Origin of the sequence: Azospirillum sp. OGB3, assembly GCF_014192915.1 — a bacterium.
Lineage (GTDB): Bacteria > Pseudomonadota > Alphaproteobacteria > Azospirillales > Azospirillaceae > Azospirillum.
Genome location: NZ_JACHYN010000010.1, coordinates 169,876 through 225,597, shown reverse-complemented (window position 1 = coordinate 225,597; position 55,722 = coordinate 169,876). Strand labels below are relative to the sequence as shown.

54 protein-coding genes (2 of these 54 cut by a window edge) are annotated in these 55,722 nt (G+C 68.4%); 31 read left to right on the top strand and 23 right to left on the bottom strand.

The genetic code is table 11. The annotated features are described in order from the left end of the window. Window positions 1-621, bottom strand: partial view of a DUF3971 domain-containing protein gene (locus FHW79_RS20240; protein ID WP_183180603.1) — the start only. Its footprint begins 3,012 nt before the window's first position; only the first 621 of its 3,633 coding nucleotides appear in the window; its start codon is at window positions 619-621; the stop codon falls past the left edge of the window. A gap of 102 nt (window positions 622-723) precedes the next feature. On the opposite strand from FHW79_RS20240, the gene FHW79_RS20235 reads away from it, so the two are divergent. Next, window positions 724-3,750: a bifunctional [glutamine synthetase] adenylyltransferase/[glutamine synthetase]-adenylyl-L-tyrosine phosphorylase gene (locus FHW79_RS20235; RefSeq protein ID WP_183180602.1), complete on the top strand. Its 3,027-nt coding sequence runs from the start codon at window positions 724-726 to the stop codon at window positions 3,748-3,750. Next, window positions 3,747-4,232: a thioredoxin-dependent thiol peroxidase gene (gene bcp / locus FHW79_RS20230; protein WP_183180601.1), complete on the top strand. Its 486-nt coding sequence runs from the start codon at window positions 3,747-3,749 to the stop codon at window positions 4,230-4,232. Before FHW79_RS20235 ends, bcp begins: the two co-directional genes overlap by 4 nt. 144 nt (window positions 4,233-4,376) lie before the next feature. Here bcp and parA read toward each other — a convergent pair whose 3' ends face one another. Further along, window positions 4,377-5,024, bottom strand: a complete 648-nt coding sequence (gene parA, locus FHW79_RS20225) for a ParA family partition ATPase (protein WP_183180630.1) — start codon at window positions 5,022-5,024, stop codon at window positions 4,377-4,379. 111 nt (window positions 5,025-5,135) lie between these two features. Between parA and FHW79_RS20220 the strand changes: the two genes are divergently transcribed. Beyond that, the gene (locus tag FHW79_RS20220) at window positions 5,136-6,107 is read left to right on the top strand and encodes an L-threonylcarbamoyladenylate synthase (protein WP_183180600.1); all 972 of its coding nucleotides are present in this window, start codon (window positions 5,136-5,138) and stop codon (window positions 6,105-6,107) included. Window positions 6,108-6,131: 24 nt separating this feature from the next. Here the strand turns inward: FHW79_RS20220 and FHW79_RS20215 are convergent, their stop codons facing one another. After that, entirely contained in the window at window positions 6,132-7,067 is a 936-nt protein-coding gene (locus tag FHW79_RS20215; RefSeq protein WP_183180599.1) for an SEL1-like repeat protein, read from the bottom strand. A 124-nt stretch (window positions 7,068-7,191) separates the two neighbouring features. Continuing rightward, on the bottom strand, window positions 7,192-8,163 hold the full coding sequence (locus FHW79_RS20210) for an SEL1-like repeat protein (protein ID WP_183180598.1): 972 nt from the start codon (window positions 8,161-8,163) through the stop codon (window positions 7,192-7,194). Window positions 8,164-8,377: 214 nt separating this feature from the next. Between FHW79_RS20210 and FHW79_RS20205 the strand changes: the two genes are divergently transcribed. Next, window positions 8,378-9,817, top strand: coding sequence for an FAD-binding oxidoreductase (locus tag FHW79_RS20205; RefSeq protein ID WP_183180597.1), 1,440 nt, complete (start codon window positions 8,378-8,380; stop codon window positions 9,815-9,817). Window positions 9,818-9,916: 99 nt separating this feature from the next. Continuing rightward, window positions 9,917-10,582 (top strand): hypothetical protein, encoded by a 666-nt coding sequence (locus FHW79_RS20200; RefSeq protein ID WP_183180596.1) that lies wholly within the window; start codon window positions 9,917-9,919, stop codon window positions 10,580-10,582. A gap of 16 nt (window positions 10,583-10,598) precedes the next feature. Here the strand turns inward: FHW79_RS20200 and FHW79_RS20195 are convergent, their stop codons facing one another. Beyond that, window positions 10,599-11,627, bottom strand: coding sequence for a hypothetical protein (locus FHW79_RS20195; protein WP_183180595.1), 1,029 nt, complete (start codon window positions 11,625-11,627; stop codon window positions 10,599-10,601). Window positions 11,628-11,879: 252 nt separating this feature from the next. Here FHW79_RS20195 and FHW79_RS20190 point away from each other — a divergent pair, with 252 nt between their 5' ends. From FHW79_RS20190 to FHW79_RS20180, 3 genes are all read left to right on the top strand, one after another. Continuing rightward, the gene (locus tag FHW79_RS20190) at window positions 11,880-13,679 is read left to right on the top strand and encodes an acyl-CoA dehydrogenase (RefSeq protein ID WP_183180594.1); all 1,800 of its coding nucleotides are present in this window, start codon (window positions 11,880-11,882) and stop codon (window positions 13,677-13,679) included. A gap of 135 nt (window positions 13,680-13,814) precedes the next feature. Continuing rightward, a complete protein-coding gene (locus tag FHW79_RS20185; protein ID WP_183180593.1) occupies window positions 13,815-14,492 on the top strand; it encodes a hypothetical protein in 678 nt (225 codons plus the stop codon). 86 nt (window positions 14,493-14,578) lie between these two features. Then, window positions 14,579-14,854 (top strand): hypothetical protein, encoded by a 276-nt coding sequence (locus FHW79_RS20180; protein WP_183180592.1) that lies wholly within the window; start codon window positions 14,579-14,581, stop codon window positions 14,852-14,854. 14 nt (window positions 14,855-14,868) lie between these two features. On the opposite strand, the gene FHW79_RS33320 is transcribed toward FHW79_RS20180, so the two are convergent. The 10 genes from FHW79_RS33320 to FHW79_RS20130 form a co-directional block, all read right to left on the bottom strand. Continuing rightward, on the bottom strand, window positions 14,869-16,437 hold the full coding sequence (locus FHW79_RS33320; protein WP_183180591.1) for an SEL1-like repeat protein: 1,569 nt from the start codon (window positions 16,435-16,437) through the stop codon (window positions 14,869-14,871). A 138-nt stretch (window positions 16,438-16,575) separates the two neighbouring features. After that, window positions 16,576-17,313 (bottom strand): phosphatidylcholine synthase, encoded by a 738-nt coding sequence (gene pcsA, locus FHW79_RS20170; RefSeq protein ID WP_183180590.1) that lies wholly within the window; start codon window positions 17,311-17,313, stop codon window positions 16,576-16,578. Between the two features lie 104 nt (window positions 17,314-17,417). After that, on the bottom strand, window positions 17,418-18,764 hold the full coding sequence (gene glcF / locus FHW79_RS20165; protein ID WP_183180589.1) for a glycolate oxidase subunit GlcF: 1,347 nt from the start codon (window positions 18,762-18,764) through the stop codon (window positions 17,418-17,420). A gap of 6 nt (window positions 18,765-18,770) precedes the next feature. Further along, complete coding sequence (locus FHW79_RS20160; RefSeq protein WP_183180588.1) at window positions 18,771-20,087, bottom strand: FAD-binding protein; 1,317 nt, start codon at window positions 20,085-20,087, stop codon at window positions 18,771-18,773. Window positions 20,088-20,097: 10 nt separating this feature from the next. Further along, a complete protein-coding gene (locus tag FHW79_RS20155; RefSeq protein WP_183180587.1) occupies window positions 20,098-21,585 on the bottom strand; it encodes an FAD-linked oxidase C-terminal domain-containing protein in 1,488 nt (495 codons plus the stop codon). Between the two features lie 115 nt (window positions 21,586-21,700). Next, window positions 21,701-22,195 carry a class I SAM-dependent methyltransferase gene (locus FHW79_RS20150; RefSeq protein WP_183180586.1) on the bottom strand — a complete coding sequence of 165 codons (495 nt, stop codon included), beginning with the start codon at window positions 22,193-22,195 and terminating at the stop codon, window positions 21,701-21,703. A 172-nt stretch (window positions 22,196-22,367) separates the two neighbouring features. Then, window positions 22,368-22,493: a type B 50S ribosomal protein L36 gene (gene ykgO, locus FHW79_RS20145; RefSeq protein ID WP_012973122.1), complete on the bottom strand. Its 126-nt coding sequence runs from the start codon at window positions 22,491-22,493 to the stop codon at window positions 22,368-22,370. Between the two features lie 120 nt (window positions 22,494-22,613). Then, window positions 22,614-23,579, bottom strand: coding sequence for a class I SAM-dependent methyltransferase (locus FHW79_RS20140; protein ID WP_183180585.1), 966 nt, complete (start codon window positions 23,577-23,579; stop codon window positions 22,614-22,616). Window positions 23,580-23,682: 103 nt separating this feature from the next. Further along, a complete protein-coding gene (mepA, locus tag FHW79_RS20135) occupies window positions 23,683-24,603 on the bottom strand; it encodes a penicillin-insensitive murein endopeptidase (protein ID WP_247884512.1) in 921 nt (306 codons plus the stop codon). A gap of 162 nt (window positions 24,604-24,765) precedes the next feature. Continuing rightward, the gene (locus tag FHW79_RS20130) at window positions 24,766-25,896 is read right to left on the bottom strand and encodes an ABC transporter permease (RefSeq protein ID WP_183180583.1); all 1,131 of its coding nucleotides are present in this window, start codon (window positions 25,894-25,896) and stop codon (window positions 24,766-24,768) included. A 146-nt stretch (window positions 25,897-26,042) separates the two neighbouring features. Here FHW79_RS20130 and FHW79_RS20125 point away from each other — a divergent pair, with 146 nt between their 5' ends. Further along, a complete protein-coding gene (locus FHW79_RS20125; protein ID WP_183180582.1) occupies window positions 26,043-26,411 on the top strand; it encodes a hypothetical protein in 369 nt (122 codons plus the stop codon). 71 nt (window positions 26,412-26,482) lie between these two features. On the opposite strand, the gene FHW79_RS20120 is transcribed toward FHW79_RS20125, so the two are convergent. Genes FHW79_RS20120 through FHW79_RS20110 form a run of 3 tightly spaced genes read right to left on the bottom strand, consistent with a single transcriptional unit; the run spans window position 26,483 to window position 29,015 of the window. Further along, window positions 26,483-27,424, bottom strand: coding sequence for an ABC transporter ATP-binding protein (locus FHW79_RS20120; RefSeq protein ID WP_183180581.1), 942 nt, complete (start codon window positions 27,422-27,424; stop codon window positions 26,483-26,485). After that, window positions 27,421-28,368 (bottom strand): HlyD family efflux transporter periplasmic adaptor subunit, encoded by a 948-nt coding sequence (locus FHW79_RS20115; protein ID WP_183180580.1) that lies wholly within the window; start codon window positions 28,366-28,368, stop codon window positions 27,421-27,423. Before FHW79_RS20115 ends, FHW79_RS20120 begins: the two co-directional genes overlap by 4 nt. Next, entirely contained in the window at window positions 28,365-29,015 is a 651-nt protein-coding gene (locus tag FHW79_RS20110; RefSeq protein WP_183180579.1) for a TetR/AcrR family transcriptional regulator, read from the bottom strand. Before FHW79_RS20110 ends, FHW79_RS20115 begins: the two co-directional genes overlap by 4 nt. Before the next feature lie 367 nt (window positions 29,016-29,382). Here FHW79_RS20110 and nifA point away from each other — a divergent pair, with 367 nt between their 5' ends. From nifA to FHW79_RS20045, 13 genes are all read left to right on the top strand, one after another. Then, window positions 29,383-31,266, top strand: coding sequence for a nif-specific transcriptional activator NifA (gene nifA / locus FHW79_RS20105; protein ID WP_183180578.1), 1,884 nt, complete (start codon window positions 29,383-29,385; stop codon window positions 31,264-31,266). 121 nt (window positions 31,267-31,387) lie between these two features. Then, entirely contained in the window at window positions 31,388-32,275 is an 888-nt protein-coding gene (locus tag FHW79_RS20100) for an adenylate/guanylate cyclase domain-containing protein (RefSeq protein ID WP_183180577.1), read from the top strand. A 289-nt stretch (window positions 32,276-32,564) separates the two neighbouring features. Next, the gene (gene nifB / locus FHW79_RS20095) at window positions 32,565-34,121 is read left to right on the top strand and encodes a nitrogenase cofactor biosynthesis protein NifB (RefSeq protein ID WP_183180576.1); all 1,557 of its coding nucleotides are present in this window, start codon (window positions 32,565-32,567) and stop codon (window positions 34,119-34,121) included. Window positions 34,122-34,200: 79 nt separating this feature from the next. Continuing rightward, window positions 34,201-34,392 (top strand): 4Fe-4S binding protein, encoded by a 192-nt coding sequence (locus FHW79_RS20090; RefSeq protein ID WP_014239802.1) that lies wholly within the window; start codon window positions 34,201-34,203, stop codon window positions 34,390-34,392. A gap of 44 nt (window positions 34,393-34,436) precedes the next feature. Next, complete coding sequence (locus tag FHW79_RS20085) at window positions 34,437-35,000, top strand: hypothetical protein (protein WP_183180575.1); 564 nt, start codon at window positions 34,437-34,439, stop codon at window positions 34,998-35,000. Then, window positions 34,997-35,770, top strand: coding sequence for a 4Fe4S-binding leucine-rich repeat protein (locus FHW79_RS20080; RefSeq protein ID WP_183180574.1), 774 nt, complete (start codon window positions 34,997-34,999; stop codon window positions 35,768-35,770). Before FHW79_RS20085 ends, FHW79_RS20080 begins: the two co-directional genes overlap by 4 nt. Window positions 35,771-35,804: 34 nt before the next feature. Beyond that, window positions 35,805-36,101 (top strand): nitrogen fixation protein NifZ, encoded by a 297-nt coding sequence (locus tag FHW79_RS20075; protein ID WP_183180573.1) that lies wholly within the window; start codon window positions 35,805-35,807, stop codon window positions 36,099-36,101. A 23-nt stretch (window positions 36,102-36,124) separates the two neighbouring features. Further along, window positions 36,125-36,436: a nitrogen fixation protein NifZ gene (locus tag FHW79_RS20070; protein ID WP_051657911.1), complete on the top strand. Its 312-nt coding sequence runs from the start codon at window positions 36,125-36,127 to the stop codon at window positions 36,434-36,436. A gap of 34 nt (window positions 36,437-36,470) precedes the next feature. Beyond that, window positions 36,471-37,622: an aminotransferase class V-fold PLP-dependent enzyme gene (locus FHW79_RS20065; RefSeq protein ID WP_183180572.1), complete on the top strand. Its 1,152-nt coding sequence runs from the start codon at window positions 36,471-36,473 to the stop codon at window positions 37,620-37,622. A 41-nt stretch (window positions 37,623-37,663) separates the two neighbouring features. Continuing rightward, window positions 37,664-37,873 carry a putative nitrogen fixation protein NifT gene (gene nifT / locus FHW79_RS20060; protein ID WP_035672252.1) on the top strand — a complete coding sequence of 70 codons (210 nt, stop codon included), beginning with the start codon at window positions 37,664-37,666 and terminating at the stop codon, window positions 37,871-37,873. A gap of 5 nt (window positions 37,874-37,878) precedes the next feature. Further along, window positions 37,879-38,163 (top strand): hypothetical protein, encoded by a 285-nt coding sequence (locus FHW79_RS20055; protein ID WP_183180571.1) that lies wholly within the window; start codon window positions 37,879-37,881, stop codon window positions 38,161-38,163. A gap of 14 nt (window positions 38,164-38,177) precedes the next feature. Continuing rightward, entirely contained in the window at window positions 38,178-39,368 is a 1,191-nt protein-coding gene (locus FHW79_RS20050) for a DegT/DnrJ/EryC1/StrS family aminotransferase (RefSeq protein ID WP_183180570.1), read from the top strand. Between the two features lie 88 nt (window positions 39,369-39,456). Further along, window positions 39,457-40,344 carry an SIR2 family protein gene (locus FHW79_RS20045; protein ID WP_183180569.1) on the top strand — a complete coding sequence of 296 codons (888 nt, stop codon included), beginning with the start codon at window positions 39,457-39,459 and terminating at the stop codon, window positions 40,342-40,344. A gap of 43 nt (window positions 40,345-40,387) precedes the next feature. On the opposite strand, the gene FHW79_RS20040 is transcribed toward FHW79_RS20045, so the two are convergent. The 5 genes from FHW79_RS20040 to FHW79_RS20020 all read right to left on the bottom strand — a co-directional run bounded on the left by FHW79_RS20040 (window position 40,388) and on the right by FHW79_RS20020 (window position 44,252). Beyond that, window positions 40,388-41,014: an FMN-dependent NADH-azoreductase gene (locus tag FHW79_RS20040; RefSeq protein WP_183180568.1), complete on the bottom strand. Its 627-nt coding sequence runs from the start codon at window positions 41,012-41,014 to the stop codon at window positions 40,388-40,390. A 149-nt stretch (window positions 41,015-41,163) separates the two neighbouring features. After that, a complete protein-coding gene (locus FHW79_RS20035; RefSeq protein ID WP_183180567.1) occupies window positions 41,164-41,931 on the bottom strand; it encodes a class II glutamine amidotransferase in 768 nt (255 codons plus the stop codon). A 75-nt stretch (window positions 41,932-42,006) separates the two neighbouring features. Next, the gene (locus FHW79_RS20030) at window positions 42,007-42,435 is read right to left on the bottom strand and encodes an ArsC/Spx/MgsR family protein (protein WP_183180566.1); all 429 of its coding nucleotides are present in this window, start codon (window positions 42,433-42,435) and stop codon (window positions 42,007-42,009) included. A gap of 8 nt (window positions 42,436-42,443) precedes the next feature. Further along, window positions 42,444-43,337, bottom strand: coding sequence for an ADP-ribosyl-[dinitrogen reductase] hydrolase (draG, locus tag FHW79_RS20025; protein WP_183180565.1), 894 nt, complete (start codon window positions 43,335-43,337; stop codon window positions 42,444-42,446). 27 nt (window positions 43,338-43,364) lie between these two features. Then, window positions 43,365-44,252, bottom strand: a complete 888-nt coding sequence (locus tag FHW79_RS20020; protein WP_183180564.1) for an NAD(+)--dinitrogen-reductase ADP-D-ribosyltransferase — start codon at window positions 44,250-44,252, stop codon at window positions 43,365-43,367. A 344-nt stretch (window positions 44,253-44,596) separates the two neighbouring features. On the opposite strand from FHW79_RS20020, the gene FHW79_RS20015 reads away from it, so the two are divergent. From FHW79_RS20015 to FHW79_RS19975, 9 genes are all read left to right on the top strand, one after another. Further along, complete coding sequence (locus FHW79_RS20015; protein ID WP_247884511.1) at window positions 44,597-45,835, top strand: hypothetical protein; 1,239 nt, start codon at window positions 44,597-44,599, stop codon at window positions 45,833-45,835. Window positions 45,836-46,094: 259 nt separating this feature from the next. Then, complete coding sequence (gene nifH, locus FHW79_RS20010; protein WP_014239786.1) at window positions 46,095-46,976, top strand: nitrogenase iron protein; 882 nt, start codon at window positions 46,095-46,097, stop codon at window positions 46,974-46,976. A 141-nt stretch (window positions 46,977-47,117) separates the two neighbouring features. After that, window positions 47,118-48,557, top strand: a complete 1,440-nt coding sequence (nifD, locus tag FHW79_RS20005) for a nitrogenase molybdenum-iron protein alpha chain (protein ID WP_014239785.1) — start codon at window positions 47,118-47,120, stop codon at window positions 48,555-48,557. Window positions 48,558-48,587: 30 nt separating this feature from the next. After that, window positions 48,588-50,147: a nitrogenase molybdenum-iron protein subunit beta gene (nifK, locus tag FHW79_RS20000; RefSeq protein ID WP_183180562.1), complete on the top strand. Its 1,560-nt coding sequence runs from the start codon at window positions 48,588-48,590 to the stop codon at window positions 50,145-50,147. Window positions 50,148-50,661: 514 nt separating this feature from the next. Continuing rightward, the gene (locus tag FHW79_RS19995; protein WP_183180561.1) at window positions 50,662-52,149 is read left to right on the top strand and encodes a PAS domain-containing methyl-accepting chemotaxis protein; all 1,488 of its coding nucleotides are present in this window, start codon (window positions 50,662-50,664) and stop codon (window positions 52,147-52,149) included. 205 nt (window positions 52,150-52,354) lie between these two features. Next, complete coding sequence (gene nifE, locus FHW79_RS19990; protein WP_183180560.1) at window positions 52,355-53,770, top strand: nitrogenase iron-molybdenum cofactor biosynthesis protein NifE; 1,416 nt, start codon at window positions 52,355-52,357, stop codon at window positions 53,768-53,770. 5 nt (window positions 53,771-53,775) lie between these two features. Further along, the gene (gene nifN, locus FHW79_RS19985) at window positions 53,776-55,188 is read left to right on the top strand and encodes a nitrogenase iron-molybdenum cofactor biosynthesis protein NifN (protein ID WP_183180559.1); all 1,413 of its coding nucleotides are present in this window, start codon (window positions 53,776-53,778) and stop codon (window positions 55,186-55,188) included. Window positions 55,189-55,235: 47 nt separating this feature from the next. Continuing rightward, window positions 55,236-55,637 (top strand): nitrogen fixation protein NifX, encoded by a 402-nt coding sequence (nifX, locus tag FHW79_RS19980; RefSeq protein WP_183180558.1) that lies wholly within the window; start codon window positions 55,236-55,238, stop codon window positions 55,635-55,637. Between the two features lie 4 nt (window positions 55,638-55,641). Next, on the top strand, window positions 55,642-55,722 hold the 5' portion of the coding sequence (locus FHW79_RS19975) for a NifX-associated nitrogen fixation protein (RefSeq protein WP_114860858.1). It continues 384 nt past the right edge of the window; only the first 81 of its 465 coding nucleotides appear in the window; its start codon is at window positions 55,642-55,644; its stop codon lies off the right edge, out of view.

The following is a 55,722-nucleotide window of genomic DNA, read 5'->3' as shown; positions in this document are numbered from 1 at the left end:
GTTGGCGTGCCAGGAGAGCCCCAGCATCCGGTTGGTCACCGTCAGGTCGGCGCCGACGACGGTCAGCCGCCGCAGCAGGCCCAGCGGGCGGGCGATGTCCGGGGGCTGCATCAGGGTGGAGACGATCTCCCCCGCGAAATCGGGACCGCCGTCCGGCTCCTCCTTCTCCGGCGCGCCGGGAGACGGAATTGAGCGCACGTCGAAATCCAGGCTGCCGTCGGCCCGGCGCACCACCTGGAGGCGCGGCCGCACGAGGTCGAGCCGGGTCGGCGACAGCTTGCCCTGGAACAGCGCCCGCACCGAGAAGCCGACGCCCAACTCCGGCACCGCGGCAAGCTCGTCCCCCTCGGCGTTGACCGCGTGCACGTCGATGGCCCGCAGGTCCAGCCGGGTCAGCCCGTCGCTCTCCTCCTCGTCCACCCAGGACAGGACGAGTTGGCCGACGTCGACGCGGTAGCGGCCTTGCGGGTCGCTCAGCGCGCGCTCCACATAGGGGGTCAGCGGGTCGAGCGCGATCGGCCCCTGGGCCAGCCGCCACGCGAACAGCCCGCCGGCGGCGCCGACGACGACGACCGCGCCCGCGGTGGTCCAGGCGAGAATCTTCGCGGTGCGCCGGATCACGGTCGGTGTCCCGGCGACGATGCCCGCGCGTTGTCACAGTTGACCGGACCCTCGCGACCGCGCACCTTCCTGCTCAGTTCTTGTGCAGGGATAGCCGCGACCATGACCACCACGCTGCCGAAACCCTTCGACACCGCCCTCGCCGAACGCGGCCTGGAGCGCTGGCGCGCCGAGGCGGCGAACGCCGCAGACGACGACGGCGACAGCACCGGCGGCGGCGACGCCTTGCGCGCCTGGGCCGAGGCGTACGCCGATTCGGCCGAGGGCCGGGCGCTGATCGACGCGGTGTGCGGCAACAGCCCGTATCTGGGCCAGATCCTGACGCGCGAGCTGCCCTTCGTCCGCGCGATGGTGACGCAGGGGTACGGCGACGCCTTCGCGGCGCTGCTGCGCCGGCTGGAGGCGGACTGCGCGGAGGAGCGCAACATCGACCGGCTGATGACCGCCCTGCGCGTCGCCAAGCGTCGGGCGGCGCTGCTGATCGCGATGGCCGACATCACCGGGACGTGGGAGCTGGAGGCCGTCACCGGCGCGCTGTCCGACATCGCCGAGACGTCGGTGCGCATGGCGGCAAACCACCTGCTGCGCCGCGCCGCGGAGGCGGGGACGCTGACGCTGCCGGAACCGCAGCGGCCATGGGTCGGGTCGGGCCTGATCGTGCTTGGCATGGGCAAACTTGGTGCGCGCGAACTCAACTATTCCAGCGATATCGACCTGATCGTCCTGTACGACGACGCCGTCGTTCAAACGCCCCAGCCGGACAACCTCGCCCGCACGTTCATTCGTATCGCGCGCGATCTTGTCCGCATTATGGATGAACGGACCAAGGACGGCTACGTCTTCCGTACAGATCTGCGGCTTCGCCCCGATCCCGGTGCCACGCCGCTCGCGGTGTCCGTTTCGGCGGCCGAAATTTACTACGGCAGCGTCGGGCAGAACTGGGAGCGCGCGGCCATGATCAAGGCCCGCCCCATCGCCGGCGATCCGGAAGCGGGGGCGCATTTCCTGCGTTTCCTCGAACCGTTCGTGTGGCGGCGCCACCTCGACTTCGCGGCCATCCAGGACATCCATTCCATCAAGCGTCAGATCAACGCCCACAAGGGCCATCGTGAAGTGACGGTGAACGGCCACGACATCAAGGTCGGCCGTGGCGGAATCCGCGAGATCGAGTTTTTCGCCCAGACCCAGCAGCTCATTTTCGGCGGGCGCGACATCCGCGTGCGGATCGCCCCCACCCTGCTGGCCAACAAGGCGCTGTGCGCGGTCGGCCGCGTGCCGGAGGCGGCGGTGGAGGAGCTGGAGGAGGCCTACCGCTTCCTGCGCCGGGTCGAGCACCGCATCCAGATGACCGACGACCGCCAGACCCATCAGATCCCGGCGGACGACGAGGGGGTGGCGCATCTCGCGACCTTCCTCGGCTACGGGCGGGTGGAGGATTTCCGCACCGACCTGCTCGCCCAGCTCGGCCGGGTGGAGGACCGCTACGCCGAGCTGTTCGAGGAGGCGCCGTCGCTGTCCGGCCCCGGCAACCTCGTCTTCACCGGCACCGACGACGACCCCGGCACGGTGAAGACGCTGGCCGGCATGGGCTACCGCGACCCCAGCCGGGTCATCGCCGTGGTCTCCACCTGGCACCGCGGGCGCTACCGCTCCACCCGCTCGGGCCGGGCGCGGGAGCTGCTGACCGAGCTGGTGCCGGCCATGCTGAACGAGCTGGCGAAGACGCCCGCCCCGGACGACGCGCTGGTGAAGTTCGACAGCTTCCTGGAGCGGCTGCCGGCGGGGGTCGGGCTGTTCTCGCTGTTCATCGCCAACCCCTGGCTGCTCGCCCTGGTCGCGGAGATCATGGGCACGGCGCCGCAACTGGCCGAGACTCTGTCGCGCAACCCGTCGCTGCTCGACGCCGTGCTGTCGCCCGACTTCTTCGACCCGCTGCCGGACGCGGCGGGGCTGACTCCGGAGTACCAGCGCTTCATCGCCGGGGCGCACAACTTCGAGGACGTGCTGACCCTGTCGCGGCGCTGGACCAACGACCAGCGCTTCCGCGCCGGGGCGCACATCCTGCGCGGCATCACCGACGGCGACCGCTGCGGCCCCTTCCTCGCCGATCTGGCCGATGTGGTGGTGCCGGAGCTGGCCGCCCGCGTCGAGGAGGAGTTCGCCGCCCGCCACGGCCGCATCCCCGGCGGCGCCTGGGTGGTGGTGGCGATGGGCAAGCTGGGCAGCCGGCAGCTCACCATCACCTCCGACATCGACCTGATCGTGGTCTACGAGGTGCCGCCGGGCACGCGCCAGTCGGACGGGGCCAAGCCGCTGGCCCCCAACGAGTATTACATCAAGCTGACGCAGCGCCTGACCAACGCCATCACCGCCCCGATGGCCGACGGGCGGCTGTACGAGGTGGACATGCGGCTGCGCCCGTCGGGCAACGCCGGGCCGCTCGCCACCGCGATTGACGCCTTCACCGCCTATCAGGCCAAGGACGCCTGGACGTGGGAGCACATGGCCCTGACCCGCGCCCGCGTCATCGGCAGCGATTCCGGCGGCGGCGGCCCGGCACTGGCCGGCAAGGTCGAGTCGGCCATCCGCGGCGTGCTGACCGGTCCGCGCGACCCGGCCAAGGTGCTGTGGGACGTCGCCGACATGCGCCGCCGCATCGACAAGGAGTTCGGCACCACCAACCCGTGGAACGTCAAATACGCCCGCGGCGGCCTGATCGACATCGAGTTCACCGCCCAGTATCTCCAGCTCCGCCACGGGCACGCGCATCCGGAGATCCTGTCCATCGCCACCAGCCGCGCCCTGCTCAACGCCGCCGCGGCCGGGCTGCTGGCACCGGAGGTTGCGGAGGAGCTGGTGGCGACGCTGAAGCTGTGGCGCCGCGTGCAGGGCTTCCTGCGGCTGACCACCGACGGGGTGCTCGATCCCCGGCAGGTCTCGCCGACGCTGCGGGAGGGTCTGTCCCGCGCCGCCTTCCCGGACGAGGAACCGGCGGTTGACTTCGCCGCGCTCGACAGCAGAATCCGCGACATCGCCGCCCGCGCCCACCGCCATTTCGTGGCGCTGGTCGAGGAGCCGGCGTCAAGGCTGCCTCCCCCAGAGACCAACGAAGAAGCCAAACTCCCATGAGCGAAGCCACCAACGCCGCCCCGATTGAGGCCGGCACCCCGGCCCCGGACTTCACCATGCCGACCGACGGCGGCGGCAGCGTCACGCTGTCCGCCCTGCGGGGCAAGCCGGTGATCCTGTACTTTTACCCGAAGGACGACACCTCCGGCTGCACGTCGGAGGCCTGCGGCTTCCGCGACCAGCTTCCGGACTTCAGCGGGCTCGACGCCGTCATCATCGGCGTGTCCAAGGACAGCGTCGCCAGCCACGACAAGTTCAAGGCGAAGTACGAACTGCCCTTCACGCTGGCCTCCGACAAGGAGACCGGCGTCGCCGAAGCCTACGGCGTCTGGGTCGAGAAGAGCATGTACGGCCGCAAGTACATGGGCCTGGAGCGTGCCACCTTCCTGATCGACAAGGACGGCATCGTCCGCAACGTCTGGCGCAAGGTGAAGGTCACCGGCCATGTGGCGGCGGTGCTGAAGGCGTTGCAGGCGCTGTAATGGCGTCCCCTCTCCCCTCCGCTTTCGCGCAAACTTCGTTTGCGCTGACGCGACAGGCGGACCTTCGGTCCGCCGAAAGCGGGGAGAGGGTTAGGGTGAGGGGGGTGCGCGTGGCGTTACACTCGGCACGAGTGCCATTCCCCCTCACGCCGCCCGGCGCAGGATCTCCTCGGCCAGCGCCTGCATCTCCGCCGCCGCCTGGGTCTTGCGGGCGGCCTCGGTCACCGACAGGCCGGACAGCAGGGTCCCGGCGTAGGCGGTGCGGTTGCCGATCTGCGACTCCGCGATGTCCACCGCCGGCGGGTTCACCAGCTCGCGCACCCGCGCGATCAGCTCGTCGGCGATGCGGGCGCGCGGCGGCACGCGGTTCAGCACCAGCAGAAGGCGGCGCTTCTCCTGCGCGGCGAGGTCGAGCGTCGGCTGCACCGCCCACAGGTCCATCGGGCTGGGCTGCACCGGGGCGATGACGAGGCTGGCGGCGCGCACGGCGATGCGCGCCTCCGTCTGGGCGTGGGGCGGGCTGTCGATCAGCACGATGTCGTGGTCGCGGGCCAGCTTCTCGACCTCGGTCTGGGTGCGCCAGCCGGTGATCTGGACATGGGTGAAGCCGGGCTGCCCGCCCGTGGCCTCCGCCCGCACCGCCTGCCAGCGGGTCAGGCTGCCCTGCGGATCGATGTCCACCGTGGCGACCGAGCGCCCAAGCTGCATCCAGGCAATGGCGAGGTGCGCCACCAGCGTGGTCTTTCCGGCCCCGCCCTTCTGCTGAGCCACGGTGAAGACCTTGCCCGCCATGCCCACACCCATCATTTGGTTGTTTATCGCGCACACCCGTCATAAGGCTTGGACAGAGACGGCGCAACCGCGCGAATTGACTTCATCCCCCGACGCTTTACAAATCGTCCCGTGACCGACAAGCATCCCGACATCATCCCCGCCACGCCCGCCGGCCTCGCCCGCGCTGGCGAGGCCCTGCGCAGCGGCGACCTGGTCGCCTTCCCGACCGAGACCGTCTACGGCCTTGGCGGCGACGCCACCGACGACCGGGCCGTGGCCGCGATCTTCGCCGCCAAGGGCCGCCCGCAGTTCAACCCGCTGATCGCCCATGTGCCCGACCTGGAATCGGCCGAGGCCATCGCCGTGCTCGACGAGCGCGCGGTGGAGCTGGCCCACCAGTTCTGGCCCGGCCCGCTGACCCTGGTCCTGCCCCGCCGGGCCGAGGCCGGGCTGTCGCTTCTGGTGTCCGCCGGACTGGACAGCGTGGCGGTGCGCGTGCCCGCCCATCCGGTGGCGCAGGCCCTGCTGAAGGCCGCCGGCAAGCCGATCGCCGCCCCCAGCGCCAACCGCTCCGGCGCGGTCAGCCCGACCGCCCCGCACCACGTCATCGAGAGCCTGGGCGACCGGGTGAGCATGGTGGTCGCCGGCGGGAAGTGCCAGGTCGGGGTGGAATCCACCGTGCTCGACCTGACCGGCGAGACGCCCGTGCTGCTGCGCCCCGGCGCGGTGCTGCGCGAGGAGATCGAGCGGCTGATCGGCCCCATCCAGGTCTCCGCGGGCGACCCGGACGCCCCGAAATCGCCCGGCCAGCTGGAAAGCCACTACGCCCCCAACGCCCCGGTGCGGCTGAACGCCACGAGCGCCGAGGAGGACGAGGCGTTCCTGACCTTCGGCCCCGACCGCTTCATCCGCGGCGGCAAGGCCCGCCTGAACCTGAGCCTTCAGGGCGATTTGAACGAGGCGGCGGCAAACCTGTTCGCCCATCTCCGCGCGCTCGACCAGGAGGGTGCCCGCGCCATCGCGGTGATGCCGATCCCCGACGAGGGGCTGGGCGTGGCCATCAACGACCGGCTGCGGCGCGCGGCGGCCCCGCGGGGGTGACGGCGGGCCGGACGGTGGGGGTCGTCAGGAGGCGGGGCAGGCCGGCGGATGTTTCCGGTCGCGCAGGCGGCCCAGCAGCAGCTTCGCTTCGCCGTAAGCCTGCCGCGCCGCCTTCTCGGCGAGCGCGTCGGCTTCCGCGAGGTCGCAGGCCGTCCCCCGCCCTTCCATGATCATCGACGCCAGTTCCGTCTGCCCCCAGGCGTCGTTCTGCCCGGCGGCCAGACGGAGCCAGCGGACGGCTTCCTCGTCGTTCCTGCCGACCCCCTTGCCGGCGGCCAGGGCCAGGGCCCACCGGACCTGCCCCCGCGCATAGCCACTCTCCGCCGAGCGCCGATACCATCGCGCCGCCTCTTCGAGACTCGGCGGGACGACCTCGCCTTTCTCGTACTGGAAACCAAGGGCGGACTGGGCCGGGCCGTACCCCTGGTCGGCGGATTTGCGCAACCAGACCAGACCCTGCTCCACGTCCTTGACGCCGCCCTGTCCGCGCAGCAGCATGTTCGCGAGAAAGGCTTGCGCCACCTTGTCGCCCATGTCGGCGATGCGCCGATACAGGCGCAGGGCCTCCGCGCCATCCTTGGCGTGGTAAGTCCTTCTGCCGGCGAACAAACCGTTTTCATGGAGAACGCCCAGGTTCCTCGTTCCCAACGGGTCGCCCTTCTCGGCGGCCAGCCGGGTCAGCCGTACCCCCTCGGCCTTGTCTTCGGGAACGCCGCGCCCCTCCAGATACAGGACTCCCAGAACCGCCATGGCGCGCGCCGACCCACGATCGACCGCCTCGCGCAGCCAGGCGGCGGCGGCGGCCTCGTTTCCCTCCACGCCCCGGCCAAAGAGGAGCATGTACGCATAGTCCACCATGGCATCCGGAACGCCGTCCTCGGCGGCCTGCCGGTACCAATCGGCGGCCTCGACGTCGTTCTTGGCGATCGCGGTTCCCGTGCGTCCGGGTCCCCCCGACACCCCGCCGCCTTTTTCCCCGGTCGCGGCGCAGGCGGCGAGACACAATGCGCCCCCGGCCAGAAGCACGCGGAGACCCCGCGCTCCGATCTCCCGAAACGAATGAACGCGCGGCACGGCGTGAGTCCTATCGAAGGTTGGTGTCATACAATTGCCCGAGATACCGCTTGGCCGCGGCATCGCCCTGCGCCGCCGCCTTGAGCAGCAGGTTGCGGGCCTCCGCCGGATTCCGTTCGGTTCCCCGTCCGTCCATCATCATGCGCCCCAACATGCGTTGCGCCCGCGGGTCGTCACGGTCGGCCGCCATGCGCAGCCATTGCACAGCCTGGACCTCGTCCTTTTCGACGCCTCTGCCGTCGATCAGGTAGGTCGCCAGGTTCACCTGCGCGGTCAGCGCCCCCCGCTCCGCTCCGCGCCGGACCCACTTCGCCGCGTCGGGCCAGCTTTGGGGCACGCCGGTCCCCTCCGCGTACAGAACGCCCAGATTGTTGGCCGCCTGGGCATGCCCGGCATCGGCGGCCTTCCGGTAAAGCTCCGCCGCCGTCGCCTTGTCCTCGGCCACCCCGCGACCGCGTTCGTACGACACCCCGAGGTTGAACAGGGACCCCGTATCGCCCAGGTCGGCGGCCCGCCGGTACCAGCGGGCGGCCTCGGCATCGTCCTTGGCGACGCCGCGCCCGAAGCCGTAGGCGATGCCGACGTTCCTCATGGCCAGGGGGTTGCCCTGATCGGCCGCCATCCGGAACAGCCGGACGGCTTCCACGTCGTCCTTGGCGGCCTCCCGCCCGTCGGCGAGCATCACCCCCAACTCCACCATGGCACGCACGGAGTCGAGCGCCGAGGCCTTGCGCAGCCAGCGAACCGCCTCCGCCTCGTCCTTGGCGACGCCGCGCCCGGCGGCCAGCATGCCCGCATAGTCCACCATCGCTTCAGGAACGCCGTCCTCGGCGGCCTGCCGGTACCAGTGGGCCGCCTCGGAGTCGTTCCGGCCGATCCCGGACCCGGCGGTGGCGTTGCAGGCCCCGACCAGAAGGGCCACGCCGAGCATGGCGTGACGCCAGGGGCGCCGCCCCGCCGCGACGAACCGCTTTATAACCATAAGACGATTCAAGCCCATCATTCTTCCCGCAAAATCGGGCCGTCTTTCGCGGCTCTCCCGCAATGATTGCCATGACAGGCGGGCACGATCAATCACCGACCGGGCGTGATCCGCCGCATACGCGCGATCCGCAAGGCCCGACCGGCTGGAAAATCGCCGCGTTCGGCGCTATCAGTTCGCAGCACCGTCGCCACCATCCCCGGACCGTCCGCCCATGACCTCCGCCAGCCCCGCCTCCGCCGGCCTCGCCGACGCCCTCGACCGGATCCGCGCCATCGTCGGCCCGAACGGCCTTCTCACCGCGCCGGAGGACATGGCCCCCTACCTGTCGGAATGGCGCGGGCGCTTCAAGGGCAACAGCCCGGCGGTGGTCCGCCCGGCCAGCACCGAAGAGGTCGCGGCGGTGGTGACGATCTGCGCGGAGGCCGGCATCCCGGTCGTCCCGCAGGGCGGCAACACCAGCCTCGTCGGCGGCTCCATCCCCTACGAGGAAGGGCGCGAGATCGTCATCAGCCTGTCGCGGATGAACAAAATCCGCGGCATCGACACGCTGAACTACACCATGACGGTGGAGGCCGGCGTCGTGCTGAAGACCGCGCAGGAGGCGGCGAAGGACAAGGACCGCCTGCTGCCGATGAGCCTGGGGGCGGAGGGCACCTGCCAGATCGGCGGGCTGATCTCGACCAACGCCGGCGGCATCAACGTGCTGCGCTACGGCAACATGCGCGACCTCGTGCTGGGGCTGGAGGTCGTGCTGGCCGACGGGCGCGTCTGGAACGGGCTGCGCAGCCTTCGCAAGAACAACACCGGCTACGACCTGAAGCACCTGTTCATCGGGGCGGAGGGCACGCTGGGCATCGTCACCGCCGCGGTGCTGAAGCTCTACCCGCGCCCGCGCCAGGCGGAGACGGCCTTCATCGCCGTGCCCAGCCCCGCCGCCGCCATCGAGCTGCTGGCCCGCCTGCGCGCGGCGTCGGGCGACGCCGTGGCCGCCTTCGAGCTGATGTCGCGCCGCTGCCTGGAGTTCGCGCTCAAGCACGTCGCCGGCACCATCGACCCGCTGTCGGAGCCGTCGCCCTGGTACGTGCTGACCGAGCTGACCGCCGGCACCCAGTCCGACGCCTTCCGCGAGACGGTCGAGGCGGCGCTGGGCGAGGCCTTCGAGGCGGAGCTGGCCACCGACGCCACCATCGCCCAGTCGGAGACCCAGGCCAACCAGCTCTGGTTCATCCGCGAGGCCATCGTCGAGGCGCAGAAGTTCGAGGGCGGCTCGATCAAGAACGACGTGTCGGTCCCGGTGTCGCGCGTCGCCGAGTTCATCGAGCGCGCCGAAGCCGCCGTGGCCGCGGCCTGTCCCGGCATCCGCCCGACCCCCTTCGGCCATGTCGGCGACGGCAACATCCACTTCAACCTCAGCCAGCCGGAGGGCGCCGACACCGCCGCCTACCTCGCCCGCTGGGACGAGATCTGCCACATCGTGAACGAGGTCATCTTCGACCTGGACGGCTCAATCTCCGCCGAGCATGGCGTGGGCCGCTTCAAGAAGGATGAGATGCCGGTCATCAAGAGCCCGGTCGAGTTCGATCTGCTGCGCGCCATGAAGGCGGCGCTCGACCCCAAGGGCCTGCTGAACCCCGGCAAGATGCTGCCGTAAGGGGCTCTGCCCAAGAGGTGCTCTGCCTGCCCCGTGCGACCTTTCGCGGTTCCGGCCTGTTCGTAGGAGTCGGTCGGTAACCGCGGAACGGAGGCGGCGATGCTTCTCGCGATGTCGGCGTGGATGCGCCTGATGCTGGGCGAGGCCGAAATGGCGCCGGTCCCCGGCACGTCGTTGGCCGAGGCTCTGCCGCCGGAGCGGGAGCGCATCCGGCAGGCGGTGCATGGGGCGGTGACCGCCCATCCGCTGCACCGCGATCTGGTGCACACCCACCGGCTGGGAGGCTGCCAGTATTACGCCTTCGCCGGGGCGATGCTTCTGGAGTCCCTAGGCCACGGGCGGGCCGAGGTCGCGTTGGGCCGCGTGGCGTTCCGCAACTCCGAGGCCCACGGCCGGGCGCGCTGGCTCGGCTATCCGGCGGCGACCGCCGATGTCCGCCCGCCCGATCCGGCACAGCGGCGGCAGCAAACGGAGTCCTTCCCCTTCCACGCCTGGATTCACCTGACCGGCCCTGGCGGGCGGCGGGTCCTCATCGACTTCGACCTGACCAATGTGCTGCGTGAAGTAAGGCTGCGCGAGCCGCGCCATGCGACGGGCCTGAGCCGTCGGCCCCCGGCCTTCTGGGGAAGCGCCGCGGCGGCGCACCGGGCGGGCTTGCGATTCGAGCCGCACCGCCGCCTAACCGCTGACGCGCTGCTGCCCGGCGACCGCCGGGTCTTCGCGGCCATCGCGGGGGAAGCCCGCGACCGGCTCACGGACCGCTAGCCCCGACGTCAGGCGATCAGGCCGCCTTACTCGTCTCCGCCCCAGCCGTCGTCCCGGTTCCCTGTCCGACCACCTTGGACAGGCCCAGCCCGAGGCCCAGCCCCGTGTGCTCGTTCTGATCGGTGCGGACCGGCTGGTCGCGCATGCGGCGGTTGTCCTTGTCCTCGCCGTCCGGGCGGCGGCCACGGGCGGGCCGGCCGGAGATGCTGTCCACCTCGTCCGGCGTCTCCAGCGCATTCAGAGCCAGCACGTGGTAGATCGACAGCGGCGTGCCGTTCAGCGCCTTCTGCGGCATGCTGGGCACCTGGGTGGTGAAGCCGTCCGGCATGTCCTGGCGGCGCACCCGGTCGATGGCGGTCTGGGCCGGCGCAAAGTCGGCGTTGGGTGACTCCGCGAACTTCGTCGCGAAACGGTCGTAGATGTCCTTCAGCGACTTGGCCCGGCCGGTGTCCTTGTCGAAGAACACCGCCTTGTTGGCCGAGGCGGCGTCGGGGAACAGCTCCTTGGCGGCGCGGTTGGGGTTGTCCTGCATGGCGTTCAGGAACTTCGACGCCCCGCCCGCCCCGAGGAAATGCGCCATGTAGAGTTCGGTGGAGCCGACCTTCCCTTTGACCGTATCCTCCAGATACTCCTTGTTGTCGCGGGTGTACTCCGCGGCCATCAGGGCCGAGGCGTTGGGGTCCTTGCGCAGATCCAGGATCTCGCGCTTCAGGTCGGGATCGGTGACGTAGGGCCGGCCGTCGCCGCGCGTCTGGATCGCGTTGGCGTATTTGGCGTAGCCGTGGTCCGCCCCGTGGTCGCGCATCGTCGCCAGCCAGGTGCTGTCGATGAACTGGTAGAGCCCGGTCGCCGAGGAGGAGGAGGACTTCACGTCCGTCCGGTACCCGCTCTCCACGGCAGCTTTTTCCATGAGGTAGGAAAAATCGACCCCGGTCTTGGCGCTGGCGTTGCGGACCGCCGCCTCGACGTTCTCCGGCCCGCGGCTGGTCTTCGCGGCCTGGACGGCGGATTCGGCCTGACGGGCAAGGGCGGCGGCGATGGTCATGGGAGGAACCCCTGTGAGCGGTGCTGCCCAACTCTTGCAACAGGGATGCCAAGTCGGACGTCTCCTCCTGCGTCGCAGCCGCGCTGTTCGCGCCGCAACCCAGATGCCAATATTCCTGTCCGACGGCGAGGCTCGCCATGCACCATTCGGTACGGTATGGTGACGCGCACGTAAACCGCCCAAGCCGTGTTCACGCGCAATCGGGCACGCAGAAACGCACGCACAATCGGGTCACGGGAGGCCGCTCCATCCATGATTCCCTACACCGCTCCGGTCGATGACCTCCGCTTTGTCCTCAACGAGGTGGTCGGCCTCGAAACGGTCGCCGCGCTTCCGAACTGCGACTCGGCGGCCCCCGATCTGGTGGACGCCGTGCTGGAGGAAGCCGGCAAGTTCGCCTCCGGCGTTCTCGCCCCGCTGAACCGGGTCGGCGACAAGGAAGGCTCGGTGCTGGAGAACGGCGTGGTCCGCACGCCGACCGGCTGGAAGGACGCCTACAGCCAGTTCATCGAGAGCGGCTGGAACAGCCTGCCCTTCGAGCCGGACTATGGCGGGCAGGGCCTGCCCTGGACCGTGGCCTTCGCGGTGAACGAGATGTGGCAGGCGGCCAACCTGTCCTTCGGCCTGTGCCCGCTGCTGACCCAGGGCGCCGTCGATCTGCTGACCGAGCACGCCAGCGCGGAGCAGAAGGCGCTCTACCTGCCGAAGATGATCGCCGGCGAGTGGAACGGCACCATGAACCTGACCGAGCCGCAGGCGGGCTCCGACCTCGCCGCCGTGCGCACCCGCGCGGTGCGGGCGGAGGACGGGACCTACCGCATCACCGGCCAGAAGATCTTCATCACCTACGGCGAGCATGACCTGACGGACAACATCGTCCATCTCGTGCTGGCCCGCCTGCCCGACGCGCCTCCCGGCATCAAGGGCATCAGCCTGTTCATCGTGCCGAAGTTCCTGCCGAACGAGGACGGCACGCCGGGCGAGCGCAACGACCTGCGCTGCGCCAGCCTGGAGCACAAGCTGGGCATCATGGCCAGCCCAACCGCCGTCATGGCCTTCGGCGACAACGGCGGCGCCGTCGGCTTCCTGGTCGGCCAGGAGAACCGCGGCATCGAATACATGTTCACCATGATGAACAACGCCCGCCTCGGCGTCGGCATCCAGGGCGTTGCGATCGCCGAGCGCGCCTACCAGCAGGCCCGCGACTACGCCAAGGGCCGCGTGCAGAGCAAGGATCTGGCCGACCCGAAGGGCTCCGGCGTCGCCATCATCCGCCACCCGGACGTGCGCCGGATGCTGCTGGACATGCGCGCCAAGACCGAGGCCGCCCGCGCGCTGGCGCTCTACGCCGGCACCCAGCTCGACGTGTCCCGCCACCACGAGGACGCCGCGGTGCGCGCCGCCGCCACCGCCCGCGTGGACATCCTGACCCCCATCGTGAAGGCGTGGAGCACCGACATCGGCTGCGACGTCGCCTCCACCGGCGTGCAGATCCACGGCGGCATGGGCTTCATCGAGGAGACGGGGGCGGCCCAGCATTACCGCGACGCCCGCATCACGCCGATCTACGAGGGCACCAACGGCATCCACGCCAACGACCTGACCTTCCGCAAGACCGGCCGCGACGGCGGCGAGTCGGCCCGGACCTTCATCGCGGAGATGCGCGCCACGGTGGCGGAGTTGGAGAGCATTCCCGGCGACGACATGGAGGCGATCCGCACCAACCTGTCCGCCGGTCTGGACGCGCTGGAGCAGGCGGTGGCCTGGGTGGTCAAGACCCAGGCCGACGGCGACCTGCGCGCCGCCGCCGCGGGGGCCGTGAACTACCTCAAGCTGTGGGGCACGGTGGCCGGCGGCTGGATGCTCGCCCGCTCCGCCGCCAAGGCGCTGGACGGGCTGCGCCAGCCCGGCGCCAACGCGCCCTTCCTGGAGGCCAAGCTGGTCACCGCGCGCTTCTACGCCGAGCAGATCCTGGCCCAGGGGCCGGGCCTGCTGCTGCCGATCCTGACCGCTCACCGCACGGTCATGGCTCTGGGCGAAGACCAGTTCTAAGCAAGGCCGTGCTCCATCACTGTGGCGGTTTGGCCACAACCAGCTGAAACGCGGCCGGCGCCCCAAGCCGGCCGCAACTTTTGCGGTTGGTCCGCGTTCCCCGTTCGATCGAGACGTCCCAAGGGGAAACGCCGCATGCGCACCGCCGCCCTTCTCGCCTTCGCCCTCGCCGTTGCCGGAACCTCCGCCGTCACCGCCCAGACCATGGATGGTCCGGCCGAGTCCCCCTTCCACGTCGGCGCGCAGGCCAGCACGCTGGGGCTGGGGCTGGAGGCCGGCTACCGGGTGAATCCGATGTTCGGGCTGCGGCTGGGCGGCAACATGTTCACCTTCAGCACCGACCGCGGCATCTCCGGCGTCGATTACGATTTGGACGTGAAACTGCGCAGCTTCGGCGCGGTGCTGGACCTCTACCCCGTTGCCGGCACCGGCTTCCGCATCAGCGGCGGCGCGCGCATCAACTACAACAAGGCCGACCTGACCGGCACGCTGTCCGGCCCGCGCAGCTTCGGCGGGGTGGTGGTCACGCCGCAGCAGGCCGGCGAGTTGACCGGCAAGGCAACCTTCGACCGCGTCGCTCCCTATGCCGGCATCGGCTACAACGGCACGGTGTTCAGCCCGAACTTCAGCGTCGGCCTGGATCTCGGCGTGCTGTTCCAGGGCAGGCCTCGGGTCAGCCTGAGCGCCCCCGGCGTGGCGACCACGCCGGCCATCGCCGCCGTTCTGGAGGACCAGCGCCGCGAGGTGGAGGATTCAATCCGCGCCGCCCGCTTCTGGCCGGTGGTCGCGATCACCGCCTCCTACCGCTTTTGAGGGAGGGTCCGCTTTTGAGGGAAGACGGGCACCAAACGCCCCCATGAACCGTTACGCCTCCATGGATCAACTGTGGAGACCATCCCATGGCTCGTCGTAACGGGATTCGCACCGCCGTCCTTGTCCTTCCCCTCCTGGCCCTGCCGCTGCTGGCCGCCTGCGACGACCAGCAGTCGGCGGAGAAGACCGGCCAGGAGATCGGGCGCGCGGTGGACCAGACCGCCGAGCGCGTGGGCGAGGCCGCCAAGGGCATTGGCGCCGAGGCCGGCCGCATGATGCAGGACGCCGGCGCGGCCATCCAGCAGAAGGCCCGCGACGCCAAGGACGACATCAACCGGGAGACCGCTCCCGAGAAACCCTGAGGCGCCTCGCCCCCTCAGCAGCCGCCGGAATCCCAGGTGAACTGGCCGGAGAAGGGATCGTACCGGCGGCGGGCCTGAAACCGCACGCGCTCGCCATTTGAATAGGTGCGGTAACAGTCCCCATTGAAGCAGCGGGTGTTGCACGACACTCGGCCGGGAACGGGCGCCGGTTGGGGCGGATAGGGACCGCTTGACGCCGCCGGTTCCACCGGTGCAGGGGCCGGATTGCCCAAAAGGGAGGTTTTGACCCAGCCGACCCGGTGGCCGTCCGGAATGTAGACTTCCGTCCAGCCCGCCTCCCTGTCCTCACCGAGGCGATAGACGCCGGCTCCCTTGCTCAGCTTGGCAACGACCTCGGCCTTCTCGTCGCCGTTCGCCCGCACATTGACCGTCTGGCCGGCAACCTTCAACTGGCGCAGGTGGGGAAGGCTCTGTTCAAGGTTCCGGACCGCAGCCTCATTGCCGCCCCTCGCCGCCAAGGCGTACCAGTAGGCGGCCCATGCATGGTTGCGATCAACGCCGCGTCCCTCAGAATACATGAAGCCAAGGTTGTTCTGAGCGTTCGCATGGCCGTGCTCTGCGGCAAGGCGGTACCAGCGCACCGCTTCCCCGTCATCCTGCGCAATGCCGAGGCCGCTTGCATACATATACCCAAGATTGGCCTGGGCGTCTGTGTTCCCCTGATCGGCGGCAAGGCGGTACAAGCGCACCGCTTCCCGGTCGTCTCGTGCAACGCCAAGGCCTTTTCCATAGCTGAACCCAAGATTGGCTTGAGCCGCCGCATTCCCTTGATCGGCGGCGAGCCGGTACCAGCGCGCCGCCTCTCCGTCATCCTTCGCGACGCCGCGGCCTTCCGCGTGCATGGTTGCGAGGTTGTATTGGGCGTACTGATTGCCCTGACCCGCGGCAAGGCGGTACAGGCGCGCCGCCTCCCGGTCGTCCCGCGCCACACCCCGGCCGCTCGCGTGCATGGCGCCGAGAGCGTTTTGTGCGAAGGAATCACCTTCCTCGGCGGCAAGACGGAACCAGCGCGCCGCTTCCTGGTCGTCCCGTGCGACGCCTGATCCATTCGCATACATGCGACCAAGAGCGGCCCGAGCCACGGTGTATCCCTGGTCGGCCGCAAGACGGTACCAACGCGCCGCTTCCCCATCGTCCTTCGCGACGCCACGGCCATTGGCATACATGCCGCCAAGATTGTATTGAGCGTACTGAATGCCCTGGTCGGCGGAAAGACGGTACCAACGAGCCGCTTCCAGGTCGTCCCGCGCCACACCCCGGCCGTTCGCGTATATGATGCCAAGAGCGTTCTGCGCGATGGCATTGCCTTGCTCGGCGGCAAGACGGTACCAACGCACCGCTTCCTGGTCGTCCCGCGCCACACCCATTCCATTTTCATACATATGGCCAAGATTGCTCTGCGCGAAGGCATGACCTTGGTCGGCGAATTTCCGGAAAATACTCAACGCCTCTCGGAAATTTTTCCCGTTGTATGCGGCAATCCCTTCATCAAACGTCTGGGCAGATACTGAAGAGTTCCACAGGACTGCACACAGAACGAAAAATATTATTTTTGCCTTCATGACACCGAGCAACCGGAATGATCGAACCGGAAAGCACCATACAACCCGCTAAAGTTGTGCATCGCGAGGCAAATTGCCGCAGAGCTTAAATCAGACGAGGCGAACCGGAGCGGTCCGACAAGCGCCGACCACGCACCGTCAGCTTTTTTCCGGCCCGCGCAGCGTCCGCCACAGGCAGACCGCCGCGTAGTAGGCGCTGCTGGCAAGCCAGACGTACCAGACGGCGTCGGGACGGTCCGGATAGAGGACCACCAGCGCTGCGCTGGAAGCCAGCCACGCGCCGCTGACCAGAAGGTTCAGGCGCATCCAGCGGCGCACCCGGAAGGGATGCAGGAACTTGACCGTCGTGAAGGTCAGCAGGCCGAGGACCAGCACCACCGCGGTGTTGATCCATGGGTCGAGCGCCAGAAGCCACAGATAGAGCGCGACCACGTTCCAGATCGCCGGGAAGCCGACGAAGTAGTTGTCGCCGCTCTTCATCCCGGTGTTCGAGAAGCAGTAGAGCGAGGTCATCATGATGAAGGCGGCCAGCGCCACGCCGAACCCGTCCGGCAGCAGGCCGAAGCGGTACATGAAAACCGCCGGGACGACGACGTAGGTCAGATAGTCGATCACGAGGTCGAGCGCCGACCCGTCGATGCCCGGCAGCACCTCCTTCACCGAGGCGCGTCGGGCCAGGGTGCCGTCCACCCCGTCGACCACCAGGGCCAGCCCCAGCCAGCCCAGGCACGCCTTGGCCTCGCCGTTGACCGCGGCGAGCAGGGCCAGCAGCCCGAGCACGACGCCGCTGCCCGTGAAGGCGTGCACACCCCAGGCCGACAGCCGCCGCCCGATCCCGTAACCGCCGTCGCTGTCGTCCTTGAACCCGCTGTCCACTGAGCGCCTCATCGTCCCGTTGGCGCCAACCTAGCCATACGCCGCGAAAAGTCCAAGCGGGTCGGTGTTGGAGACTGTCCCGCACCGCGGGGGCACCCCTCTCCCTACTCCGCCGCGCGCGCAGCCGCGCCCGGCGAGTGGTCCGGACCGGCGAAGGCCGGGCTGTCCCTCAGCGCCTCGGGCTTCGGCCCGCCGGTCGCCCAGTCGAGCAGTTCCACCGTGTGGACGACCGGCAGCCCGGTCCCGGTGGCGATCTGGGTGATGCAGCCGAGGTTGCCGGCGGCGATGGCCGCGGCCTTGGTGCTTTCGATGTTGCGGACCTTGCGGTCGCGCAGTTGCACGGCGATCTCCGGCTGGAGCATGTTGTAGGTGCCGGCGGAGCCGCAGCAGATGTGCGCCTCCGGGATCTCCTTCACCTCGAAGCCGGCGCCGCGCAGCAGAGCCCGCGGTGGGTCCTTGATGCGCTGGCCGTGCTGCATGGAGCAGGCGGAATGGTAGGCGATGGCCTGCCCCGTCTCGATCACCGGGGCGGACAGACCGATCTCCGCCAGGAACTCCGTCACGTCGCGGGCGATGGCCGCCACGCGCAAAGCCTTTGGCGCATATTCCGCGTCCTCGCGGAACTGGAAGGCGTAATCCTTCACCGTGGTGCCGCAGCCCGAGGTGTTGACGATGATGGCGTCCAGCCCCTCCCCGTCCATCTCGGCGATCCAGGCGTCGATGGTCTTCCGCGCCGAGGCGTCGCTGAGATCGGTCTTGCCCATGTGATGGGTCAGGGCGCCGCAACAGTCGGCGCCCTTGGCCACCACCACCTCGACCCCATGGCGGTTCAGCAGGCGGATGGTCGCCTCGTTGATCTGCGGGGCCAGCACCTGCTGGGCGCAGCCGACCAGCAAAGCGGCGCGCTGGCGGCGCGGCCCGACCGCCGGGTGGCTGCCCGGCCGGTCGCTGTGACTCGGCCCCGGCACCGACGTCGGCGCCAGTGCCAGGAGCGCTCCCAGCCGCCCCGGCAGCAGCCCGGCGAAGGGCTTGCCGAACCAGGCGGCGATCAGGGCCAGCCGGAACAGCCGCGGGTTGGGCAGCACGCGGGCCAGCAGGTCGCGGATGGCGCGGTCGGCGGGCGGGCGGGCGTGGGTCGCCTCGACATGGGCGCGGGCGTGATCGACCAGATGCATGTAGTTGACGCCCGACGGGCAGGTCGTCATGCAGGACAGGCAGGAGAGGCAGCGGTCGATGTGCTTCACCTGATGCTCGGTGGGCGGCCCGCCCTTTTCCAGCATGTCCTTGATCTGGTAGATGCGGCCGCGCGGGCTGTCCAGCTCGTCGCCCAGCAGGACATAGGTCGGACAGGTCGCCGTGCAGAAGCCGCAATGGACGCACTTTCGCAGGATCGCTTCCGAATCCCGGTAATCGGCGTTGGCGAGCTGGGTCAGCGTGAAGTTCGTCTGCATGGATGCCTACACTCCCGCGTACATGCGGCCGGGGTTCAGGATGCCGCAGGGGTCGAAGCTCTCCTTCACCCGGCGGCTCAGCGCCATCACCGGGTCGGGCAAGGGCTGGAAGACCTCCGCCGCGCTCCGCACATCCTCGGGCGCGCGCACCAGCGTCGCGTGGCCGGCGGTGCCCAGCGCGCCGCGGATCGCCGTGGCGGAGTCGGGGGTCGGTGCCACCGCCGCCCAGATCAGCCCACCGCCCCAGTCGAAATACAGCTCCGCGTCGAGCGCCCAGCGGATCGACTCCGCCACGCGCGGCCCTTCGGAGGGCTGGACGGAGATTTTCCAGACGTGGCGCGTATCCTGGCCCCCACCCCGACCCTCCCCCGCTGACGCAGGGGAGGGAGAATGGTCCCCTCCCCCGCCCAGCGGGGGAGGGTTAGGGTGGGGGCAAACGAGGGTTGGCGTGTGGGGGCAAAAGAACGCCACATCCCGAACCTCCTTCCACACCGCCCGCGACTCCTCCCGGTCCAGCACGGCGTCGGCGCCAAGCTCCTCCTTCAGCGCGGCCACACGAGCGGTGACGGACGGGCCGAAGCCCTCCACCCGCACCAGCGTGACCGCCCCGCCCACCGCGACGACCGGCCGGACATGGGACCGCGCCGCCACCGCGGCCGGCAGATGGGCGGCGCCGGACACGTCGTAGGGGCTCTGCAGCGCCGCGGTCAGCGCCGCGACGGCCGCGGCGTCCTCGCGCCCGGCCAGCAGCAGCGTCCGGACATCCTCCGGCGCCGGCAGCACCTTCACCGTCAGTTCGGTCAGCACGGTCAGCGTGCCGAAGGAGCCGGCCATCAGCTTGGGCACGTCATAGCCGGTGACGTTCTTCACCACCTTGCCACCGCCCTTGTAGAGGTCGCCGCGCCCGTTCACCCCCTCGATCCCCAGCGTGTGGTCGCGGGCGGAGCCGGCGCTGATGCGCCGCGGCCCGGCCAACCCGCAGGATATCACCCCGCCCAGCGTCCCCTGCCCCTCCGGTTGACCGAGCAGCGGCCCGAGGTCCTGCGGCTCGAAGGCGAGCTGCTGCCGCCGCTCCGCCAGCATCGGCAGGATCTCGGCCATCGGCGTGCCGGCCCTGGCGGTCAGCACCAGCTCCTCCGCCTCGTAGGCGACGACCCCGGACAGGCCGGACAGGTCGAGCGTGCAGGCGGTCTGGATCGGACGCCCGAGGCCGCGCTTGGAGCCCGAACCGGCGACGTCCAGAGGCGTCCCCTCCGACAAGGCCCAGCGCACCGCGTCGGCGGCCTGGGTCACCGAGTCGGGCTTGAAGGTGGTCACGGTCATGCGGGGGGCCTCAGAACCGGGGGATATCGGGGAAGCGCAGCTCCCCCTTGTGGATGTGGACGCGGCCCAGCTCGGCGCAGCGGTGCAGCTTGGGGAAGACCTTGCCGGGGTTCAGCAGCCCGTCGGGATCGAAGGCGCATTTGATGCGCTGCTGCTGGTCGAGATCGACCTCGTCGAACTGGTCGGTCATCAGGTCGCGCTTCTCCACCCCCACGCCGTGCTCGCCGGTCAGCACGCCGCCGACCTCGACGCACAGGCGCAGGATGTCGTTGCCGAAGGCCTCCGCCCGCTCCAGCTCGCCCGGCTTGTTGGCGTCGTAGAGGATCAGCGGGTGCAGGTTGCCATCCCCGGCGTGGAAGACGTTGGCGACCCGCAGGGCGTAGCGGTCGGACATCTCCTGCATGCGGTGCAACACCAGGGGCAGCGCCTTGCGCGGGATGGTGCCGTCCATGCAGTAGTAATCGGGGCTGATGCGCCCCACCGCCGGGAAGGCCGCCTTGCGCCCGGCCCAGAAGGACAGCCGCTCCTCCTCCGAGGTCGAGACCCGGGAGTAGCAGCAGCCCTTGGACCGCGCGATCTCCGCGACCTGATCGATCAGATGGTCGACCTCCGCCGCCGGGCCGTCCAGTTCGACGATCAGCAGGGCCTCGACGTCCAGCGGGTAGCCGGCGTGGACGAAATCCTCCGCCGCGTGGATGGCCGGCTTGTCCATCATCTCCATGCCGCCGGGGATGATGCCCGCCGCGATGATGGCGGCCACGCAGTCGCCGCCCTGCTCGCTGGTCGGAAAGCCGATCAGAACGGCGCGGGCGGTGGCCGGCTTCCTGAGGATGCGCACCGTCACCTCGGTCACCACCCCGAGCAGCCCCTCGGAGCCGGTGACCACGCCCATCAGGTCGTAGCCGCCGGCGTCGAGATGCTTGCCGCCCAGCCGCAGGATGGTGCCGTCCATCAGCACCATCTCCAGCCCCAGCACGTTGTTGGTGGTCAGCCCGTATTTCAGGCAATGCACCCCGCCGGAATTCTCGGCGATGTTGCCGCCGATGGTGCAGGCGATCTGGCTGGAGGGGTCGGGCGCGTAATAGAAACCCTCATGCGCCACGGCGGTGGAGATGCCGAGGTTGGTCACCCCCGGCTGGGTCACCACGCAGCGGTTGGCGAAGTCGATGTCCAGGATGCGGTTGAACTTGCCCATCCCCAGCAGCACGCCGTCGGCCAGCGGCAGCGCCCCGCCCGACAGGGAGGTGCCGGCGCCGCGCGGCACCACCTTCACCCCCATCGCCTTGCAGGTCCTGAGCACCCGGCTCACCTGCTCCACCGTGCTGGGGAGCACCACGACCATGGGCAGCTGGCGGTAGGCGGTCAGCCCGTCGCATTCATAGGCGCGCAGTTCGCTTTCGTCGGCGATCACCCCTTCGCCGGGCACGATGGCCCGCAGCGCTGCGATGATCTCGCGGCGGCGCGCGATGACGCCGTCGTCGGGCGCGGGCATCCGCATGGCCGGCCTTCCTCCCCTCTTGTCGGTCGCCCGGATTGTTCCTGCGGCGTTCCTGTTTCAGAGGTAGCATCGAAGCCGCGCCGGCACCAGTCCCCCTTTTGTCGCCCGACCCCGGTCAGGCCGGAGCGGGCACCTTCTGAAGCGTCGTCAGCAGGTGGAAGCCGCGCCATTCCTGCGACAGGACGCGGAAGGCCCCGCGGAAGCCGTAATTGGCCGCCCAACGGTGCCGGTCGTCGAAATAGAGGGCGAAGGTGTTCTCGGTGATGATGTTGACGTGGGTGGGGTCCTGGAACGCCTCGGCGTGCGGATAGGCGGGGGTCTGGGAATAGAAGAGCCCGTCCGGCTTCAGGACGCGGTGGATCTCGTCCATCAGCGCGATGAAGCTGTAGCGGCGGCGCGGCGCATAGACGATTCGCGGCACATGCTCGATCACGTCGAAGGCGGTGACGTAGTCGAAGTAGGCGTCCTCGAAGGGGAGCGAATCCACGGCCAGATCCGCCGTCCGGATGTGCGATGCGGGGTGATCCTCAACATCGAGTCCGAACAGCTCGCTCGCAGAAAAGGGGTTTTTTGGGTTGGGGCCGCAACCCAGGTCCAAACTTTTGGTCATCCAACAACTCCGGATCGCACAGGCGACCTGAAACTGTCCGGAATTGATGCCGCTTTCAACCGAAACAAATGCCAAGCACGCAAAACGCGACGCCGCGCCGTCCCAAGGGAACGGCGCGGCGTCGCGTTCAACAACACAGCACGCGTCGGCCGGGCGGACCCGGCCGCCGGTCTCAGCCCTGACGGGCCTTGAAGCGCGGGTTCTGCTTGTTGATGACGTAGACGCGGCCCTTGCGGCGGATCACGCGGCAAGCCTTGTGGCGCGTCTTCATCGACTTGAGAGAGTTAACGATCTTCATAGTTCTTCATCCTGGTCGGTCGGCGGCTCGATCGAAGGCGCGCACCATAGTGCGGCGCACCCCCGCTGTCAACGGCCCCCGTCGTGGTTGCGTTTCCCGAAGAATACGGCCGTTTCGACGCTACTCCGCCGGTTTCAGCGCGTAGAAACGACACACCCGCATCCCCGCCTCGATGGCGGACACACGGCGGACCCACAACTCCACCTCGTCCATCACGGCGAGCTTGGTCTCGTGGTCCATATGGTGGCGCTCCAGATGCTCGACCAAGCCCTGGATGGCGCTCACGATCAGGCCGCGGTGGGTGTCGGTGATGTCCTCGGCGATTCGCAGGTCCAGGTTCCGCTGCGCGAAGGCGGCGGCCATCTGGTCCTTCGACCACAGATGGGGCTGCATCGGCTCCTTGTCGCACCAGATCCGGACGGCCTTGGCCCCGGCCAGCGCCGGCTCGATCACGTAATCGGTCATCAGCAGGTGGCCGCGCGGCTTCAGGGCCAGTTCCATCCCGTCGAACAGCTGGTCCTTGCCGCGGACGGAGAACATCCCCTCCTTGTAGACGATGGCGTCCACGCGCTTGGAATAGCTGAAATTCTCCGGGTCGTAGGTTTCGATCGGGGCCTTCTTCTCCAGCCCTTCCTTGAAGGAGCGGATCATCCCCTCCTTCGCCAGAAGCTCCGACGCCTCCAGCCCGGTGACCCAGCAGCCGTACTTGCTCGCCATGGTGCGGCTGGTGCCGCCCAGCCCGGCGGACAGGTCCAGGACGCTCATCGCGGGGTTGAGGCCGAGCGGCTTCACCAGGTAGGGGATGTGGTCGTGACCGCCCGGCGTGTTGAAGCCCTCGCCCCACAGCTTCTCGGCCACCTCGATCCGCGTGGCGCTCCACAGCGGCTTGCCCCAGCGGTTCACGCCGGGACCATGGCCCCGGAGGGCGGGCTGGGCCGGCGCGGCGGCGGGCGGCGGCTTGCCATCCTCCTCCCCGCCCCTGCCCTTCAGGCCGGAGAGGTCGTACCCTTCCCACCACGCGTGAAGGCGGGTCTTGAGCGTGATGCGGGGAGCGCCCGCGTGATCGTGTCCGCCGTTATCGCTCATCGCCTTCGCGCCTGCCCCGTTGCCTGGACCGCCGGACGAATTCATTCCGACTTTCACAGTATCCGGGCGCTCCGCTCGTGCAAGCGCAAAATCCTGCGTCACATTACCGTAAGGCCTTCTCCGCGTGCGGATCGTCCATGGCGGCGACCCGCGTCCCGGCGGCGCGCAGCACCGCGGTGCAGGCGGGCGGCATGCTGACGTAGCGCGGCTGCGGCTTGCCGTTGTGCCGCTCCACCACCGGATAGACGGAGCCGAGCCAGGACGCGACCTCGTCGCCGCAGCCGTCGCCGTCGGGAATATCGCGCTGGTCCTCGCATTGCGGGCTTCCCGCCGGACAGCCCAGCCGGATGTGCATGTGCCCGTCATGGCCGTGCCAGGGCCGCAGCTTGCGCAGGAAGGCGCGGTCCGGCCAGGAGTGGCGGCACATGGCGAGCTTGATCGCCGGGTTGACGAAGATGCGGGTCACCCGCGGGTCGCTGGCGGCGATGCGGACGAGCTGGGCCTGCCGTTCCGACCAGTCCTCGGTGACGCGGACGCGCCCGTAATCGACGTATTTGATCTCGGTCAGGCTTTCCCGCGCGTTGCGCCCCATCGGCGGGTGGTCGAGGCGAAGCCAGACGTCGGCGTCGAGCCCGATCTGATGGCTGGCGTGACCGAAGCTCATCGGGCCGCCGCGCGCCTGCCCCATGTCGCCGATCAGCGCGGTCCCCAGCCCGGCCGCCGCGACCTTCCGCCCGAAGCCCTTCAGATAGTCGATCAGCTCCGGGTGGCCGTAGTAGCGCTGGCGGGACATGCGGATCACCTGATAGCCGGCGCCCTCCCCCGGCAGGGCCTGCGCGCCGGTGATGCAGCCCGCGGCGTAGCCGCCAATGGACTGGGCCGACCCCAGGGCGGGGCCGCTCACCTGACTCCAGGCGATGGAGTTGGGGGCGGGCGGCGCGGGCTTCTTTTTCTTGTGCGATCCGGCCTCGGCGGGGCCGGCCAAAGCGGCGGCGACCAGGGCCGCCGCGAGAATCCCGGCCATCGGGCCAATCGCCAAGCGCCGCATCATCTTCCCCCACGGACCGCCAATCGGGAAAGATTAGAGCCAATGTTTCTTAACGAAAGGTGAGGCACACGCTCATGTCACAACCGATTTCGACTTGACGGGAAGGATGAAGGGCCACAGCCATCGCCCGTTTACTGCTCAGTCCAAGGTCTGCCGGTAGCGTCTCAGAGCGACGACCGTGACCACAACCAGAAACACCAGCAGCGCCGCCACCTCCCCCGCGATCTCCGCCGGGCCGTTGCCTTTCAGGAGGATGCCGCGGACGATGCGCAGGAAATGGGTCAGCGGCAACACCTCCCCCACCGCCTGCGCCCAGCCGGGCATGCCGCGGAAGGGGAACATGAAGCCGGACAGCAGCATCGACGGCAGAAAGAAGAAGAAGGACATCTGCATCGCCTGGAGCTGGTTCCGCGCCACGGTGGAGAAGGTGAAGCCCACCGCCAGATTGGCGGCGATGAACAGCACCAGCACGGTCGACAGCAGGGCCAGGCTGCCGACGATGGGCACGCCGAACAGCAGCCGGGCCGCCAGGATGATGATGACGACCTGGATGTAGCCGACCAGGATGAAGGGCACGATCTTGCCCAGCATCACCTCGAACGGGCGGACGGGCATGGACAGCAGGTTCTCCATCGTCCCGCGCTCCCGCTCGCGGGTGACGGCCAGCGCGGTCATCATCACCATCGTCATGGTCAGGACCACGCCCATCAGGCCGGGCACCACGTTGTACTGGGTGATGCCCTCCGGGTTGTAGCGGCGGTGGACCCGCAGCTCGACCGGATCGGGGGTGGCGCGCAGATGGGCCAGCGGCCCGGTCAGGTCGGGGTCCAGCGCCTGCCGCGCAAGGGTGGACAGGGCGGCCAGCGCGTTGCTGGTCGCCGCAGGATCGGTCGCGTCGGCCTCCACCAGCAGCACGGGCCGCTCGCCCCGCTGCAGGTCGCGGGCGAATTCGGCGGGAATGGTGACGGCGAACTGCACCCGCCCCTCCGCCAGCAGGCGGTCCAGCTCCGCCGGGCCGTCGGCGCTGCGCGTCACGTCGAAATAGCCGGAATTCGCCATGGCCGACACCAGGGTCCGCGCGAAGGGGCTGGAGTCGGCGGCGTGAACGGCGGTCGGCAGACTCTTGGGGTCGGAGTTGATGGCGAAGCCGAACAGCACGAGTTGCAGCACCGGCACCCCCACCATCATGGCGAAGGTCAGCCGGTCGCGCCGCATCTGGATGAATTCCTTGACCATCACCGCAACGAAGCGCGCGAAGGAAAACCGCATCACGACGCCCTCCCCAACCGTGCATTTCAAAAATGAAACACAACCTTCTACTTCAATCCCGCATCGTGAAACTTGAGGCCCGTTGACATATCAAAATTGCCTCAAGCATCGTTCGAATGGATTAACTCGTATGCGGGACACATACCATGACCTCTATTCTTGCCAAGGGCGCCGCCGCCGCGGTCGCCCTGTTCCTGTTTCATGGTGCCGCCCTGGCCGGGCAGCAGGATTTCACCATTGCGAACGAGACGGGCTACGCGCTGAAGCACATCTATGTCAGCGAGTCCGCCAACGAGAAGTGGGACGAAGACATCCTCGGCCGTGACGTCCTCGACGACGGCGAAGAGTTCGAACTGAGCTTCGACAAGGCCGAGAAGACCTGCAAGTGGGACATGAAGGTCATCTACGACGACGGCGAGTCGGCGGTCTGGCAGAACCTGAACCTCTGCAAGATTTCCAAGCTGACCCTGCGCTGGAACAAGAACACCGGCGTGACCTCGGCGTCGGTCGAGTGACCGCGCGCCGTCCCCGCCCCGGCGTTCGCACCGGCGCGGGGACGGCCCGGCTTCCCCAATCCCAGCCGCGGTCATGCGAAGTTGTCCGTGCTGCGGTTCATCAGGTGGATGAAGACGTCCTCCAGCGTCGGTTCCGTCCGCCGCACCGACAGGCCCGAGTCGCCCGCCCAGGGGCGCAGCGCCGCCTCCAGCGCCGCACCATCGCCGCCGCTGACATGCAGCCGGGCGCCGAAGGCGGCGACCATCTCGACCCCCGGACGGTCGCGCAACGCCGCAGCGACGTGCCCGAGATCCGGCCCGCCCGCCTCGTGCGCGCCGACCTCGTAGGTCACCAGCCCCGAGTTGGCGATCACCTCCTCAACGCTGCCCTGCGTCATCAGCCGGCCGTAGGCGAGGTAGGCGATGGCGTGGCAGCGCTCCGCCTCATCCATGTAATGGGTGCTGACCAGCACGGTCAGACCCTCGGCGGCCAACCGGTGGATCTCGTCCCAGAACTCCCGCCGCGCCTTGGGATCGACGCCGGCGGTCGGCTCGTCGAGGAGCAGCAGCTTCGGCTCGTGCAGGATGCAGGCGGCCAGCGCCAGACGCTGCTTCCAGCCGCCGGACAACTCGCCCGCCAGCTGTGCCCGCCGGTTGCCCAGCCCCAGCCGCTCCAGCGCCCCGGCGACCTTGGCCCGCCGGTCCGGCAGACCGTACATGCGGGCGACGAAATCCAGATTCTCGGCGATGCTCAGATCTTCCCAGAAGCTGAACTTCTGGGTCATGTAGCCGACCTGCCGCTTGATGGCGGCGCTCTCGCGGCGGATGTCGAGCCCCAGGCAGGTCCCTTCCCCCGCGTCCGGGGTCAGCAGCCCGCAGAGCATGCGGATGGTCGTCGTCTTGCCCGACCCGTTCGGCCCCAGGAAGCCGTAGATCTGACCGCGCGCCACCCGGATGGAGAAGCCGTCCACCACCGTCTTGGCGCCGAAGCGCTTGACCAGTCCGCGCACGTCGATGGCGGGCTCCCCGGTCATCGCGGCAGTTCCACGTCCACCGGCAGGCCGGGGTTGAGCGCCGCCCCGTCCTCCAGCCGCGCCTCGACGCGGAAGACCAGCTTCTCGCGGCTGCCGACGCTGTAGATCACCGGCGGGGTGTATTCCACCCGCGGCGCCACGTAGGTCACGCGCGCCGTCAGGCCGGGCGGGCAGCCGTCGCAGCGCACCGTCACTTGGTCACCCGGACGGACGCGGGCCATCAGCGGTTCCGGAACGAAGAAAACCAGCTTCCGCTTGGTCGGCGGCAGCAGCGAGACCACCGGGGCGCCCGCCGGCACCCATTCGCCGGGGTTGAACAGCGTGTCCTCGACCAGCGCCGCCTCGGGCGCCGACGGGGCCAGTTCGGCGAGGCGCTTGTCCGCCTGGGCCAGCGCCGCCGCGGCCTGGGCCACGGCGTCCTCGGCGGCGCGGATCTGCTCGGGACGGGCCGGCAGGTTGGAGACGGCCAGTTGCGCGGTCAGCTCCTCCAGCCGCGCGCGATCGCCATCGCGGCTGGCGCGGGCGGCGTCCAGCCGGTCGTTGGAGCTGACCTTGCGCGCCACCAGCGTCTGCTGCCGCGCAAGCTCCGCTTCGGAATAGCGCAGCGCCGCCTCGGCCTGCGCGCGCTGGGCGGCGACCACCGCCAATTCGTCGGGGCGCCGGCCGGTCCGCAGGTCGGCCAGCTGCGCCCTCGCCTGCGCCAGACCGGCGGCCAGCCGGTCGCGCTCCGCCCGCGCGCTGGTCCGGTCGAGCGCGAAGAGGGGCGCGCCCGCCTCCACCCGCCCACCGCGCGTCACCGCCAGCGTGTCGAGCGTCCCGGCCACCGGGGCGGCGATGCGCAGATACTCCCCCTCGGCGTAGCCATGGGCCAGCGGCACGGCGTCCCCGCCGCCCAGACCGAGGACGGCCAGGGCCGCCGCCAGCGTTTCGGCGATCCAGCTCATGACGGCGGCCCTCCCTCCGGGGCGAGCGTCCGGCGCAGCGCGTCGAGATGGGCGGCCAGCAGAGCCGCAACGTCCGGCGGGCGGCCCTCCAGCGCTTCGAAGGAGGAGCGCCACAGCGCGCTCATCAGCATCGGCGCGACGATCAGCCGGACGGTCGAATCGACATCCACCGGGCGGAACTCCCCGCGCGCCATGCCGCGCTCCAGAACCGCCGCCAGCAGGGCGAAAGCGCGGCGGATCACCTCGTCGTAATAGAAGCGGGCGAGATCGGGGAAATTGCCGGCCTCGGCGATGATCAGCTTGGGGATGGCGCCGGCGCGGGATTTCAGGATGCGCGTCGCGAAGAGGGTCAGCAGCGTTTCCAGAACGGCGAAGCTCGGCCCCTGCGCCCCGGCCAGCAGGCGCTCGGCCATGTCGAGGTTGGGCAAGATGGCCTCGCGGACCACCGCCTTGAACAGCTCCTCCTTGTTCGGGAAGTAGAGATAGAGCGTGCCCTTGCTGACCCCGGCCTGCGCCGCGACGTCCTCCAGCCGGGCCGCCGCGAAGCCGCGCTCGCCGAAGACGGTCAGGGCCGCGTCGACGATCTCCCGGGGGCGCGCCTCCTTCCGGCGGCGCCAGCGCGGAGCGGCGGGATCATCCCCCGGCATGCCGTCCTCCAGGGTGGAGAAAATATTACTGACCAGTCAGTTATTAGCTGTTTTGCGGTAGAAATTCCAGTTTTCTCAAGGGTTGCGCCCTTCTGCCGCAGCCATAAGTCATTGTGCGACGCAGCAACTGATATGCAAAAGGGCTTGCCTTTCGACCGAGAGTTTCCGAAACTTTCGACAGTCCGCAGCGCGAACGGCTTGTCACGGAAGCACGCGCCACGGGCGCACCGGTGGTCAAAGGCGCCGATCCGCAACGAGCGCACACCCCACCCCGGGAGGAACGGTTCAAGGCGCCGTGCCGGGATCGCATCGACGAGCGCGCTGGTGCGCGGCGTCCGGAGTCCCGGTTGAGCAGGGGGTGTCGATCATGCCGGGTGCAATGCGCCAGTCCACGTCGAACCTGGAGCTGCTGACCATCTATGAGGTCAGCAAGATCCTCGGTTCCTCCCTCGACCTCCAGCAGACCCTGCGCGAGGTGCTTCGCGCGCTGGCCTACCAGCTCCAGATGCACCGCGGGCGGGTCTATCTGGTCGGCGAGGACAATGTGCTGCGCCTCGTGGCCGCCAACGGCCTGTCGAACGAGGCCGCGGCGCAGATCGAATTCCGCGACGGGGAAGGCATCACCGGCCGCATCCTGAAGACCGGCATGCCCGCCGTCGTCCCCAACCTGGCGGAGGAACCGCTGTTCCTCAACCGCACCGGCGGGCGCGAGGATTTGGACGAGCAGGTGGCCTCGCTGGTCGGCGTGCCGATCAAGGCGGCGGGGGTGGTCGTCGGCGTGCTGACCATCGACCGCATCTCCGACGAAGGGCCGCAGGGCCATTTCGGCAGCGACGTGCGCTTCCTGACCATGGTCGCCAACCTGATCGGCCAGACCGTGCGGCTGCACCGCACGGTGGCCGAGGAGCGCCGCTTCATGATGCGGGAGACTTTCCGCATGCAGAAGGAGCTTCGGCCGGTCGCCGCCCCGATCAACGACGTGGTCTGCACCAGCCCCAACATGCTGGAGGTGATGGCCCAGGTCCACCGGGTGGCGCCCTTCAAGTCCACCGTGCTGATCCGCGGCGAGAGCGGCACCGGCAAGGAGCTGATCGCGCGGGCCATCCACAACATGTCGCCGCGCAAGGACGCCCCCTTCATCCGCGTGAACTGCGCCGCGCTGCCGGAATCGCTCCTGGAATCGGAGCTGTTCGGCCATGAGAAAGGCGCCTTCACCGGCGCGCAGAAGGACCACAAGGGCCGGTTCGAGCTGGCGTCGGGCGGCACCCTGTTCCTCGACGAGATCGGCGACATCTCGCCCAACTTCCAGGCCAAGCTGCTGCGCGTCCTGCAGGAGCAGGAGTTCGAGCGGGTCGGCGGATCGAAGACCATCAAGACCGACGTCCGCCTGATCTGCGCCACCAACCTGAACCTGGAGGAGGCGGTCGGCCACGGCAAGTTCCGCGCCGACCTGTATTTCCGCATCAACGTGGTGACCATCCACCTGCCGCCGCTGCGCGAGCGCCGCCAGGACATCGGCCCGCTGGCCCGCCATTTCGTGGCGAAGTTCGCCAAGGACAACGGCATGGCTCTCGTCATGGAGGACGAGGCGCTGGAGGTGCTGAACCGCTGCACTTGGCCCGGCAACGTGCGCGAGCTGGAGAACTGCATCGAGCGCGCGGCCACCCAGTCGCGCGACGGCATCATCCGCACCGAGTCCCTGTCCTGCAGCCTCAACCTCTGCAACTCCTCGGTGCTCTTCCAGTACCGCACGCTGGGCGCCTCGGTCGGCGGCCTGGCCCCGTCCATGGGGCCGGGCTCCATCAACCGCGCTCCTCCCGGACGCCCCGGCGTTCCGGCGCCAGCCAACGCACCGAAGTCTCCGGCCATGCCGACCCCGGTGCCGGAGCCCGTCGGTGCCGGTGGTGGCGCGTGGCCGGCCTGCGCGTCGGGCTGTTCCGCCGGCCCGTCGCCGGTCTGCGGCGCCGCTCAGCCGGTGGTTCCGGTTCCCCTGATCCCGCTGCCCCTGCCCGAGTCGAGCGCGCCCGCCGCCGTGGCTTCCGCGCCCGCATCGACTGCCAATGCCGCTCCGCCACCCACCGCCGAGGTGCCGCTGGACGAACCGGAGTCGGGGTCGCTGCGCGACCGATTGCTCTGGGCGATGGAGCGCACCGGCTGGGTGCAGGCGAAGGCCGCCCGCCTGCTCGGCATGACGACCCGTCAGGTGAGCTACGCCCTGCGCAAGTACAACATCGAGATCAAGCGCTTCTGAGGGATGGGGCACCATCAGCCCCTTTCTCCCTGACGGCATGAGGGGCATGCGGCTGCACAACCGGGACAGGTGCCCGGGTGTGTGTTAACCTCCCGGCACTCTCCCCGGTTGCCGCTGATTCATGGAAAAGCCCCTCGCGCTCCTCTTCGTGGACATTGCCGACAGCACTCTGCTCTACGAACTGGCGGGTGACCGCAAGGCGGCGGCGCTGACCCAGCGGGTGCTGGAGGGCCTGCGCCGGATCGTCGGAGAGAACGGCGGCACGGTGGTGAAAAGCCTGGGCGACGGGCTGCTGGCCTGCTTCCCCATGAGCGACGGCGCCGCCCGATCCGCGCTCGCCATGATGGAACGGCAAGGGGAGTTCGGTCTGCGCCTGCGCGCCGGATTGCATTTCGGCCCGGTGATCGCCGGCCCCGGCGACCTCTATGGCGACGCCTGCAACGTCGCCGCCCGGCTGGAAGCCATCGCCCGCCCCGGCGAGATCCTGGCGACCGACGATCTGGTCGACCGCCTTTCCCCACCGCTGCGGAAGCGGGCCCGCCTTCTGAACAGCGTTTCGGTGAAGGGAAAGGCGGCCCCGGTGCGCGTCCACCAGATCCGCGACGGCGACGCCACACCGGAGGCCGAGGACAACGCCACCGTCGGCCTGCCCCTGTCCGAACCCGGCGGGCGTGGCCTGCCCTCCCTGCGCCTGTCCAGGCGCGGCGCCGACGCAACGCTGACCCCGCTGCTGCCGCGCGTCACGGTGGGGCGCGACGAGAGCTGCGGCCTGCGCATCCCGTCGCGCCGCACCTCGCGCCAGCACGCGGTGATCGATTTCAGCCGCGGCGGCTTCCTGCTGACCGACCATTCAACCAACGGCACCTTCATCCGCACGGGCGACTCCCCCTCCCTGCTGCTGCGCCGCGATTCGACGAAGCTGACCGGCCGCGGCCTGATCGGCTTCGGGGGAGAACCGCTGCGCCCGGACGAGGACCATGTCCTCACCTTCCAGGTCGGGAGCGCGTGACGACGCGCCCCGTGTCGCAAACAGTTGCATGTGGCCGTCTTAACCCTCTCCCCCTGGGGAGAGGCGACTTCAAAGGCACCTCATGACACCATGTCGGGTCCCCGACAGGCGGCGTGTTTGTCGGCCATTGTTTGGCTTTGTCCGCCTTTGTCGGATTGCCGACATGCCCGACAGGCCCGACACAGCCGCCCAACCCTCTGAAATTCCACAATTCTACCGGTTGGCCCCGAACTTGCTTTTAACGACCTGACCAAGGGCGCCGACGGCGCGGCTGGGAAGGGAGTGGACGATGGCCAACGTTATTTCGCTCGACAGCATCCTGGGCGTGGGTGAGCTGAAAGCCGCCGCCGAGGCGCCGCCCGCCGCCGCCTCCGGCTGCGCGTCCTCCTCCTGCGGGTCGTCGGACGGCCCCGCCGACATGGCCCCGGAGGTGTGGGAGAAGGTGAAGAACCACCCCTGCTACTCCGAGGAGGCGCATCACTATTTCGCCCGCATGCACGTCGCGGTGGCGCCGGCCTGCAACATCCAGTGCAACTACTGCAACCGCAAATACGACTGCTCGAACGAGAGCCGGCCGGGCGTGGTCTCCGAGAAGCTGACCCCCGATCAGGCGCTCCGCAAGATCATGGCGGTGGCGAAGGAGATCCCGCAGCTTTCGGTCATCGGCATCGCCGGCCCCGGCGACAGTCTGGCGGCGGGCGGGCGGAACACCTTCAAGACCTTCGAGATGCTGGCGAAGAAGGCGCCGGACCTCAAGCTGTGCCTGTCCACCAACGGTCTGGCCCTGCCCGACCATGTGGACACCATCGCGAACTACAACATCGACCACGTCACGATCACCATCAACATGGTCGATCCCGAGGTCGGGCAGCACATCTACCCCTGGATCTTCCACGACCACAAGCGCTGGACCGGGCTGGACGCCGCCAAGATCCTGCACGAGCGGCAGATGCTCGGGCTGGAGATGCTGACCTCGCGCGGCATCCTGGTGAAGGTGAACTCCGTCATGATCCCGGGGATCAACGACGAGCACCTGATGGACGTGAACAAGGCCGTGAAGTCGCGCGGCGCCTTCCTGCACAACATCATGCCGCTGATCTCCGACCCGGCGCACGGCACGCATTTCGGCCTGACCGGCCAGCGCGGCCCGACCGCGCAGGAGCTGAAGGTTCTGCAGGACCAGTGCGAGGGTGGGGCCAAGCTGATGCGCCACTGCCGCCAGTGCCGCGCCGACGCGGTCGGCCTGCTCGGCGAGGATAGAGGGTCCGAATTCACCATCGACCGCATCGACGCGATGGGCGAGGTGGAGTACGACCAGGAGGCCGCCCGCACCTACCGCGAGCATGTCGAGGGCGAGCGCGCCGGGCGCCACGCCGCCAAGGCCGCAGCGCAGGCCGACGTCGCCGGGACGGTCGGCACCGACGTGCAGCCGATCCTGATCGCCGTCGCCACCAAGGGCGGCGAGCGCATCAACGAGCATTTCGGCCACGCCAAGGAATTCCAGATCTACGAGGTCGGTCCGAAGGGCGCCAAGTTCGTCGGCCACCGTCGCGTCGACCAATATTGCGAAGGCGGCTCGGGCGACGAGGACGCGCTCGGCGGCGTGCTGTCGGCGATCAACGACTGCACCGCGGTCTTCGTCGCCAAGATCGGTGGATGCCCGTCGCAGAACCTCAAGGACGCAGGCATCGAGCCGGTTGACCGCTTCGCCTTCGAATACATCGAGGAGTCGGCATTGACCTACTTCAAGGACTACGCCGAGCGCCTCGGCCAAGGTGCGATCAACGCCCGCGAGGGGCAGGACGCGGTGATCCGCACCGGCGCCTTCACCGCCCTGCGCGCCTGACACCCAAGAGACCGACCAAAACCCACGGATTTACCCGGCGGCCCACCGCAACAGCCGCCCCACCTGCAAGGAGAGTGTCATGGCTTACAAGATCAAGGCTTCCGACTGCACCGCCTGCGGCGCCTGCGAGGCCGAGTGCCCGAACAACGCCATCAGCTTCAAGAAGGGCGCCTACGCCATCAACGCGGACCTGTGCACCGAGTGCAAGGGCCAGTTCTCCAGCCCGCAATGCGCCTCGGTCTGCCCGGCCGACTGCTGCGTCCCGGCCTGATCGCCCGAAACCCCTCTCCCGTCCCATCACGGGAGAGGGTGTCCATGGAGCGCACCGCCATGCTGGACGAGGTGGATGAAGGCTGGCTCAACCGCCGTTACTACGGCGGCGACCTGCCGCCCGAGGCGGAGCGGTTCCTGCATCTCGCCGCCGCCAGCCACGCCGACGCCGAGACGGCGCAGCGCCACCTCGCCCGCGCCGCCGAACTGGCGCCGGGGCACCAGCTGGTCGATCTCGGCCATTACAAGTTCCACTTCTACAAGGCGAACCTGGACACCGCCCTGCACTACGGCGAGCGGATGCTCGGCCACGCCATGGCGGCCATCGGCCTGAATCACACCGACTGGCGCATGGTCGGCAACGATCACGCCGACTTCGCGGGTCTGGAGCCGGCCCCACGCCTGTTCCTGTTCGCCCTGACCGCGGTCGGCTACCTGCATCTGCGCCTGGGCCGTCTGGCCGAAGGGCGCGAGGCCCTGAACAAGGTCCGGGACCTGGACCCGAAGGACCGCTTCGGAACCACCCGCCTGCTCGCCGCCGCAGACCGACATGAAGCTGGCCGTCATGAAGCCGGCCAAGACGAAGCCGGCCCGGAGGACGACGCATGAGCGACGACATCGACAAGGCGCTGGACTGGCTGGGCAACCCCGTCGATTGCGACGGCTGCGTCCACCGCGACCGTCTGGGCGAGGGGCGCTGCGAACCGCTGCGCGCCTGCGTGCAGGACCGCTACGCCAAGCGCATCCAGCGCTTCTTCCAATGGAACGACGATCTGGCGGGCGAGCATCTCGACCATCCCTATTTCGAGGTCCGCGCCAACGCCGCCCGCTTCGCGCCGATCTTCATCGTGCCGCGGCTGATGGACGATCCCGACGAGACGGTGCGCGCCGCCGTCGCCCGCCGCCTGCCCCGCCGCCTGCTGCTGAAGATGCGCGGCGACCCCGACCGCGAGGTGCGCATCGCCGTCGCCTCCCGGCTGGAGGACGCCGACCTCTCGCCGCTGATGCGCGACCCCGATTACTCCGTCCGCCTGCGCGTCGCCCGCCGCGTGCCCGAAGGCATGCTTCCGGCGATGATGCACGACGAGGACCCGGAAATCCGGCTGGAGGTCGCCAACCGCATCGGGCTGGACTGGCTGATGAGCATGGCCTGGGACGACAGCGCCCGCGTGCGCATGGTCGTCGCCCGCCGCCTGCCGCCGGAAAAGCTGGCCGCGCTGATCCAGGATACCGACTGGTGCGTGCGCTTCGTCGTGGCCAGCCGCCTGCCGCCCGAAGACCTCGCCCCGCTGACCGAGGACCCGGTGGACGACGTCCGCACCGTGGCGCAGAAGCGCCGCGCCGGACTGCCCGCCACCGGCGACCTGATCCCCGACTGACCGTCCCCCGACTGACCGGAGCAAGGAGCACCGAATGCGCGAGCGCGCCCGCGATCCGAACGAACCGATCGAACTGGAAGACCGCCCCGCCTTCGAGGAGGGCCAGAAGGTCCGCGCCCTTCGCGACGTGCGCAACGACGGCACCTATCCCGGACGCTCGATGGGCGATTTCCTGATCCGCACCGGGGACATCGGCTACGTCAAGTCGATCGGCACCTACCTGCAGATGTATTACATATACGGCGTCGATTTTTACGAGAAGCGCATCATCGTCGGCATGCGCGCCAAGGAACTCGAACTGGTCGACGCCCGCTGCAACGACCCGCAATGACCGTCTTGCCCAAGGAGCACGCGATGAGCGACGCCGTCACCGAAGCGAAGAAGCCCGGCTTCATCCCGCCCCGCGAACCGCTCTACGACTGGGGTCTGGCGGTCACCGCCGCGGTGGACCTCCACAACGACGGCAGCCACCCCAATGCCGAGGACGGCGCCCTGCTGGCTCCCAAGGGCACGCCCGGCACCATCGTGCGCATCGGCCACGCCGAGGGCACGCAGATCCCCGTCTATCTGGTGGAGTTCCCGGCCGGCGTCGTCGTCGGCTGCCTGGAGGAGGAGATCACGCCCGCCGACGGCCGCCGCCGCGGCGTCCCCGGCGTGATGGACTGACCGCCCCCTCCGTGCCACGGCCAGCGATGGACCCATGATCTATCTCGACAACAACGCGACGACGCCGCTGGCGCCCGAGGTGCGGGAGGCGATGCTGCCGCACCTGTCCGGGGAGTTCGGCAACCCCTCCAGCCCGCACGCCGCCGGCATGGCCGCCAAGCGGGCGGTGGGCGAGGCGCGCGCCCAGGTGGCGGCGCTGGTCGGCGCGAAGGCGGCGGACATCCTCTTCACCGCCAGCGCGACGGAGGCCAACCACACGGCCCTGCTCGGCACGCTGCGCGCCGTCGCCGCGGAGCATCCGGAGCGCCGCCACCTCGTCACCACGGCGATCGAGCATCCCTCGACGCTCATGCTGGCGGAGGATCTGGAGCGGCAAGGCTGGCGGGTCACCGTCCTGCCGGTGGACGGCACCGGCACCATCGCGCTCGCCGACCTGCGCGACGCGGTGACGCCCGACACGGCTCTGGTCTCCGTCCTATGGGCGAACAACGAGACCGGGGCGATCCAGCCGGTCGGCGCCGCCGCCGACATCGCCCAGGCGCGCGGCGCCCTGTTCCACACCGACGCGGTGCAAGCCGCCGGGCGGCTGCCCATCCGGGTGGACACGGTGAACGCCGACTTGCTGACCCTGTCCGCCCACAAGATGCACGGGCCGAAGGGCATCGGCGCCCTCTTCATCCGCAAGGGCGTGCCCTTCGCCCCGCTGATCCACGGTCATCAGGAGCGCCACCGCCGCGGCGGGACGGAGAATGTGCCGGCCATCGTCGGCTTCGGCGCCGCCGCCGACCGCGCCGCCGCCACGGTGGCGGAGGCCGGCGCCATGGCGATCCTGCGCGACCGGCTGGAGCGCGGCGTGCTCGCCGCCTGGCCGGGCAGCCGGGTCAACGGCGAGGGGGCGGCCCGCCTGTCCAACACCAGCAACATCCGCTTCGCCGACCCGCAGGGCCGCCCGCTGGACGCGGAGGAACTGCTGATGCGGCTCGACCGCGCCGGCATCGCCGTCTCCATGGGGGCGGCCTGCGCGTCCGGCGGCAACGAACCGAGCCACGTCCTGACCGCCATGGGCCTGACCCCGGCGGAGGCGGCGGCCAGCCTGCGCTTCTCCCTCAGCCGCTGCACCACGGCGGAGGAGGTGGAATCGGTCCTCAACGAGTTTCCCGCGCTCTACGCGCGGATCGCGGCCTGACACCCGCGAGTGCCCAAAACGAACGACGACTGGAGAGTGACATGAAGGTGATGGTGCGCAAGGCCGGTGAGCAATACACGATCTACGTCGCCAAGAAGGACCTGGAGGAGCCCATCACCGAGATGGAGAAGCCGGGCCTGTGGGGCGGCTGGGTCAAGGTGGCCAACGGCTGGACGCTCGACCTGCCGGAGATGCCGGCGGACACCCGCCTGCCCATCACCGTCGAAGCCAAGAAGCGCGGCGCGGAGTGACCGCCATGGCCCTGTCCCCGGAACGGATCGACGCCATCGTCACCCTGGCCGGCGGCCTCTTCGCCGACGGCACCCGGCTCGATGCCGTGGTCCGCGTCGTTCGCGAGGCGAACCCGGACCTGTCCAACGTCACCGGGGCGCACGCCGCGGTGATGGCGGAGGACGCCTTCCGGGAGGAGCCCGGCTTCAACCTCTACCTCGTGGACGGCACCAACCACTGCTGGCTCATCACCAACAAGCCGGAGACGGCGACCGGCGTGGTGATCGCGCAACAGGACGAGGACGACTGAACAAGGATCGCGGAATGACAATGCCCCCGGACAACTCAGCCGAAGACGACGCGGAGCTTGGCGATTACATCCCGCTGATCGACCCGGACATTTCGGAAGCGGAGGTGGCGGTCATCGGCCGCATCCTCACCTCCGGCAGCCTCGGCGACGGGCGGATGACGGAAGGGTTCGAGCAGGCCTTCGCCGCCTGGCTCGGCCGCGCCCACGCGGTCGCGGTGTCCAGCGGCACCATCGCCACGCTGATGGTGCTCAAGGCCTACGGCATCGGGCCGGGGGACGAGGTTCTCTGCTCTCCCTTCGGCTGGCATCAGGTGCAGCACGCCATCGCGCTGGCCGGCGCGGAGCCGGTCTTCGTCGACATCGACTACTGGCAGCACACCATCAACCCGGCGAAGGCCGAGGCGAAGATCACGCCGCGGACCAAGGCCATCCTCGCCGGCAACGTCAACGGCCACCCCGCCCACTGGGACGAGCTGCGCACGCTCGCGTCGGACAAGGGCCTGATCCTGATCGAGGATTCGACCGAGGCGATCGGCTCGTCCTACAAGGGGAAGCTGGTCGGCAGCTTCGGGGACTGCGCCATCTTCGACTTTTCCGAACCCGGCGTGCTGGTGACCGGCGAAGGCGGGATGATCGTCACCGACGACCGCAACCTCGCCCACCAGTTCCGCTACCTGCGCCGGCGCGAGATGGAGCACCGCAACACGGTGGTCATCACCCGGACCATTCCCTTCCAGGCGGGCATGAGCAACCTGACCGCCGCGCTGGGCCTCGTCCAGTTGAAGCGCCTGCCGGAAATCCTGGCGAAGCGCCGCGAAGTGGTCGGCTTCTACGAGGCGGCCATGGCCAGCTTCGAGGGCATCAAGCCGCCCTACAAGGGGCCGGGCGCCGACGACGTGCACCCGATGGTCTACGCCGTCCATCTCGGCACCCGCTTCACCGCCTCGGGGCGCAAGGCGGTGCTGGAGGACTTAGCGACCCACGACGTCGAGGCGTCGGACTACGGGCAGGCGCTCTACACCCAGCAATACTACCAGGAGCGCGGCGCCAGCCGGGCCGACTGTCCGGTCTGCCAGAAGACGGTCGACCGCGTTCTGGCCCTGCCGCTGCACCACAAGGTCACCGCCGACGAGGTGCAGTTCATCGTGGACACGCTGAAGGACGCCACCGTCAACACGGGGGCGGGCGCGGCGATCTATTTGTGAAACGCGTCCCTTTCCCGGCGCCATTCCCCTCCCCCGCCCAGCGGGAGAGGGTCAGGGAGGGGGCAAACGCCAGCCGAACGGGGTTAGCATGACCGACACCGCCGTCATCGACAGCATGGACACCAGCACGGGCACCGACACCATCATCGCGGACATCGCCGCGGCGCTGAAGGCGCGGGGCGTGGTGCCCTATCTCGGGCCGGGCGCCTTCGCGCTGCTGCCGGAGGCCGACTGCCCGATCCCGCGCACCTCGCTGGAACTGGCGCAGCGGCTGAACGCCAAGGTCGCCGCGCCGGGCCGCATCCGCAGCCAGTTGACCGCGGTCGCCCAGTTCATCGAATCGCGCCGCCACCGCAAGACGCTGGACGGCATCCTGAACGAGATCTTCAAGCGCGAGGTTCCGGCCACGCCGGTTCACGCGTGGCTGGCCACCCTGCCCGCCCCGCCGATGATCGTCGATGTCTGGTACGACAACACGCTGGAAAGCCTGCTGACCGCCGACGCCGGCCGGAGCTGGGGCCAGATCCAGGGCCTGTCCCACCCACAGGGCGTCGGCGAATGGGTGAAATACTACGCTCCCGGCGGAGCGGAGGTCGAGGCCGCCGCGGCGTCCGGCTGGGAGACCCTGCTCTACAAGCCGTCGGGCAGCGCCACCCCGGCGGGCAACTACCTGATTTCCGACAGCGACTTTGTCGAGATCCTGACGGAGATCGACATCCAGACGCCGATTCCCGCCGTCGTGCAGGACCGCCGGGCGGGCCGGAGCTTCCTGTACCTCGGCTGCCGCTTCGACCAGGAAATCCAGCGCACCTTCGCCCGCCAGATCGCCAAGCGCTCGTCGGACAAGCACTGGGCAGTGATCGAGGGCGAGCTGTCGAAGAACGAGGCGCGCTTCCTGGAGCTGCAGAACATCACCCGCCTCGACCTTCCCCTGGACGAGGCGATCCGGCGGATCGGCGAGGCGATGGCGGCGTAAGAAAAATCCCTCTCCCTGGGCGGGAGAGGGACCATCTGAACCTTTACGCCGCGACCGGGGTCGCCAGGGCGTCGATCTCCTGCTGGGCGGCGGCCAGCGCCTTGGCGCGGGCGTCCGGACCCATGCCGACGCCCTCGGCGCGGATCACCGTCACGTCGGTGACGCCCAGGAAGCCCAGAACCGTGCGCAGGAAGGCCTCCTGGTGGTCCAGCGCGCTCATCGCGGCGTTGGTCGAGTAGACGCCGCCGCGCGTCGAGGCGATGTAGACCTTCTTGCCGCCGGCCAGACCGACCGGGCCGGTCTCGGTGTAGCGGAAGGTGCGGCCCGCCTGGGCGATGCGGTCGATCCAGGCCTTGAGCTGGGTCGGGACCGTGAAGTTGTACATCGGGGCGCCGATCACCACGACGTCGGCGGCCAGGAACTCGTCGACCAGCGCGTCGGTCAGGGCCAGCTCCTCCTGCTGGCGGGCGGTCAGGCCCTCCAGGTTGCGGAACTTCACGACCTGCATCAGCTCGCCGGTCAGGTGGTCCGGCGGGGCGACGGTCAGGTCGCGGTGCGAGACCTCGGCGTCCGGCGTCGCCTGGCGCAGCGCCGCGACGATGGAGCCGGTGAGCTGGCGCGAAACGGAGGCGTCGCCCAGCGGGCTGGAATCGATGCGAAGGATCTTCATGGTCACGTCTTCCTGTCCGGGAAGCGGGGCGCCGGTCCGGCACCGTCACCGCTTCGGTTTGTCTCGGAGGTGACCATAAGCCCGCTTACGCCAATCGATTGAGCCCCGATTTTGCCAATCTTCGTTGCACGGATCAGAACAATCCCCGGTCAACGCACCCGATTGCCGCCCTTGAACACGACCATCTCGCCGCTCTTCATGACGGTCCAATTCTCGTCGCGGGTCAGGGGACGGGTGGCGACGACCGTCACCACGTCGTTGGGCGTCGTCTCCTTGGCGAAGTCGACGCTCATGTCCTCGTCGATCAGCGTCGCCGGGCCGAAGGGGGCCTTGCGGGTGAGCCAGGCGAGGTTGGTCGCGCAGTGGCACCACAGGTACCGCCCGTCGCTGAGCAGCATGTTGAAGACACCCAGCGTGCCGAGGTCGGTGGCGAGGTCGCGGATCAGCCGCATCAGGGCGCCGCTGCTCTTGGGCGGCTCCGGATACTGCATGCGGATCTGGTCGAGCAGCCAGCAGAAGGCGTGCTCGCTGTCCGTCGTCCCGACCGGCTCGTAGAAGGTCAGCGTCCGGTCCTTGATGCCCTTGAGCTGGCCGTTGTGGGCGAAGGTCCAGACACGGCCCCACAGCTCCCGTGTGAAGGGGTGGGTGTTCTCCAGCGACACCCGGCCGCGGTTGGCGCGGCGGATGTGGGAGATCACCACGCAGGACTTGATGGAATAGCTGCTGACCAGCCGCGCGATCTCCGACTCGCAGCTCGGTGCCGGGTCGTGGAAGGCGCGGCAGCCCTTTCCCTCGTAGAAGGCGATTCCCCAGCCGTCGCGGTGCGGACCGGTCTGCCCGCCGCGGCGCATCAGGCCGCGAAAGCTGAAGCAGATGTCCGTGGGCACGTTGGCGCTCATGCCCAGGAGTTCGCACATGGATCGGCCCCCATCGCAGGATTGTCGGGTATCCGACAGGTCGGGGGCAAACCTACGACAGTCGGGGTTGTCCCGTCACCCCTTTGCGGGCGGTGGGCAGGGCGGCATCCCGGCGCGGGCGCAACCTTCCAGCTTGCCCCCCGGCGCCCCGGCGGCCAGCCCGATCCAGGCGTCCACCCGCTCCGCCTCGAAGCCGCAGTCGCGACGGTCGCCCACCTGCATCAGCGGGCGGCGGATCAGCAGCGGCGTCTTGAGCATCAGCGCCAGGGCGGCGGCCTCGTCCAGCGCGTCCGGGTTCACCTCCCCGTTCTTCACCGCGGGGGCGGCGCGGTTGAACCACTCGGCCACCGGGCGGTCGCCGAAGAAGGGGCGCAGGCGGTCCGCCGTCCAGGGCTCGGACAGCAGGTCGCGGGCGTGGACGGTGTGCCCGGCCTCCGCCAGCAGCGCCTTCTGGCGGTTGTTGCCGGCGCAGCCGGGCTTTTCGAAGAAGATCACGTCGGCCATGGTCGCGGTCACCCCTGCTTGAGCGCCGGGGAGCGGGCGAGCAGCCCGTCCACCTGGGCGCAGATTTCGTTGTAGACGTCGCGGTCGAGCTTGCGCAGCCAGCGCGGCGGGATGGTCTCCACGCCGTAGGTCGCCCCGGCCAGCATGCCGGCGATGGCGCCGGTGGTGTCGGCGTCGCCGCCCTGGTTGACGGTCTCGACGACGCAGGATTCCACGGAATCGGTCTGGAAATAATAATGCATGACCGTCTGCATCGTATCGACGATGTAGGCGGTGGCGAGGCCCCGGTAGGGCTGGAACTTGAATTGCCGGTGCTTCGCGATGAGCTTGTTCGATTCGTCGCGCACGTCACGCACGTCGCCGCCCAGCACCAGACGGCGGACCATGTGGCCGAGCGTCAACGTCGCCGCGTCGGACATCGCGTTGCAGTGGGTGATGTGCGCCTGCTCCACCGTCCAGCGCTCGAAGGCCGCGTCGTCGCCCAGCGTCGCCAGGGCGACCGGCAGGTTGCGCATCGCCGCCCCGTTGCCGGCGTGATACTCGCTCTCCGGCTCCGACAGGGTGCCGTGCATGATGAAGCGGCGGATGCCGCGCCGTGTCGTGTCCCCGACATCGACGGGAACGCCCTTCAGCCAGACGGCGAACTCCTCCGCGGCGCGGCGGGCGTCCCACTCCGGAGCGGCCAGGATGGCGCGGCCGAGATGGATCGACATCTCGGTGTCGTCGGTCACCTGCCCGGCCGGCAGCTTCAGCCAGCCGCCGCCCTTGATGTGCTTGTGCACGCCGTATTGGTGGGCGATCTCGCCCTTTGTCAGAAACTCGACGGTGGCGCCCAGCGCGTCGCCGCAGGCCAGCCCGAGATAGGCGCCCAGCGCGCGCGAGCGTATGGAATGGTCAGTCATGGGCCGGATCTGTCCCGTGATCGGTTGTCAGAGAAGCGACACCCCCACCCTGTAGTCCCCGCCGACGACCAGATACTCGCCCTCCCCCTTGAAAGGATAACGGGGCAGGATGTCGCGGAAGAAGACCACCTTGGTGAGCGGCACCCAGGTTTCGAGGATGTAGTCCCCGAACTGGCCGGCGATGTCGCGCTCGATGGAAAAGGAGCTGAGGTTGTTGAGGCGCAGGACCGCCGTGCGCTTGTCGGGGCGCGCGACGATGTGGTGCTCCTCGAAATCGTTGACGCCGCGGTAGAGCCGGATGTGGCTGGCGCGGGACGGCATCGGCGCGTCCGGCCAGCCGCGGCGCATCCACCACTGGCAATACTCGTACAGCAGGTCGAGCTGCAGGTTGATGTTGTTGTTGTGGAAGCGGGTGGCGACCTTCTCCTCGCCATAGGTCCGCCACGCGTCGGAGGCGAAGCGCAGGATCGGCTCCTTGTGATAGGTGGGCAGCAGGCCGAACCGGCTCTCCACCCAGCCCTTCAGGACCGCCCCCTCGGCGTTGTTGCTGTCGAACAGCCAGCCCTTCAGCAGGCGCAGGTAGCTGGCGCGGTAGCGCCGCCGCCCGTCCGCGCCCTCGGCGCCGGAGAAGTCCGGGTTCAGCCCGAAGGTGAAGGCCATGTAGTGTTGGAAGATGTCGGCGGCGATCAGGCTGTTCGGGCTCTCGTCCAGCGCTTCGAACAGCACGGCGTGGTCGCTGCGCGTGCCGCCGATGCGCAGGCGCCGCGGCTCGTCGTTGAAGGACTCCGCGCACAGCGCGTCCGCCGTCACGTTCAGCAGGTTGGTGCGATGCGCCTTCAGCGCCAGCGGCGAATCCGGATCGATCAGCCGTCCCCGCGCATCCCTCAAGCCGCCGCTCGCCGAACCGTCCGCCATGACATTCCCGAAATCCACAATTCTTTCATGGATACCCCGAACCGGCGCATCCGCCAAGGGTCCGCATCACCGCGGGACGGCGCCCTCCACCCTGCAATACATTTCGAATTCAAAAACAATTCGATTAAACAGCCGAAGCAACTTTCGGCTTACTCCAAATATCTTAAAAATATCCGTTTGAACGGATGATGAGACGACACCATAGTTGATCGAACGGGACTCAGAGCACCGCAAGACGAGGCAAGGCCATGTGGCCGATGAAGCGAAAGGAACAGGAGACGCGCAACCGGGCGGCACAGCCCCCGCGCGTTCTTCTTCCTTCCGCCGTCTCGGAAAAGATGCCGATGCGCTCGGGTCGGGCGCCCGTTCCGCTGCGCGGCGCCAGGGAAGCCCGCGACGCCGTGACGCTCGTCCGGCTGCTGCGCGGCACCATCACCCCGCTGCGCGGCAACGAGGTGTTGGCCCTGCTGGAGCCCCACCGTCCGCGCCTGGTGCCCAAGCCGGTCAACCCACTGGCCGCCATACCCGGCCAGCCGCAGGGCCGCCTGCTGGAGGCGCTGCTGCGCCCCACCGCGCCGATCATCCTGGACGTCCTGCTGCCCCGCCTGCGCGACCATCTGATCGACCGCGTCGTCCACAACAAGGGCACCGCCGAGGATGGGCTGCCCGGCGCGCTGGAGGTGGCAACCGCCCTGCGCGCGCTGGTCGCCCTGTTGCGCGGCGCCGGGCGCGGCGCCGTGCTGTCGGTGGTGTCGGCCATCGAGGCGGACGCCCGCGCCGACGCCGACCGGCTGGTCCGCGGCGAGGCGTCGGTGGCGAGCATGGAGGACGAGCCGGCGGGCGCCACCGCCGGCGCCATGGACAGCCTCGCCCACGCCCTGCTGCGCTTCGAAACGCGGCGGCTGATGCTGGAGACGCTGGGCGCCACCGTCGCCCTGCGCGACGTCGTCTATCAGTCGCGCCGCCTCACCCGCCACGCGCTGCGCCGGGCGGCGGAGGCCATGGACGGCTTCGGCGCCGACCGCGGCATCAAGGCGCTGCACGCCAGCCTCGCCACGCTGGCCTCGGTGGATGGGCTGCTTGTCGTCGCGATGCGGAACCTCGACGACCAGGAGGAGCACCGCGAGGAGGCCAACGCCTTCGTCGAGCCCGCCGACCGCAAGGCGATGAACGACTGCCTGTCGGCGGCGTGGCGGCTTTCCGACACGCTGTTCGATCTTGTCGGAAAGGCCGCCAACGGCGGCGACCTCGACGAGCTGCTGTTCGAGGCGCTGCTGCGCCAGCTCCGCTCCCTGCACCAGTTCTGCACCGACCTCGACCATGCCGGGCGGCCGGCGGTGCTCGACACGCTGGAGCGCCGTCTGGCCGAGCGCAGCCGCGCGCTGGCCGGCATCGCCGGGGAGCGGCTGGTCGGCATCCTGCTGGCCCGTCCCGCCGACCCGGCCAAGGCGCGCCGCCTGCTCGCCCGCGGCCAGTCGCTGGCCCAGCTTCTCTATGACATGGGCCAGGACGGCGACGAGCTGGAGGCGCTGGCGCTGCGCCTCGTGGTCGCCCGCGACGCGCTGAACCACGCCGCCGCCTGACGGCGCCGAGCGCCATTCGTCCATCCCTTCCGTTTCATTGCGAGAGACCCGACAAAATGTCGGGCTTTGTCGGGTATGTCACAGGCCCGACAAAGCGGACCGCGCTCGTCCGCAATCGAATTTCTTATTCGTTTTCAATGATTTAAAAATTTTCCGCGAACTGGCACGGGGGATGCAGAGAAGGGGTCGAAGCGGCCGCTGGGCAGGCCGCCCCGGAATTGAAGACACCCTGTAGACCCAAGCAAAGGAGTAACCTCCCATGTCTTTGCGCCAGATTGCGTTCTACGGTAAGGGCGGTATCGGCAAGTCCACCACCTCCCAGAACACCCTGGCCGCGCTGGTCGAGCTGGATCAGAAGATCCTGATCGTCGGCTGCGATCCGAAGGCCGACTCGACCCGCCTGATCCTGCACGCCAAGGCGCAGGACACCGTGCTGCACCTCGCCGCCGAAGCCGGCTCGGTCGAGGATCTGGAGCTCGAGGACGTTCTCAAGATCGGCTACAAGGGCATCAAGTGCGTCGAGTCCGGCGGTCCGGAGCCGGGGGTCGGCTGCGCCGGCCGCGGCGTGATCACCTCGATCAACTTCCTGGAAGAGAACGGCGCCTACGACGACGTGGATTACGTCTCCTACGACGTTCTGGGCGACGTGGTGTGCGGCGGTTTCGCCATGCCCATCCGCGAGAACAAGGCCCAGGAAATCTACATCGTCATGTCCGGTGAGATGATGGCGCTCTACGCCGCCAACAACATCGCCAAGGGCATCCTGAAGTACGCGCATAGCGGCGGCGTGCGCCTCGGCGGCCTGATCTGCAACGAGCGCCAGACCGACAAGGAAATCGACCTTGCCTCGGCCCTGGCCGCCCGCCTCGGCACCCAGCTCATCCACTTCGTGCCGCGCGACAACATCGTGCAGCACGCCGAGCTGCGCCGCATGACCGTGATCGAGTACGCGCCGGACAGCCAGCAGGCCCAGGAATACCGCCAGCTCGCCAACAAGGTCCACGCGAACAAGGGCAAGGGCACCATCCCGACCCCGATCACGATGGAAGAGCTGGAAGAGATGCTGATGGACTTCGGCATCATGAAGTCGGAGGAGCAGCAGCTCGCCGAGCTCCAGGCCAAGGAAGCCGCCAAGGCCTGATACCTGGGTCCCTGACGGGGCACAGGTCTGAACTGGCCCCCTCCCCAGCCCACCCCGCCTTTGTGCGCGGGGTGGGAGAGAGGGGGCTCGGTCCCGCGCTGCAGTGGCGCGGACAATGAGAGCATGCAGGAGACTGGCACCATGAGCCTGTCCGTGAACGAAGGCGTCGACGTCAAGGGTCTCGTCGACAAGGTTCTCGAAGCGTATCCTGAGAAGTCGCGCAAGCGCCGCGCCAAGCACCTGAACGTGCTGGAGGCCGAGGCGAAGGACTGCGGCGTCAAGTCGAACATCAAGTCGATCCCCGGTGTGATGACCATCCGTGGTTGCGCCTACGCCGGTTCCAAGGGCGTGGTGTGGGGTCCGATCAAGGACATGATCCACATCTCCCACGGCCCGGTCGGCTGCGGCTACTACTCCTGGTCCGGCCGCCGCAACTACTATGTCGGCGACACCGGCGTGGACAGCTGGGGCACGATGCACTTCACCTCCGACTTCCAGGAGAAGGACATCGTCTTCGGCGGCGACAAGAAGCTGCACAAGGTGATCGAGGAGATCAACGAGCTGTTCCCGCTCGTCAACGGCATCTCCATCCAGTCCGAGTGCCCGATCGGCCTGATCGGCGACGACATCGAGGCGGTCGCCCGCGCCAAGTCCGAGGAGCTGGGCAAGCCGGTCGTTCCGGTCCGTTGCGAAGGCTTCCGCGGCGTCTCCCAGTCGCTGGGCCACCACATCGCCAACGACGTCATCCGCGACTGGATCTTCGAGAAGACCGAGCCGAAGGAAGGCTTCGTCTCCACCCCGTACGACGTCACCATCATCGGTGACTACAACATCGGTGGCGACGCCTGGGCCAGCCGCATCCTGCTGGAGGAGATCGGCCTGCGCGTGATCGCCCAGTGGTCGGGCGACGGCACGCTCGCCGAGCTGGAGAACACGCCGAAGGCGAAGGTGAACCTCATCCACTGCTACCGCTCGATGAACTACATCGCGCGTCACATGGAAGAGAAGTTCGGTATTCCGTGGATGGAGTACAACTTCTTCGGCCCGTCGCAGATCGCCGAGTCCCTGCGCAAGATCGCCGCTCTCTTCGATGACACCATCAAGGAGAACGCGGAGAAGGTCATCGCCAAGTACCAGCCGATGGTCGACGCCGTCATCGCCAAGTTCAAGCCGCGGCTCGAAGGCAAGAAGGTGATGATCTACGTCGGCGGCCTGCGTCCGCGCCACGTGGTCGACGCCTACCACGACCTGGGCATGGAGATCGTCGGCACGGGTTACGAATTCGCCCACAACGACGATTATCAGCGCACCCAGCACTACGTGAAGGAAGGCACGCTGATCTACGACGACGTCACCGCCTTCGAACTGGAGAAGTTCGTCGAGGTGATGCGTCCGGACCTCGTCGCCTCGGGCATCAAGGAAAAGTACGTCTTCCAGAAGATGGGCCTGCCCTTCCGCCAGATGCACTCCTGGGATTACTCGGGTCCGTATCACGGCTACGACGGCTTCGCGATCTTCGCCCGCGACATGGATCTGGCCATCAACAACCCCGTCTGGGGCATCATGAAGGCTCCGTTCTAAAGCGGCCTCTGGAAGATAGGAGTAATGAGCATGTCCCACCCCGTTTCCCAGAGCGCCGACAAGGTCATTGACCACTTCACGCTCTTCCGTCAGCCCGAATACAAGGAGCTGCTCGAGCGCAAGAAGACGGAGTTCGAGTACGGCCACTCCGACGAAGAGGTCGCCCGGGTTTCCGCGTGGACCAAGACGGAAGAGTACAAGCAAAAGAACTTCGCCCGTGAGGCGGTCGTCATCAACCCGACGAAGGCCTGCCAGCCGATCGGCGCGATGTTCGCGGCCCAGGGCTTCGAGGGCACCCTGCCCTTCGTCCACGGCTCGCAGGGCTGCGTCGCCTATTACCGCACGCACCTCACCCGCCACTTCAAGGAACCGAACTCCGCGGTCTCCTCGTCGATGACGGAAGACGCGGCGGTGTTCGGCGGCCTGAACAACATGATCGACGGCCTGGCCAACGCCTACGCGCTGTACAAGCCGAAGATGATCGCCGTGCTGACCACCTGCATGGCGGAAGTCATCGGCGACGACCTCTCGGGCTTCATCAACAACGCGAAGAACAAGGAAAGCGTCCCGGCGGATTTCCCGGTTCCCTTCGCCCACACCCCGGCCTTCGTCGGCAGCCACATCGTCGGCTACGACAACATGATCAAGGGTGTTCTGACCCACTTCTGGGGCACGTCGGAGAACTTCGACACCCCGAAGAACGAGACGATCAACCTGATCCCGGGCTTCGACGGCTTCGCGGTCGGCAACAACCGCGAGCTGAAGCGCATCGCCGGTCTGTTCGGCATCGACCTGACCATTCTGTCGGACGTGTCGGACAACTTCGACACCCCGGCCGACGGCGAGTACCGCATGTATGACGGCGGCACCACGCTGGAGGCCACGAAGGAGGCCATCCACGCCAAGGCCACCATCTCCATGCAGGAATACTGCACCCCGCAGTCCCTGCAGTTCATCAAGGAGAAGGGCCAGCAGGTCGCCAAGTACAACTACCCGATGGGCGTCACCGGCACCGACGAGCTTCTGCTGAAGCTGGCCGAGCTGTCCGGCAAGCCGGTACCGGCGGAGCTGAAGCTGGAGCGCGGCCGTCTCGTCGACGCCATCGCCGACAGCCACACCCACCTGCACGGCAAGCGCTTCGCCGTGTACGGCGACCCGGACTTCTGCCTGGGCATGTCGAAGTTCCTGATGGAGCTGGGCGCCGAGCCGGTGCACATCCTGTCCACCTCCGGCTCGAAGAAGTGGGAGAAGCAGGTTCAGAAGGTGCTCGACGGCTCGCCGTTCGGCAAGTCCGGCAAGGCCTACGGCGGCAAGGACCTCTGGCACCTGCGCTCGCTGCTGTTCACCGACAAGGTCGACTACATCATCGGCAACAGCTACGGCAAGTATCTGGAGCGCGACACCAAGATCCCGCTCATCCGCCTGACCTACCCGATCTTCGACCGCCACCACCATCACCGTTACCCGACCTGGGGCTACCAGGGCGCTCTGAACGTGCTGGTGCGCATCCTGGACCGGATCTTCGAGGACATGGACGCCAACACGAACATCGTCGGCGAGACCGACTACTCGTTCGATCTGGTGCGCTGACCTCCCCCGGCCGGCGCGGGGCCTCCATCCCCCCGCCCGGCCGCTTTCCCGGAGAGCCGGAGCCCACCGCAAGGTGGGCTCCGGCTTTTCCATTTTCCGATCCGTGATCTTGCGGCGCCTGACAGCGGGCCGGCGGAGGCATCACCCCCGGTGGAAAAATGCTGCGGAGCCGCCCCCAACGATCGCTGCACGCTTCGCCTCCACACAGCTTCATGAAGAAGGCTGTCCGGCGCGGCGGTATCCGACTGTTTTCCTTTGCATGCGCGGATTGCCCACGGGTTGAATGGCCGGGGCGCATGAAAGCCGCGAAGTCGCAGCGATCACCACCCACTGAATGTCCACAAAATCAACAAAAAATTGCAATCGTTCGATATCTTTTAAAATATATACGCTCGCGATTACTTTCACCACCGCTGCGATGCAACGCCATACGAAGAGTAATTAATTATTTTTTATCCAAGCTCACCATAGCCTCAAAAAATCTTTCCCGTCTTAAGCGTTAAGGATAATCGGCATGCCTTTTACAGCCTTTCTAAAGTCGAAAAATACTGAGGCGTCCGAGATCACGGACGCATTAGACAAATCTAATGGCATAATCAGCTTTGACACATCTGGCAACATATTGTCGGCAAATGACCAATTTCTCCGATGCATGGGATACAGCTTCGAGGAGATCAAAGGGAAACACCATCGCATCTTCGTCGAAACGAGTCTCCAGGACGGCCCGGAATACAAGGATTTCTGGGAACGCCTGCGCCGCGGCGAGTTTCAGTCCTCCCTCTACAAGCGCATCGGCAAGGGCGGTCGGGAGGTCTGGATCGAGGCCTCCTACAACCCGATCAAGAACCGCCAGGGCGTCACCCACAAGGTGGTCAAGGTCTGCACCGACGTCACCGAGCGCCACCGGGAACACCTCGATCTGCGCGGCAAGGCTGAGGCCATCTCGAAGTCGCAGGCGGTGATCGAATTCACCCCCGATGGCACGGTCATCACCGCCAACGAGAATTTCCTGTCCCTGCTCGGCTACACGCTGCCGGAGATCGCGGGGCGCCACCACAGCACCTTCGTCGATCCGGCGGAGCACGGCAGTCCGGACTACCGCGCCTTCTGGGAGAGCCTGCGGCAGGGCCGCTTCCAGGCCGCCCAGTACAAGCGGATCGGCAAGGGCGGTCGCGTGGTGTGGATTCAGGCCTCCTACAACCCCGTGTTCGACAGCAACAACCGGCTGAGCAAGATCGTCAAATTCGCCACCGACATCACCCAGCAGGTGGAGTTGCTGGACCAGCTGAAGTCGCTGATCGACAACAACTTCACCGAGATCGACACCGCGCTCTCCGCCGCCGGGCGACAGGCCGAGGACGCCGCCCAGCGGTCGGGCGCCACCCAGGGCACGGTCCAGACCGTCGCGGCGAGCGCGGAGGAGCTGGCCGCGTCGGCCCGGGAGATCGCCGACAGCATGATCCGCTCCCGCCAGGCGGCGAGCACCGCGATGGCCGAGACGGAGAACGCCGACCGGGCGGCGGCGCGGCTGACGGAGGTCGCCAAGGCGATGGGCGGCATCGTCGATCTGATCAGCTCGATCGCCAGCCAGATCAACCTGCTGGCGCTGAACGCCACCATCGAGGCGGCGCGGGCCGGCGAGGCGGGGCGCGGCTTCGCGGTGGTCGCCAACGAGGTCAAGAACCTCGCCAACCAGTCCGCCAGCGCAACCGCCCAGATCACCAAGGAGATCGAGGGGATGCAGGCAGTCTCGTCCGACGTGGTCGCGTCGCTGGGCAACATCCGTCAGGCCACCGGCAACCTGATGGAGTTCGTCACCGTCTCCGCCGGGGCGGTGGAGGAGCAGAGCGCGGTCACCGGCGACATGTCCACCAACATGCAGAACGCCTCGGCCTCGGTCAGCGCCGTCGACCACAACATCGGCGCCATCAACGCCGCCATCACCCAGATCGCCGCGGCCGTCTCGGAAACCAAGGAGGCCGCCAAGGTTCTGGCCCGTTGAGGGCGCGCGCCTTACGCGGCCGGCCATCGCCCCAAGGCTGTGCGATACCCGACAAAGTCCGTGATTGTCGGGTATCGCACACGGGGCCGCTCACCTTAACCTATTGAACATAAACAACTCACTCTTTGGCACACCTCCTGCATATGACTGACTCACAGGCGACTGGCCCACAGGCGCCGATGTCGGCCAATGGCGGGAGAAGGTCATGCTCCAGGAAAAGCTCCAGGACGTCTTCAACGAGCCGGGTTGCTCCACCAACCAAGCCAAGTCGGAGAAGGAGCGGAAGAAGGGTTGCTCCAAGGCTCTGAAGCCGGGGGCCGCCGCCGGGGGCTGCGCCTATGACGGCGCGATGATCGCGCTCCAGCCGATCGCCGACGCCGCCCACCTCGTGCACGGGCCGATCGCCTGCCTCGGCAACTCCTGGGACAACCGCGGCACCAGATCGTCGGGCTCGCAGCTCTACCGCACCGGCTTCACCACGGACATGTCGGAACTCGACATCATCCACGGCGGCGAGAAGAAGCTCTACCGGGCGATCAAGGAGATCGTTCAGCAGTACGACCCGCCGGCCGTCTTCGTCTACCAGACCTGCGTCCCCGCCATGATCGGCGACGACATCGAGGCGGTCTGCAAGTTCGCCGCGAAGAAGCTGGGCAAGCCGGTGATCCCGGTGATGGCGCCGGGCTTCGTGGGCTCGAAGAACCTCGGCAACAAGCTGGCCGGCGAGACGCTGCTCGACCACGTCATCGGCACGGTGGAGCCGGAGGTCACGACCCCGACCGACATCTGCATCGTCGGCGAATACAATCTGGCCGGCGAGCTGTGGCTGGTGAAGCCGCTCCTCGACGAGATCGGCATCCGCATCCTGTCCTGCATCTCCGGCGACGGGCGCTACAACGAGGTGGCGCAGGCCCACCGGGCGCGTCTGACCATGGTGGTCTGCTCGCAGGCGCTGGTGAATGTCGGGCGCAAGATGCAGGAGCGCTGGGGCATCCCCTATTTCGAAGGCTCCTTCTACGGCGTGTCGGACATGTCGGACACGCTGCGCACCATGGCCCGCATGCTGGTGGAGCGCGGCGCCGACAAGGCGATCATCGACCGCACCGAGGGCGTCATCGCCCGCGAGGAAAGCCGCGTCTGGCGGCGCCTGGAGCCTTACCGGCCGCGCTTCGACGGCAAGCGCGTCCTGCTGTTCACCGGCGGCGTGAAGAGCTGGTCGATGGTCACCGCGCTGGAAGGCGCAGGGCTGACCATCGTCGGCACCTCCACGAAGAAGTCCACCAAGGAGGACAAGGAGCGCATCAAGAAGATGAAGGGCGAGGAGTTCCACCAGTGGGACGACCTGAAGCCCCGCGACATCTACAAGATGCTGCGCGACAGCGAGGCCGACATCATGATGTCCGGCGGCCGGTCGCAGTTCATCGCGCTGAAGGCCAAGGTGCCGTGGCTCGACCTCAACCAGGAGCGCCACACCCCCTACGCGGGCTATGACGGCATCGTCAACCTGTGTGAGGAAATCGACAAGACCCTGTCCAACCCGATCTGGCGGCAGGTGCGCTTGGCCGCACCCTGGGACTTGAAACCGGACTCCAGGCCGGACGCCAAGCCGGTGGGGGCGTGACCGCCATGGGCAACATCCAACGCTTCCCCCACTCCGCCAAGGCGGCCTCCACCAACCCGCTGAAGATGAGCCAGCCGCTGGGCGCGGCGCTCGCCTTCCTCGGCGTGGACCGCTGCATGCCGCTGTTCCACGGCAGCCAGGGCTGCACCGCCTTCGGGCTGGTCCTGCTGGTCCGCCATTTCCGCGAGGCCATCCCGCTCCAGACCACGGCGATGGATCAGGTCTCCACCATCCTCGGCGGCTACGAGAATCTGGAGCAGGCCGTCCGCACCATCCACGAGCGCAACGCGCCCGCCCTGATCGGGGTCGCCACCACCGGCGTGACCGAGACCAAGGGCGAGGACATGGCCGGCCAGTATTCGCTGTTCCGCCAGCGCAACCCCGCCCTGGCCGGCCTGAAGCTGGTCTTCGCCAACACCCCGGATTTCTCCGGCGGGTTCGAGGACGGCTTCTCCGCCGCGGTGACCGGCATCGTCGAGGAGGTGGTCCAGCCGTCGGAAACCACGGTGAAGGGCCAGATCAATGTGCTGGCCGGCTGCCACCTGTCGCCGGGCGACGTCGAGGAACTGCGCGACATCATCGAGAGCTTCGGCCTGTCGCCGATCTTCCTGCCCGACCTGTCGCTGTCCATGTCGGGCCGCCAGCCGGACGACTTCACGGCGACCTCGCTGGGCGGCGTGACGGTGGAACGGATCGCGGCGATGGGCGCGTCGGAGGCCACGCTGGTGATCGGCGAGCACATGCGCGTCGCCGCCGCCGCGCTGGAGCTGAAGACCGACGTGCGCAGCGTCTTCTTCGACCGGCTGACCGGGCTGGAGGCGTCCGACCGCCTCGTCCGCACTCTGTCTGAGCTGTCGGGCCGCCCGGTGCCGGCGAAGCTGCGCCGCCAGCGCGAGACGCTGGTCGACGGCATGCTGGACGGGCATTTCTTCTACAGCCGCAAGCGGATCGCCGTGGCGCTGGAGCCGGACCTGCTCTACGCCGTCACCAGCTTCCTGGCGGACATGGGGGCGGAGGTGATCGCCGCCGTCTCCCCCACCCAGACCGCCGTCCTGGAGAAGCTGAAGGCCGCGACCGTCATGGTCGGCGACCATTCCGACGTGGAGACGCTGGCCCGCGACGCCGACCTGATCGTGTCGAACTCGCACGGGCGGCAGGGGGCGGCGCGCATCGGCGTGCCGCTGCACCGCATGGGCCTTCCCATGTTCGACCGGCTGGGCGCCGGGCTGAAGGTCCATGTCGGCTACCGCGGCACCCGCGAGCTTCTGTTCGAGATCGGCAACCTGTTCCTGTCCCGCGAGATGGACCACGACGAGCACGGCCACGCTCACGGTCATCCTCACGGCCATCCTCATGGGGACGGGCATGAACACGGCCAGCACTGCGGGAGCGGATCATGCGGATGCAGCGCCGGCTGAGTGTGGTGGGCCAGGCCGAGGAGGGCCGGCCCCGCAAAGGAGGTTCCATGAAGGTCGCTTTCTGCACCCAGGACATGCAGCACGTCGACGCGCATTTCGGGTGGGCCAAGAACATCGTGGTCTACGAGGTGGACAAGGCCGGCTACAAAATGGTCGAGACCTGCCAGTTCGGCGGCTCGATGTTCGAGGACGGCAACGAGGACAAGCTGATCCCGAAGCTCGACGCGCTGGCCGACTGCGCCATCGTCTACCTGTCGGCGATCGGCGCCTCCGCCGCCGCCCGCGTGGTGGCGAAGAAGATCCACCCCGTGAAGGTGGAGGCCACGGACAGCATCACCGCCCTGCTCGACCGTCTGGTCGAAACCATCAACGGCAACCCGCCGCCCTGGCTGCGCAAGGCCCTGAACGCCGGCCAGCCGCAGGAGCTGGCCTTCGACGAGGAGGATTGAGAGCATGACCGACACCACCGTGGCCGCCGGGAGCGATCTCGCCGAGGCCTTTCTGAAGACCCTGGTCATGCTGTTCCGCGCCGAA

What these genes read in the sequence shown, in the direction of transcription:
- FHW79_RS20235 (WP_183180602.1), top strand. Translation starts at nt 724, where the DNA reads ATGACCACCACGCTGCCGAAACCCTTCGACACCGCCCTCGCCGAACGC.
- bcp (WP_183180601.1), top strand. Translation starts at nt 3,747, where the DNA reads ATGAGCGAAGCCACCAACGCCGCCCCGATTGAGGCCGGCACCCCGGCC.
- parA (WP_183180630.1), bottom strand. Translation starts at nt 5,024, where the DNA reads ATGGCGGGCAAGGTCTTCACCGTGGCTCAGCAGAAGGGCGGGGCCGGA.
- FHW79_RS20210 (WP_183180598.1), bottom strand. Translation starts at nt 8,163, where the DNA reads ATGGTTATAAAGCGGTTCGTCGCGGCGGGGCGGCGCCCCTGGCGTCAC.
- FHW79_RS20205 (WP_183180597.1), top strand. Translation starts at nt 8,378, where the DNA reads ATGACCTCCGCCAGCCCCGCCTCCGCCGGCCTCGCCGACGCCCTCGAC.
- FHW79_RS20200 (WP_183180596.1), top strand. Translation starts at nt 9,917, where the DNA reads ATGCTTCTCGCGATGTCGGCGTGGATGCGCCTGATGCTGGGCGAGGCC.
- FHW79_RS20195 (WP_183180595.1), bottom strand. Translation starts at nt 11,627, where the DNA reads ATGACCATCGCCGCCGCCCTTGCCCGTCAGGCCGAATCCGCCGTCCAG.
- FHW79_RS20190 (WP_183180594.1), top strand. Translation starts at nt 11,880, where the DNA reads ATGATTCCCTACACCGCTCCGGTCGATGACCTCCGCTTTGTCCTCAAC.
- FHW79_RS20185 (WP_183180593.1), top strand. Translation starts at nt 13,815, where the DNA reads ATGCGCACCGCCGCCCTTCTCGCCTTCGCCCTCGCCGTTGCCGGAACC.
- FHW79_RS20180 (WP_183180592.1), top strand. Translation starts at nt 14,579, where the DNA reads ATGGCTCGTCGTAACGGGATTCGCACCGCCGTCCTTGTCCTTCCCCTC.
- FHW79_RS33320 (WP_183180591.1), bottom strand. Translation starts at nt 16,437, where the DNA reads ATGAAGGCAAAAATAATATTTTTCGTTCTGTGTGCAGTCCTGTGGAAC.
- glcF (WP_183180589.1), bottom strand. Translation starts at nt 18,764, where the DNA reads ATGCAGACGAACTTCACGCTGACCCAGCTCGCCAACGCCGATTACCGG.
- FHW79_RS20160 (WP_183180588.1), bottom strand. Translation starts at nt 20,087, where the DNA reads ATGACCGTGACCACCTTCAAGCCCGACTCGGTGACCCAGGCCGCCGAC.
- FHW79_RS20155 (WP_183180587.1), bottom strand. Translation starts at nt 21,585, where the DNA reads ATGCGGATGCCCGCGCCCGACGACGGCGTCATCGCGCGCCGCCGCGAG.
- FHW79_RS20150 (WP_183180586.1), bottom strand. Translation starts at nt 22,195, where the DNA reads ATGACCAAAAGTTTGGACCTGGGTTGCGGCCCCAACCCAAAAAACCCC.
- ykgO (WP_012973122.1), bottom strand. Translation starts at nt 22,493, where the DNA reads ATGAAGATCGTTAACTCTCTCAAGTCGATGAAGACGCGCCACAAGGCT.
- FHW79_RS20140 (WP_183180585.1), bottom strand. Translation starts at nt 23,579, where the DNA reads ATGAGCGATAACGGCGGACACGATCACGCGGGCGCTCCCCGCATCACG.
- mepA (WP_247884512.1), bottom strand. Translation starts at nt 24,603, where the DNA reads ATGGCCGGGATTCTCGCGGCGGCCCTGGTCGCCGCCGCTTTGGCCGGC.
- FHW79_RS20130 (WP_183180583.1), bottom strand. Translation starts at nt 25,896, where the DNA reads ATGCGGTTTTCCTTCGCGCGCTTCGTTGCGGTGATGGTCAAGGAATTC.
- FHW79_RS20125 (WP_183180582.1), top strand. Translation starts at nt 26,043, where the DNA reads ATGACCTCTATTCTTGCCAAGGGCGCCGCCGCCGCGGTCGCCCTGTTC.
- FHW79_RS20120 (WP_183180581.1), bottom strand. Translation starts at nt 27,424, where the DNA reads ATGACCGGGGAGCCCGCCATCGACGTGCGCGGACTGGTCAAGCGCTTC.
- FHW79_RS20115 (WP_183180580.1), bottom strand. Translation starts at nt 28,368, where the DNA reads ATGAGCTGGATCGCCGAAACGCTGGCGGCGGCCCTGGCCGTCCTCGGT.
- FHW79_RS20110 (WP_183180579.1), bottom strand. Translation starts at nt 29,015, where the DNA reads ATGCCGGGGGATGATCCCGCCGCTCCGCGCTGGCGCCGCCGGAAGGAG.
- nifA (WP_183180578.1), top strand. Translation starts at nt 29,383, where the DNA reads ATGCCGGGTGCAATGCGCCAGTCCACGTCGAACCTGGAGCTGCTGACC.
- FHW79_RS20100 (WP_183180577.1), top strand. Translation starts at nt 31,388, where the DNA reads ATGGAAAAGCCCCTCGCGCTCCTCTTCGTGGACATTGCCGACAGCACT.
- nifB (WP_183180576.1), top strand. Translation starts at nt 32,565, where the DNA reads ATGGCCAACGTTATTTCGCTCGACAGCATCCTGGGCGTGGGTGAGCTG.
- FHW79_RS20090 (WP_014239802.1), top strand. Translation starts at nt 34,201, where the DNA reads ATGGCTTACAAGATCAAGGCTTCCGACTGCACCGCCTGCGGCGCCTGC.
- FHW79_RS20085 (WP_183180575.1), top strand. Translation starts at nt 34,437, where the DNA reads ATGGAGCGCACCGCCATGCTGGACGAGGTGGATGAAGGCTGGCTCAAC.
- FHW79_RS20080 (WP_183180574.1), top strand. Translation starts at nt 34,997, where the DNA reads ATGAGCGACGACATCGACAAGGCGCTGGACTGGCTGGGCAACCCCGTC.
- FHW79_RS20075 (WP_183180573.1), top strand. Translation starts at nt 35,805, where the DNA reads ATGCGCGAGCGCGCCCGCGATCCGAACGAACCGATCGAACTGGAAGAC.
- FHW79_RS20070 (WP_051657911.1), top strand. Translation starts at nt 36,125, where the DNA reads ATGAGCGACGCCGTCACCGAAGCGAAGAAGCCCGGCTTCATCCCGCCC.
- FHW79_RS20065 (WP_183180572.1), top strand. Translation starts at nt 36,471, where the DNA reads ATGATCTATCTCGACAACAACGCGACGACGCCGCTGGCGCCCGAGGTG.
- nifT (WP_035672252.1), top strand. Translation starts at nt 37,664, where the DNA reads ATGAAGGTGATGGTGCGCAAGGCCGGTGAGCAATACACGATCTACGTC.
- FHW79_RS20055 (WP_183180571.1), top strand. Translation starts at nt 37,879, where the DNA reads ATGGCCCTGTCCCCGGAACGGATCGACGCCATCGTCACCCTGGCCGGC.
- FHW79_RS20050 (WP_183180570.1), top strand. Translation starts at nt 38,178, where the DNA reads ATGACAATGCCCCCGGACAACTCAGCCGAAGACGACGCGGAGCTTGGC.
- FHW79_RS20045 (WP_183180569.1), top strand. Translation starts at nt 39,457, where the DNA reads ATGACCGACACCGCCGTCATCGACAGCATGGACACCAGCACGGGCACC.
- FHW79_RS20040 (WP_183180568.1), bottom strand. Translation starts at nt 41,014, where the DNA reads ATGAAGATCCTTCGCATCGATTCCAGCCCGCTGGGCGACGCCTCCGTT.
- FHW79_RS20035 (WP_183180567.1), bottom strand. Translation starts at nt 41,931, where the DNA reads ATGTGCGAACTCCTGGGCATGAGCGCCAACGTGCCCACGGACATCTGC.
- FHW79_RS20030 (WP_183180566.1), bottom strand. Translation starts at nt 42,435, where the DNA reads ATGGCCGACGTGATCTTCTTCGAAAAGCCCGGCTGCGCCGGCAACAAC.
- draG (WP_183180565.1), bottom strand. Translation starts at nt 43,337, where the DNA reads ATGACTGACCATTCCATACGCTCGCGCGCGCTGGGCGCCTATCTCGGG.
- FHW79_RS20020 (WP_183180564.1), bottom strand. Translation starts at nt 44,252, where the DNA reads ATGGCGGACGGTTCGGCGAGCGGCGGCTTGAGGGATGCGCGGGGACGG.
- FHW79_RS20015 (WP_247884511.1), top strand. Translation starts at nt 44,597, where the DNA reads ATGCGCTCGGGTCGGGCGCCCGTTCCGCTGCGCGGCGCCAGGGAAGCC.
- nifH (WP_014239786.1), top strand. Translation starts at nt 46,095, where the DNA reads ATGTCTTTGCGCCAGATTGCGTTCTACGGTAAGGGCGGTATCGGCAAG.
- nifD (WP_014239785.1), top strand. Translation starts at nt 47,118, where the DNA reads ATGAGCCTGTCCGTGAACGAAGGCGTCGACGTCAAGGGTCTCGTCGAC.
- nifK (WP_183180562.1), top strand. Translation starts at nt 48,588, where the DNA reads ATGTCCCACCCCGTTTCCCAGAGCGCCGACAAGGTCATTGACCACTTC.
- FHW79_RS19995 (WP_183180561.1), top strand. Translation starts at nt 50,662, where the DNA reads ATGCCTTTTACAGCCTTTCTAAAGTCGAAAAATACTGAGGCGTCCGAG.
- nifE (WP_183180560.1), top strand. Translation starts at nt 52,355, where the DNA reads ATGCTCCAGGAAAAGCTCCAGGACGTCTTCAACGAGCCGGGTTGCTCC.
- nifN (WP_183180559.1), top strand. Translation starts at nt 53,776, where the DNA reads ATGGGCAACATCCAACGCTTCCCCCACTCCGCCAAGGCGGCCTCCACC.
- nifX (WP_183180558.1), top strand. Translation starts at nt 55,236, where the DNA reads ATGAAGGTCGCTTTCTGCACCCAGGACATGCAGCACGTCGACGCGCAT.